The organism is Candidatus Limnocylindrales bacterium, assembly GCA_035626395.1.
Lineage (GTDB): Bacteria > Desulfobacterota > Binatia > UBA1149 > CAITLU01 > DASPNH01.
The window spans coordinates 113,472-171,142 of sequence record DASPNR010000030.1; the positions used below are offsets into that span (position 1 = coordinate 113,472).

Here is a 57,671-nt window from a genome sequence, read left to right on the forward strand (position 1 = left end):
CGAAGCGTTCGAGCGCGATCTGCGCGGGCGTCGCCAGCCCGTTCTGCCACGCCAGATACTCGCGCATGCCGTCGCCAGCCTCGCTCTCGGGAAACGCGCGCGTGCGGCAGGTGACGCCGAAGAGCGACGGGTCGTCGTCGAGCATCGCCGACTGCATCGCCAGCCGGCACGGATGCATCAGATCGTCGGCATCCATGCGGGCGATCCGCGTGCCGCGTGCAACCGCAAGGCCGAGGTTCAGCGCCTCGACGATGCCTCGCGCGGTGCTTCGGGTCTGCAGCGGCCTTACCCGCGCATCGCGCTGCGCGTGCTCGTGCAGCAGACGGGCGCTGTCGTCGCTGCTGCCATCGTCGACGGCGAGCAACTCGAAGGCCGGCTCGCTTTGCGCCAGAACGGACTCGAGGGCGTCGCCCAGCCACGGCTGTGCATCGCGCACGGGCATCAACACGCTGATGGCCGGAGCGTCGGACGCGGGCGGCGGCATGGGTTCTCATGCAATGCACGTAGGTGTAAAGGAAGCGGCCCGATTCGATTCCGTGCAAGCGGCAACGGTGCCCGTGGAGGCGACATGAGCCAACGACGACGCAAGTTCTGGGGCTGGGGATACGAAGGCGAGGGACCGACTGTCGATCATCAAGACGCCATCGGCGCGATGCTGACGGCGCGGCTCGGCGGCGAGCCGCTCCAGCGTCAGCCCGAGCCGAGGATCGAGGAGATCGAGCTGCCGCGGCCGCGCGTGAAGCCGCCGTCCTCGCTGGAGGCGCTCTGCACGACCGCGCCGCTCGAGCGCGCCGGCCACACCTACGGCAAGGCCTTTCGCGACGTCGTGCGCGCCTATCGCCGCGACTTCTCGCCGGCCCCGGATGTGGTCGCGTTTCCTGCAACGGAAGCCGATCTGGTCGCGGTTCTCGACTGGTGCTCCGGCTCCAACGTTGCCGCCATCCCCTACGGCGGTGGCTCCTCGGTGATGGGCGGCACGGAAGCGCGCGGCCTGAGCGACGGCTACGCCGGCGCCGTTACCATCGATCTGAGCCGGCTTGGCCGCGTTCTGGAAATCGATCGCAGCTCGCGCGCCGCGCGTATCCAGGCCGGTGCCTACGGGCCGGCGCTGGAGGAAGCGCTGCGGCCGCACGGCCTGACGCTTCGCCACTTTCCGCAATCGTTCGAGTTCTCCACGCTCGGCGGCTGGATCGCCACGCGCTCGGGCGGCCACTACGCCACGCTCTACACGCACATCGACGACTTCGTCGAGTCGCTGCGCGTCGTCACTCCCGCCGGAACCCTCGAGAGCCGGCGCCTGCCCGGATCGGGCGCCGGGCCGAGCCCCGATCGTCTCTTCATCGGCTCCGAGGGAACGCTCGGGATCATCACCGAGGCGTGGATGCGGCTGCAGGACCGGCCGAAGTATCGCTCCTCGGTCACCGTACTGTTCGACGATTACTACGCGGCGGCGCGTGCGGTGCGCGCCGTGGGCCAGGCCGGTCTGTACCCGACCAACCTTCGCCTGCTCGACGCGAACGAAGCGATGACGAGCGGGGCCGGCGACGGCGTCTCGCACGTGCTCATCCTCGGCTTCGAATCCGCCGACCATCCGCTCGATGCATGGATGGCGCGCGCGCTGGAACTGGTGGGCGATCACGGCGGGCGCTATCCGGAAGGTGCCGGCAAGACGCGCACGGATGAAGCCGCCACGCGCGAAGGAGCGGCCGGCGCGTGGCGCGACGCCTTCCTGCGCGCGCCGTATCTGCGCGATGCGCTGGTCGGCCTCGGCGCCATCAGCGATACGTTCGAGACCTCGATCACGTGGGACCGCTTCGAGCAGTTCCACGCCGGCGTCACCGAGGCCGTCCTGGACGTGGTGCGCAGGCGATGCGGCGGCGGCAGCGTCACCTGCCGCTTCACGCACGTCTACCCTGACGGCCCGGCGCCGTACTTCACGATCCTGGCGCCATCGAAGCCGCAGCGTCAGCTCGAGGACTGGGATGCGATCAAGGAGGTGGCCTGCGATGCCGTGCTGCGCCTCGGCGGCACCATCACGCATCACCACGCAGTCGGCCGCGATCATCGGCCCTGGTACGACAGGCAACGGCCGGAGCTGTTCGCGCGCGCGCTGACGGCCGCCAAGCGCGAGCTCGATCCGGCCGGGGTGATGAACCCGGGTGTGCTCATCGATCCGGTGCGCTGACGCGACGGCGGCTGCGACCTACGCGTCGCGCCAGCCCGCCACCGCTCCGCGCCATGCCCCGCGCAGCGCCGGCCAGCGCCGGTGCCGGATCATGATCGCGCTGTGGTGCAGCAGCCGGACGCACAGCGCGAGCGCCGGCAACGGAGCGCGCGCTCGCAGGAACAGCGCAAGCCCCTCGAACAGGCGGAACCATCGCGCCGAGCTCCACGGGCCGAGAGCCGTCGCCTCGTAGTGCACCACGCGGCAAGCGTCGGCGACGACCAGCTGCCAGCCGGCTTCGCGCGCACGAAACGACAGGTCGACGTCCTCCCAGTAGAAGAAGAAGCGTTCGTCCAGTCCGCCGACGTCTCCGAGCATCTGCATCGACACGAGCAGGCAGGCGCCGGAGAGATAGTCGATGCGGTCACAGGCGCCGCGCGCATGGCGGGAAACGCCCGTCCACAGGCTCGCGCTGCCGCCGCCCCAGGCCTGCACCTGGCCGTGCCGATCCAGCAGCACCGGTGCGACGAGCCCGGCGCGAGGATGCGTCGCGGCGGCGGCAAGCAGGCGCGCCAGAGTACCGGCCTGCACCTCGGTGTCGGAGTTGACCAGCCACACCCAGCGCGCCCCGAGCGCGGCTGCACGGAGAATGGCCATGTTGACGGCGGCTGCGAACCCGACGTTGCGCCGCGACTGTACGATCTCCACGCCGGGCAGCGCGGCCCGATAGGCAGGAGCCAGATCGTCGTCCGATCCGTTATCGACGACGACGACGTGATCGGGCCGTGGCGAGGAGCGGCCAAGTCGCACCAGGCAATCGCGCACCAACTCGACATCGTTCCAGCTCAGAACCACCGCCACCGTGCCGGTGCGGCTTGCTGCCTTTTCGGGTGAGCCGTGCGCCAGCTGTTCCGACATCGGCTGCTATGCGGTCCTGGTGCGGAGGTAGGACACGGCAAACAGGACGAAGAGCATCATGTCGACGGCTGCACCGACCACGGGAGCGCCGCTGACACGTCCCTGCATCATCAGGACCGGCACGGCAAGGCCGAAGGCGAGCTTCTCGAGCATCGCCACCGGCATCAGCGGCCGGTAGCGCAGCGGGTCGCGGCCGATGACGAGGAAGACCAGCTGCCAGGCCAGCGTCACGCCGACGAAGCCGTAGTAGAACTCGGGGTGCGTGATCGCAGGCGGGTTGCCGGCGGCGATGCGGCTTTCCAGAAAGTACATCGGAGCGATGCACAGCACGCCGTAGATTCCGGCGCCGGTGAAGACGCGTCTGGCGAATACGTCGTCGCGCTCGGGCATCACGCTTCGTTCCGTGGCGGATGCGTAGCCGTGGCCGGTGGTGGCCTCAAGCTGCGCGGGCCTTGCGGTTCTCGGCAGTCGGGCGCCACGCCGGCCTCGTCGCGCTGCCCTTCGTGTTGCACGCCGCATCCGATGGCATAAGCAGGACGGCGTTCCGGCGACGCGCTGGTAGAGACCCGAACGCAGGCGGCGCCGCCCGCGCGCATACCGACACGCGAACGAGGATTTGCCGATGGCCCTGGACTTCTCGCTCTCTCCCGAGCTGATCGCGCTGCGCGATCGCATCCGCAGCTTCATCCAGACCGAGATCGAGCCGGTGGAGGCCGAGTGCGAGAAGAGCGGGGAGTGGCGGCGCGGCATCATCGGCCTGCGAAAGAAGGCGTACGCCGCCGGGCTGTGGTGCCCGCACATGCCCAGGGAGTGGGGCGGCATGGGACTGTCGCCGGTGGAGATGGCGACCGTGTCGGCCGAATGCGGGCGCAACCGCATCGCCTCCTTCGTGCTCAACTGCCAGGCGCCCGACGAAGGCAACATGCACACGCTGCTGCACTTCGGCACCGACGAGCAGAAGGAGAAGTACCTGCGCCCGCTGGTCGAAGGTCGCGTGCGGTCCTGCTTTGCCATGACCGAGCCCGAGGTGGCCGGCTCCGATCCCACCGGCATCCGCACGCACGCCGTCAAGGAAGGCGATCACTGGGTCATCAACGGGCACAAGTGGTTCATCTCCGGCGCGCGCGGCGCGCAGTTCGCCATCGTCATCGCCAGGACCGATCCGGACGCCGATCCGCCGCAGGCCCGAAACTCCGCGTTCATCGTTCCGACCGACGCGCCCGGCTTCGAGATCGTGCGCGACGTCGAGACGATGGCGGGCCAGCACAACCACTGCGAGATCCGCTTCGACAACGTGGTCGTCCCGGCCGACGCGATGCTCGGCGGCCGCGGCGAAGGACACCGTCTGGGACAGGTCCGGCTCGGGCCGGGACGTCTGGCGCACTGCATGCGATGGCTCGGCCAGTGCGAGATGGTTCTGGAGATGATGGTCGCGCGCGCCACCACGCGCGAGCTGCACGGCGGCACGCTGGCCGACAAGCAAGGCGTCCAGTGGATGATCGCGCAGTCGGCCATGGAGCTCTACCAGGGAAAGCTGATGACGCTGCACGCAGCCTATCTGCTCGGCGAGAAGCTTCCCTTCCGTCAGGAAATCTCGATGGCGAAATATCACGTCGCCAACACGCTCTGGCGCATCCTGGACCGTGCGATCCAGGTCCACGGCGCGCTCGGCTTCTCCACCGACACGCCGCTCGAGAAGATGATGCGGCAGGCGCGCTCGGCGCGGCTCGTCGACGGCGCCGACGAGGTTCATCTGACACAGATGGCGCGCTTCGTGGTCGACGCCTACAGGAACGAGGGCTCCACGCGCAGCGCCACCGGCTACGGCCTGCTCTACTGACGGCAGCCCTTCGTTACGCCATTGCGGCGGCCGGACCGCCACGAAAACGAAAAAAAACTTCGTTGTCCCGGTTCTCCCCGCGGCCGCCGACGGCTGCAGCCGCGGCTGTAGACGATCGCCTCACCACTGCAGCGCCGGGTCCAGTCCACTGAGGACTCATTCCTCAATCTGGCCTGCCGGCCAGAGGCGATGGATCATCGGAGGGCGCCGCGCCCCCCTTGTCGATTGAAGCAGCATGGTTCAAAGACGTCGAAGCAGGCGGGATCAACCTCCCCGTCATCACGGTTGCAAGGAGCTCGAACATGAAATCATTGCGGATGTCTCAACGGCTGGCTTTCGCGCTTTTCCTGGGCTGCGCGAGCGCCGGCGGTGTGCTCGTCGACACGGCCGTTCCGCAAACAGCCCAGGCGCAGGTCATCGACGAAGCGTACTTCTACACCGAGCTCGCGCCGCATGGCCGCTGGGTCAACCACGTGCAGTTCGGCTGGGTGTGGTCTCCGACCGTGGTCGACGTGGGATGGCGGCCCTACACGCGCGGACGCTGGGTCTGGTCCGACGAATTCGGCTGGACCTGGGCTTCCTATGAGCCATGGGGCTGGGCCACCTACCACTACGGCCGCTGGTACTTCGATCCGATCTACGGCTGGACCTGGGTGCCGGGCCGCGTGTGGGCGCCGGCGTGGGTGAGCTGGAGAGTGGAGGCGGGGCACGTCGGCTGGGCTCCGCTGTGGCCGGCCTACTTCGAGATCCATCACGAATGGGACTGGTCGCGCCGCTGGCGCGACTACCCGGATTGGCATCACCGTCACCGCGGTCGCGACTGGGACCGCTGGATCTTCGTCCGCGACCGCGAGTTCATTTCCGAGCGCATCGATCGCGTCGTGATTCGCGATCGGCACGAGCGCGATCGGCTCTTCACGCGCTCGCGCGACATCACCGGACAGATCGATTACAGCCGCCCCGAGCGCATCGGCCGCGCGCTGGACCGCTCGATGATCGAGAAGGCCGTAGGGCGGCCGATCCGCCCCGCGCGCATCGAGCGGGTCGACCGGCCGACCCGCAACGACGAGCGCCGCGGCGATCGCATCGAGGTGTTCCGGCCGCGCGTGCGCGAGAGGCCCGATAAGACGCCCGACAAGCTCGGCGTCGCCAAGGAGCCGCGCAAGGAGGAGCGCGAGCAGGAGCGCAAGATCTGGGAGCGCGCGCCCAAGGAGGGTGTCGATCGCGACCGCCAGCGCGAGCGCGAGGTGGCCGATCGAGATCTGCGCGACAGCGAACGTGACGGGCGCGACCGCGAGGGCCGCGGGAACCGTGACGCGATGGATGCCGACCGCCGTGATCGCCGCGACGGCCGTGGCGGCGATGCGGCAGACACGGAACGCGGCCGCGATGGCCGCGGCGACGCCGTGGGCGGCGAGCGCGACCGCGACGGTCGAGACCGTGAGGGGAGCGACGGCGATCGCGATCGAACGGGACGCGACGGCATGGGCCGCGAGCGCGATGGTCGCGACCGCGGTGGCGCTGCCGACGGCGAGCAGGGCCGCGAGCGCGACGCGCGCGAGCCGCGCGATCCGAAGGACCCGCGCGAGCCGCGCGAGCGCGGTGCGGATGCGGATCGGGAGCGCCGTGAGCGCGACGGGCAGGGCAGGGACGACAAGGGTGCGCCGGGCAAGGACGCGGTGGATCGCGAGCGTTCCGATCGTGACAAGGCCGGCCCCGGCGGCGGCGCAGGCGCCGAGCGCGAGCGTCAGGAGCGCGACAGGGCGCAGCGCGAGGAGCGGGGCCAGCAGGAGCGCGACAAGGCGCAGCAGCAGGACCGCGAGCGCGAGCAGCGTGAGAAGGCGCAGCAGCAGGACCGCGAGCGCGAGCAGCGTGAGAAGGCGCAGCAGCAGGATCGCGAGCGCGAGCAGCGTGAGAAGGCGCAGCAGCAGGATCGCGGGCGCGAGCAGCGTGAGAAGGCGCAGCAGCAGGACCGTGAGCGCCAGCAGCGTGAGACGCAGGATCGCCAGCGCCAACAGGCGGACCGCGATCGCCAGCAGCAGCAGGAACGTGACCGCCAGCGGGAGCAGGAGCAGGGTCGCCAGCAGCAGCAGCGCGAGATGGAGCGGCAGCGCGGGCAGGAGCGCGAGCGGCAGATGCAGCAGCAGCGCGGCGAGCGCGAGCGCCAGGAGCGGCAGATGCAGCAGCAGCGCGAGCAGAAGCAACGCGACGACCGCCGCAGCCAGGAGCTGATGCAGCAGCGCCAGCGAGAGCAGCAGCGTGCCCAGGAGCGGCAGATGCAGCAGCAGCGCGAGCGGCAGGCGCAGGAGCGGCAGATGCAGCAGCAACGCGAGCAGCAGCGTGCGCAGGAGCGGCGCGTGCAGCAGCAACGCGAGCAGCAGCGTGCGCAGGAGCGTCAGATGCAGCAGCAGCGCGTGCAGCACGAACGCCAGCGGGCGCAGGAGCGGCAGATGCAGGAGCGCGCGCAGCAGCAGCGCCAGATGCAACAGCGATCGCAGCAGCAGCGTCCGATGCAGCAGCAGCGCGTGCGCGAGCAGCCGCGCCAGATCGAGCGCGGCGGCGGTGGTGGTGAGCGCGGCGAGCGCGGCGGCCACCCCCAGCGCGGCAGACACTGACGCACGATCATCGGAACCGGCGCCGTTCCCGGCCGCTTTCCGGGAGCGGCGCCCCGATTCGATGCCGCCAGCTGCGCCACCACGGCATCCTCGGCTGGGGCATCATTCCCGACCCATCGATTCTTGCCCTTTCGAAGCGCGCTGCGGCGCGTGTAGCATCGCGGTTCCGTGATGTTTCCGGCCATCCGCGCGGGCCGCGCAACGGCGGCGCTCGGCTTGTGCTGCGCGCTGCTGCTGACCGCCTGCGACTTCGCATCCGCTCTGGATCCCGCCGAGGCGTGCCTGTTCGCGAAGATGAAGGCCGCCGCGTCCTCCGGCGCCCGAATGCTTCGCTGCGCCGAGCGGTTTCCGGCGCCGGAGCAGCTCGAGTTTCTGCGCGACTGCCGGCAGCGAGTGCGCACGCTCTTTCGCACGCGCCTTGCCGCTGCCGACGATGCGGCGATGGCCAGCGGCTATTCGTGTCCCGCCACGCCCGAGTCGCTCGGTGTGCAGGGGCCGGCCAGCTGGCCGCAGCGGCTGGTCGACGAGATGTGGGCGGCCGGCAGCGCAGGTGCCGACTGCACCCGGCAGCGCATAGGCGCAGTTCGGCGCTATGCGAAGGCCGCCTCGCACTGCCGGATCCGTCAGCTCCTGCAGCCCGACGCCGACGAGATGACCGAATGCATCGAGGATCCGCGCCAGGATCTTCTGCAAGCCTGGAACGACATCGCCGCGCGCACCGGCGACTGCATCGGGGAGCAGCCGCTCCCGGACGTGCTGGTGACGCGCCTTCGCCAGGACGTCGAAGCCCAGGCGCAGCGTCTGACCGTCACCTGCGGCGACCGCCACGTCGCGGGTTATGAGGAATGCGATGACGGCGGCACCGTCAGCAACGACGGTTGCACCTTTGACTGCCGCATCGAGCAGTGCGCTCGCGTGCAAAGCGGCGTCGTCTGCGCGGTGTGCGCGGACGACGCCATCCTCGACCCGCAGACCGGAGCGTGCCGATGCCCCGACGGCTACCAGGGCACTCCCGGAAGCTGCGCCGACATCGACGAATGCGCCGCCGACGCCGGCGGCTGTCCTGCCGAGCGCCCGTGCGTCAATCTTGCGGGCACGCACGCGTGCGCGATTCCGTGCACCGAAGAGGCGCTGCACGAGGCGCTTGCCGCCTGCGGCGCTCCCACCGGCGCCATCGCCTTCAACTGCAAGGATCAGGTGATCCAGGTGGCGCGCGGGTTCATCGACGATCCGCGCCGGGTCATGTGCGATGACCTCGTCATCGACGGCGCCGGCAGCAACCTGACCTTCGAGATGGATCCGCTGTGCTGGAAGGTGCCGCTTCCGCAGGAGCGCTGCCGCACCATGCTGGAGCCCGACGGCACCTGCGCCTGTCCCGACGTCGATACCGGAACACCGTTTCTCATCCTCGAGGGCGACCGCAACGTGGTGCGCAACCTGACGGTGCGCGGCTTCTTCGACGGAATCCGCAGCCAGGGCAGCTCCAACGTCGTCGAGGACGTGCGCTTCGAGCGCATGTGCGACGACGCGTTCGGAAGCATGGGAAGCGGCACCGCCAACGTCTTCCGCAATCTCGAAGCGCTGCACGGGTGCGACAAGTGCTCGGAGAGCGACGGCGACCTCGCCACGACCGACACCGATCCGCGCGTGGCGGGGCACTACAGCGCGATCTTCGAGAACGTGCGCTTCGAAGGCTGCCTGACGCCGCTGCGGCTGAGCAGGGGCGGTCGCTACCGGATCCGCGGGGTGACGATGACGCCGTCGGACGACCCCGATTTCCCGTGCGACGGGCCACGCTTTTCCGGGATGACCGACGACGAGCTGGCGGTCGAGATGGATTCGAGCGTCATCCAGGGCTGCCGCCGCGGAATCCGCTTCGGCATCCTTTCGGACGGGCTGCTGTGGGACAACATCATCCACGACAACACGATTCGAGGCGTGCGTGTGGCGGGGGATGCACGCGTCGCGCTTTGGGACAACAGCATCCGCGACAATGGCGGGGACGGCTCGACCGAGACGGGCTACGGCGGCGTGACCGTGCTGGCCGATGCGCTTGCCGACCTCGGCGGCGGCCCCGGTATCACCATCGACGGCCGCGAGGTGGTCAGCCCCGGAGGAAACGCGCTCTGCGGCAATCTCGGCGGCGATGAGCTTCCCCGCGACGTCGAGAACGAGACGGCTACGGTGGTGCCGGCCGAGAACAACTGGTGGTGCACATACGAATCACCGGCCGATCTGGTGTTCGGCCATGTGGACTACCAGCCCTTCCTGAAGCGCGCGCCGTAGCCGCGCCGTGCCCGGTCCGCTGCGGGCGGCGCGCCAGGTCAGAGCAGGGACAGGACCTGGGCGATGTGCGTGGTCGGGTCGACCTTCGGCAGCGCGTGCGCGATGCGGCCGTGCTCATCGATCACGTAGGTGATGCGGCGCGCGTTCCTGGCGCTCGCGCTGTCGCAGGCGCCATAGGCGAGGCCGACGGTGCGGGTGGTGTCGCAGAGCAGGGGAAACGGGTAGCCGAACTTCTCGGCGAACGCCTTGTTGTCGGCGGCGTCATCGAAGCTGCAGCCGAGAATGCGCGCGCCGCGAGCGGTGAACTGGTCGTAGCGGTCGCGGAAGCTGTTGCCTTCGATGGTGCAGCCCGGCGTATCCGCCTTGGGAAAGAACCACAGCACGATTTTTTTTCCCCGCAGCGCCGACAGCGCCACGGTCGTGCCGTCGTGGGCTTTGACGCTGAATTCAGGCGCTGCCGTGCCGGGCTCCAGCATCTTCGGCGGTCCCTGTTCCCTGCCCAGCAGCTTGCGCAGAATGCTTCGCAACTCCGTATTCTCCCGTATGTTCCAGCGTCTCTGACGCTCAGTCTCGACGAGGGCGCGCGCGCAGGCAACGAAACCCGTGCACGCAGATGCCCCATAAGGACGCACCAGCCCTCCAGCCAGCTCCGCGCCTTCCGGCTATGGCACTTAGGACGTGATAAAATATAACTAGCTGATTTTACACAACTTTCCGGATCAACCCGCTTGTCGGCCGCGCTTATGCCCCCTATAGTCCGGCGCATGGACAGACCGGCGGTCGGGGGCCGGCGTCTGTTCCTCCTCCTGGCTTCCATCGTCCCATGGATTGCACTGGTGGTGGGCATTCAGCCGGCCTCAGCACAATCAAACGCAGAAGCGAGCTGCTACAGCGGCAAGCTCGCCGCATCGAAGTACGGCGCCAAGCAGCTGGGCAAGTGCCACGCAGGATTCGCCAAGGGCGGAACCGCGGCCTCGCTCGACTACTGCCTGGACAAGGTCACCACCGCCACGGCGGCCAGGGTCGCCGCAGCCGATGCCGCGGCCGATCGCTACGGCTTCCTGTGCCCGGGCGACATGGACAGCCTGGCGCTGGACGGTCACGACGGCTGGCAGACCAGCGCCGTCGAGAACCTCCTCTTCCAGGCCAACGTCATGCCCAACGCGTGCGTGCAGAAGCGCGCCGTGCTGCTCAGCAAGTACGCATCCAAATATGCCGACTGCAGCAGCCGCGGGTTCGCCTCCTCGCCCGAAGCCATCGACGCCTGCGCGGCGAGCACTCTGGCTGCCGCCAAGGTCGGGTGGGGAAAAGCGGGCACGTGCGCGACAGCCGATTTCGACACCGCGCGCGCCGCCGTGGACGCAGCCATCGACGCGCAGGCCGCGATGCTTCGCGTCCGCTGCGGCAATGGCGAGACCGAAGGCTTCGAGCAGTGCGACGATGCCGACGATCAGCCCGGCGACGGCTGCGAGCCCGACTGCACCCTGACGCTTCGCTGCGGCAACGGCATCACCCAACCCGACAACAACGAGCAGTGCGACGACGGCAACCAGGTCCTCGGCGACGGCTGCGACAACGCCTGCCTGATCGAGGAATGCGGCAATGCGGTCGTCCAGTTCGGCGAGGCCTGCGACACCGGTGGCGAAAGCGCTGCCTGCGACGACGACTGCACGCCCGTCTCCTGCGGCGACGGCAATGCCAACCAGGCCGGCAACGAGCAGTGCGACGATGCCGGCCAGTCGGCGGCGTGCGACGCCAACTGCACGGTCGCGGTCTGCGGCGACGGCACGGTCAATGCCGCTCGCGGCGAAGCCTGCGACGGCGCCGGGGAGACCGCCGCCTGCGACGCGGACTGCACGGCCGCCACCTGCGGCGACGGCACCCGCAACGCCACCCGCGGCGAGCAGTGCGACACCGCCGGCGAGAGCGCCTCGTGCGACAGCAACTGCACGCTGGCCACCTGCGGCGACGGCACCCACAACGCCACCCGCGGCGAGCAGTGCGACACCTCGGGTCAGAGCTCGTCCTGCGACACCGACTGCACGCTCGCCGTCTGCGGCGACGGCACGACCAACGCAGCCCGCGGCGAGCAGTGCGACGACGGCGGCGAGTCGGCCGGCTGCGACTCCAACTGCACCGTCGCGACCTGCGGCGACGGCACCCGCAACGCCACCCGCGGTGAGCAGTGCGACACGGCCGGCCAGAGCGCGACCTGCGACACCGACTGCACCAACGCCTTCTGCGGCGACGGCACCCTCAACGTCTCGGCCAGCGAGCAGTGCGACGCGGCCGGGGAATCGGCCGGCTGCGACGTCGACTGCACCGCCGCCACGTGCGGTGACTCCACACTCAACCTGACGGCGAACGAGCAGTGCGACGACGGCAATGTCGTCCCCGACGACGGCTGCGATGCCACCTGCCACGAGGAAGGCTGCGGCGACGACTGGCGCCAGTCGGACGAGGAATGCGACGACGGCAATGCGCAGTCCGGCGACGGCTGCTCCTCGAGCTGCGACCGCGAGGAGTGCGCTCTGGTGGACGGCGTCGTCAAGTGCCGCTACTGCCCCGCCGGCAGCAGCCCGAACGCCAGCTACACGGCGTGCGTGTGCGATGCCGGCTACAGTCTCGTCAACGGCTCGTGCGTGGACATCGACGAGTGCGCGCTGGGCACGCACACCTGCACGGGATCCAACCCCTGCGTCAACGTGCCGGGGACCTACTCGTGCGCCACGCAGTGCACCGCCGCGGCCTTCCACGCGGCACTGGCGGCGTGCGGCGGGCCGACCCGTTACATCACTTTCAACTGCACCGATACGACGATCCAGATCGCCGACGGCAGCACCGGCCGCAGCAACTCGTGCAACAACCTCGTGGTCGACGGCCTGGACCGCAACATCACGTTCGAAATGACGCCGAAGTGCTGGGGGCGCGTCATGTCGTCGAGCGCGTGCCGCGTCGCACTCAACCCGGACGGCACCTGCGACTGTCCCGACGTCAACAACGGCACCTACTTCATGAACCTGACCGGCCAGAACCAGACGGTGCGCAACCTGACGATCAAGTACTTCTTCGACGGCATCCACACCGCCGGCAACAACAACAACGTCGAGAACGTCACGATCGATCACAACTGCGACGACTCGATCGGCAGCAGCTCGGGCGTCGGGCACATCTTCAAGGAGATTCACGCCAAGACGGCTTGCGGCAAATGCATGCAGAACTACGGCAACACGGCCGCCACCTCGCCCGAGCCGCTGCTGCGTGAGCACTACAACGCCATTCTGCGCGACAGCCTCTTCACCGACTGCCAGCAGCCGGTGCGCATGACCGACAGCGGCCGCTACCTCATCGAGGGCACGCGGATGGAAGGGTTCTACGAGTCCGGCATCTACCGCTGCCTGGGCCCGCGCTTCGACGGCGGCGGCACCAACAACCAGATCGTGCACATGGTCGACTCGACCATCGACGGCTGCGACCGCGGCGTCCGCGTCGGCGGCACCGTGCAGATGCTGGCGTGGCGCAATACGTTCGTGAACAACGAGTTCCGCGGCCTGCTGGCGATGTCGAGCTCCAAGGTCGCGATGTGGGACAACATCGTCGTGGGCAACGGCGGTCTGGGCAGCAGCGAGCTCGGGCTCGGCGGCGTCGGCGTGGACGAGAGTGCCACGCTCGACCTCGGCGGCGGCTCCCAGATCATCGACGGCGAGGCCTTCTCGAGCCCCGGCGGCAACATCCTCTGCGACAACGTGGCGCCCAATGGAACGCCGCGCGAAGTGCACAACGTTACGGCCACCACGGTGAAAGCCGAGAACAACTGGTGGTGCTCGCTGAGTCCGCAAAGCCGCGTCACGGGCCCCGTCGACACGGATCCATTTCTCACCCAGGAGCCGTGAGGCTCCGTCCAAGAGCGCGCAAGCGCGACGCCGCCCGCTACGTGGTAGCGGGCGGCGGCCCTCCTTCACGCGTTGAGCGCCGTCGTGGCGATTCAATAGGCGGACGGCGCCGCTGACGGCCAGCCGCTGCGTTGCGCGTCGCGTGCTCGCTCCGGCGGGCCTCCAGCCCGCCTGCGCTGTGCGCGCGCCGCGCGCCTTGCGGCCGGCTCGCCATCGCCGCCGCTGCTCGTCGGCTGGTGGTGGATCGGTCGTTGCGGTGGGCGAGGGCGCTCGCTTCGCTCGCTGCTCGCCTTCGGGCGGCGGCTCTCGCTTCGCTCGCGCCTTCGGGCCGCGCTCGCTTCGCTCGCGCCTTCGGTTCGTTTGCCTGGTAGGGGTTGGGCATCTTAAGGTCGGGCTTCTTCCTGGCGATGACGAAGGACCTTTCCATTTGAGGTTGGGCGGGGTGCGGTGGTGGGGCGCTGCGTGGGCGTTGGCTGCGGCCTTGGTGCCGGGCGACGTTGGTGCCGGTGCCGGCGGAATCGATGCGGAGACGGGGCGGGCCCGCTTTCAGGTTTCGTATCGCTACCCGCCAACCTATTCGGAGATTGCGGAGACACAGGCGGCGTTGACGCGGATGTCGCAGATCGTCTGCGATGCGACGGACGGGCAGGTTCGGATCGGGGAGATCCGGATGACGTCGTCACCGGCCGACGAGGCGCTGGCGGGGTTCTGGCTGCATGGCGAGGACGCCGCCAGCGGCGGTGCGTACTTCTCCGATGGCAGCGGGCTGCGGCGTCTCGGGACTCACAGCGATGTCTTCCGCTCCGTGGCGACGCGTCCCGACCGCCTGGCTCATCTGTTCGCGCACCATGCATTCGGTCTCGGCGATCAGTACGACGATCAGCGACGTCGCGGCAGCGCATGCGGCGTCGGGCCGGGGTTCGAGCCGGGGACTCTCGATGAGCGCCGGCATTCGCTCATGCAGCTGGCCGGAGGAATGCGCTGTCTCGAAGGCGCGCTGGCCGGCGAGGCCTGCTCGGGAGATGCCGAATGCGCGGGCAGCCGGTGCGTAGCCGTGCTGGCCAGCGAGCTGAGCGTTCCGTCCGACCACGATCTGCTGCGTGGTGAAGGTGACACGTGCCCGCGTCCCCAAGCCGTGTCGCGCATCGTGCTGCGCGGGCTGCTGCCGCGCAGCGCCGAGCCGATGGTGCCGTTCGATCCGACCGATTTCCTGAGCGCGCGCGGCAGCTCCAGCTGGGACGAGCAGATCGAGGTCGTGGGGCCCGGCGGCGAAGTGCCCGGGCTGCGCCTGTTCCTGTACCTTACGCATCTGGCGCCGCTGGCCTGGCAGCTCAGCATCGCCATCGATGAAGGCGACATCGGCGGCGACGCGGGGCGTCTGCGCCTGGTCAAGGCGTGGAAGCTGCGCTTCAACGAGGACCTCTCCCTGAGCGCCGTCGATCCCGCCAGGCCGAGCTTTCGCCTGCCGTCGCGGCCCAACATGGAGCAGGTCGACGTGGCGGTGGACGTGGGAACGCCGAGCCCCAGCGCCGATTCCGGCATCGGCTTCGACGGCTTGCAGATGATCACGGCGGGGCGCCCGCGCGTCACGGTGACGGCGGACGGCGTGCCCGGCTGCACCGCGTCGTTCTGCGACAAGAGCTGGAACATCCGCACGGGGCGCTGGGAGACGAGCGAGCAGAGCCTCATGCACGCGTTCCGGTCGGACTGGGAGACACTGGCTGCCAACTACCGCTTCCTCCAGGTTCCTGCCGGGCTGCCCGAGCCGGAGCCGGCCGCCGTCTGCGAGAGCGCGCCCGTCTTCATCAACGACGTCATGGGTGTGGATCAGGTCGTGCTGGTGGTCGACACCTCGCTGAGCATGGGCGCCACCGCCAATCCCAGCATCCGCGAGGTGTGCGACAATGACCGCGATGACGACGGCGACGGCGAGACCGATGAGAGCGTGTGCGCCAGCTCGCGTCTCGATTTTGCGCGTATGGCGGTCGACGTCTTCCTGACGCTCGAGAAGGACCGGGAGACGCAGGCCGGCATCGTCAGCCTGCACACGGATGCCGAGATCGTGGCCGAGGTCGCCGATCTGACCGCCGCGCGCGCCACGGCGCTGTCGGCGTCGCTCGGCACGCTGTCGGCCGATGGCGAAACCGCGCTCGGCACCGCGCTCGAACGCGCGCAGCAGAGCTTCGCGCGGGTGGAGCGGCTCGGGCGCAGCCGCAGCGTCGTGCTTCTGACCGACGGCGTGCACAACGTCGGCGTCGAGCCCGGCCAGGAGCGCGAGCTGATCGCGCCGTCCCGCATTCGCGTTTTCACCGTCGGCCTCGGCGCGAGCGCCGACATGAGGACGCTGTCGTCGATTGCGGCGGCCAGCGGCGGCATCGCCTTTTCCGCCGCCGCCGCCATGGATCTGCCCGGCATGTATGCGGAGCTGGCCGCGCGCCGCCAGGGCCATGCCTCCGTGCTCGACCGCACCAGCTTCAGCATCGCCCGACCGGGCGGAGCGCGTCCTTCGGGCGTGCAGATCCCGGCCGCGCAGGAGCTCGTCATTCCGGTCGAGGAGCAGGCGGGCGAGCTCGTGGTCTACATCGGCGCGCGCAGCTCGCGCATCCGATCGTGGAGCGTGCTGTTCGAGCTGGTGGGCCCCGGCGGAGCACGCTACGACGAACGATCGGCCTCGACGGCGGCGGGGCGCGGCTTCTACATCGTTCGCGTGTCCGACCCGCGCCCGGGCAAGTGGCGCCTTCGCGTGCTGCCGGCGGCGGCCGGACAGCTCGACACCGAGGCGTCCGCGTTCGTGCGCAATGATCGCATCGACCTGTTCGCGGACGCCGATCCGCGCGTCGCGGCCTCGCCGCGACCTGTCACCATCAGCGCCGTTCCCGTCTACGTGACCGACATCGAGAGCGGCGTTGCGGTGGGAGGTTCGGTGCGGCGGCCCGACGGCAGCGAGGTCTCGCTCGACGTCTCGCGCGATCCCTTCACCGGCGCCTGGTGGTCGCGCTTCGACCAGTTCGCGGGGCGCGGGCTCTACGAGGTCGAGATCGCCGTACGTGTCGGCGACGGCGCGCGTCCGGCGATCGGCGAGAAGATCTTCGAGGGACCGCCGCGAGTCCCGCTGCGGGTGGTTCCGTTCGAGCGCAAGGTCCGGACCAGCTTCTACTACGATCACGGGCACATGCCGGCGTGTCCTACCAACGATTGCGACGGTGACGGCATCGGCAACGTGGTCGAGACTCGCTGCGGGGACGACAACGACAGCGACGGCGACCGCATTCCCAATCGCTTCGACGGCGACTCGGACAACGACGAGCTGCTGGATTGGATCGAGGGCACGCGTGACGCCGACGCCGACGGGCTGCCCGATTTCTGCGATCCGCGCGAAGCGCCGGCCTCGATCGACGAAGTCATCCGCGCGCAGGAGAAGGCGGTGGAGCTGGCGTGCACGGCCGAAGGCGCCACCAGCGTGGCCCAGCTGCAGGCGTCGCTGTCAGCGCTGCGGCGCATCCTGCAGATCGTGCGCACCAAGGACACCGGCGATGAGGAACGGCGACGGGCGCTGGCGACGCGGCTCGAGGGCGTGATCGCGCTCGAGAAGAAGGCGCTCGTGATCGGCGAGGTGCTGCCCGACTTCTGCCAGAAGTATCAGGCCAACCTGCGCGAGGCCCTGGCCGTCGAGCGCGAGATTCGCGACGAGGTGGATGCCATACTGGCCCCGTGACCAGAGCGACCGCCTCGGGCCCGTCCGACCCGCGTGAGGCTCCCGGCCCCGGCGGGCATGGACACGGCGATGCCCATGCGCACTCCGCCTTCGGACATGCGCACGCCCACCGCGCCGGCACACATGCAGGCTCGGGCCGCGGACATGCGCCGTCCACCCACGGCCATTCGCACGGACGTGCGGGCCACGGGCGCGGGCATCATCGCGCGGCAGCGTCCTCGCGACTCCTCATCGCGCTGCTGCTTGCCGCCGCGTACATGCTCGCCGAAGTCGTCGGCGGCTACCTCACCAATTCGCTGGCGCTACTCGCCGATGCCGGGCACATGCTCTCGGACGTGGCGGCGCTGGCGATCTCGCTGGCGGCGCTTCAGGCATCGCGGCGCGCGCCGTCGCCGTCACGCACGTACGGCTATCATCGCGCCGAGGTGCTGGGAGCGCTCGTCAACGCGATGGCGCTGGTGGCGGTGGCCGGCGGCATCCTGCTCGAGGCCGTGCGGCGTTTCGGTGCTCCGCCCGACGTCGACGCGCCCATCGCCCTGGCGGTGGCTGCGGGGGGCCTGACCATCAACGTCATCTCCCTCTTCGTGCTCGGCGGCCATGGCCATGCCGATGCCGGCGTAAGCGTGCGCGCGGCCTGGCTGCACATCGTCGCCGACGCGCTCGGCAGCGTCGGCGCGATTACGTCGGCGCTGCTGATCTGGACCCTGGGCTGGATGTGGGCCGATCCGGCAGCCTCTGTCGCGATCGCCCTTCTGGTCGTGTACTCGGCGCTGACCCTGCTCTTCGAGGTGCTCAACGTCCTGATGGAAGGCTCGCCTCGCCACATCGACGTCTCGCGCGTGCGCTCTTCCATCGCCGCGCTGCCCCATGTACGCGATGTGCACGACCTGCACGTGTGGACGATCACCAGCGGGATGGAATCGCTGAGCGGGCACGTGCGCATCGATCCGGAAGCGCGGCCGCAGCAGGTGCTGGCCGAAGTGCGTACCCTGCTGCACGATCGCTTCGGCATCGCGCACGTCACCATCCAGATCGAGGACGTGGAGATCGAGGAACATCACATCTGTCCGTGACGGAGGCGACGCTTGGCAGCCGGCAAGAGCAAGGGCTTCGTCCACGAGTTCAAGGAATTCGCGCTGCGCGGCAACGTTGCCGACATGGCCGTCGGCATCGTCATCGGTGCCGCCTTCGGCAAGATCGTCAGCAGCATGGTCGCCGACGTGATGATGCCGCCGATCGGCCTGCTGCTGGGCGGTGTCGACTTGTCCAACTTCTTCGCCGTACTGAAGGAGGGGGCGACGCCCGGGCCCTACCGCAGCCTGGCCGAGGCAAAGGCCGCGGGCGCAGTCACGATCAACTACGGCCTGTTTCTGAACCAGGTCGTCGATTTCACGATCGTCGCCTTCGCGCTGTTCCTCGTCATCAAGGGCATGAACCGTCTGCGGCGCACGGATCCCGTCTCGCCCGAGCCCACCACCAGGGAGTGCCCGTACTGCGTCAGCGCGATTCCCCTCAAGGCGCGGCGCTGTCCGCACTGTACATCGGAGGTGGCGGCGTGAGCGACCCTGTCTGGCAGAACGCGCAGCCATCGCACGCCGCGCAGATCCTCCCGCTGATGCGCGACTACTACGGCGAGGACGGCTATCCCTTCGTGCTGGAGGAGGCGGCACCGGCTCTCGACCGGTTCCTGCGCGGCAGCGAGCTCGGTCGTGCGTGGGTGCTGCTCGACGGCGGCAAGGTGTGCGGCTACCTGTTCCTGACCTTCGGCTACAGCCTGGAGTATCGCGGGCGCGACGCCTTCATCGACGAGATCTACGTGGTGCCCGCGCTGCGAGGCGGCGGGCATGGCGAGCGCGGCCTGGCCGTGGCCGAACAAGGCGCACGGGAGAGCGGTGTGCGCGTGCTGCATCTGGAAGTGGAGAAGGCCAAGCCTCGCACCGCCGCCTTCTATCGCCGCGTCGGCTTCGAGGACCACGATCGGTGGCTGATGAGCAAGAGCCTGACATGAGGCTGTACCTCCTCAAGCTCCTGGTGACCGCAGTCATCGTCGCCACGGCTTCCTCTCTGGCCGGACGCAGCTCGGCTCTGGCAGGCTTTCTGGTGGCCATGCCGCTGACCACGATGATCGTCCTTCCGATGGCGGAGCTGGAGCATCGGGGCACGGGCGTCGCGGTCGAGCTGGCACGGCACATCCTCCTCGCGCTTCCGTTCAGCCTCCTTTTCTTCGCACCTTTCGTGGTCGCCGAGCGCCTGGAGCTGTCCTTCTGGAAGGCGTATGTGCTTGGCTGCACGCTGCTTTTGGCCGGATATGCGGGCTTTCGCGTGCTCAGTCGAGGCCTGTAGCTGTCCGGCTCGCTTCTACGCATCATAAGACTGCATGACCGATGCGGTGGCGTCCGGCGACGGACGTTGCATGGTGTCGGCGATGCCAGGCTGTACGCTTTTGTACAGTAGGGCCGCATTCCGGCGGGTAGCGAGTTTTGCCTACTTGGAACGAGGGCCTGTATACTGCGCAGCGTGGAGTGGTTGTGGTAGTGGCGGATCGCAGGCTGCAGTTCTGGTAGCCGAGCAGCTCCCTCTCGACCGATTCTGCAACTAGACGGCAAAGGAGGTTCTCATGAAGAGGGGACTACTTTCATGCACCATGGCCGCTGCATTGTGCAGCATCGCATCCGTGGCATTCGCCGGCGCATACGGTGAAGAAGAGACGACGGAGACGCCGGCCGCTGCGCCCGCACCACCGCCGGCCGCGGCCGCCGAAGTGCAAGAGGAAGTGAAGGTCGACGTGCTGCGCCGCTGGGCGGCATTCTCGACCGACGGCGAAACCTCACGCGGCCTCTGGATCGAGGCCGGTCTGATTCACGCGCACGAAGAATTCCTGCAGGACAAGCCCGGCGAGGGCGAACACGATCAGATCAGCTCCTTCCTTCGCGTGGCCTACGGCCAGGAGCTGTGGGAAGCGGGCGCAGAAGTCTCGTACGACTGGTTCCGGCAGGAGTTCGACACCGCGCTGGGCGACGTCGAGTTCGACGACAACGGTTTCGGCGATCTCGAGGTGTGGGGCAAGGTGATTCCGCTGCGCACCGAGTACGTCAACGCCGGCGCCGGCATGATCGTGAGCATGCCGACCGGTGAGGCCGATTTCCGCGGCTTCCAGACCTATCGCGGCTCCTTCACCACCGATGAATGGGGCTTCGACCCCTTCGTTACGGCAGGCATCTCGGCCGGTCCGCTCGATATCCGCATGTCGGTCGGCTACCAGATCTATACGAGCTTCAACGACTACGACGGGCTCGACTACAACTTCGCGTTGCTGCTGCCGATCGGCGACATGATCGTGTTCCGCAACGAGTTCGACGGCTTCCATTTCTCCGATGATCTTCGCGGCACCATCTATGCAAACCACGACGACGTGCTGGATTGGGTGCCGGGCTTCGACATCCGGTTTCCCGTGGGAGGATCGGAGCTGCTCATCCGTCCCACCGGTACCGTTGGCCTGACTGCCGACAGCCGCGACTGGGGCCTCGGCATCAGCTTCGCATTCACGGGGCTCGGAGGCTGAGCCTCCAACGGTCGCTGACTCGCAGCAGCGAAGGAGCGGGGAGCGCGCGTGCGGTCCCCGCTCCACTTGTGCAAGCAGGTCGCAGCGAGTGGCTCCCTCGCATCGGCCATTCCACCAAAACCACCCAATGAACCAGAAGGAGGATTCTATGAAGAGGGGACTGCTTTCCATCACGATGGCCGGAGCGCTCTGCAGCGCTGCGTCCATCGCCTTCGCCGGCGCCTATGGCCCTGGCGACGAACCCGAGGAACGGCCGCTGCCGCCGCCGGCGCCGGCCGCACGCGAGGTCGTCGAAGAGGAAGAAGAGGTGCAGGTCGTGCGTCGCTGGGAAGGCTTCGCCACCGACGCCGAGACCTCGCGTGGCCTGTGGATCGAGGTCGGCACCCTGTACGGGCAGGAAGACGACATCGTCGGTTCCGGCGACGATGAGTTCTTCGACACCGAGCTTCGCATCGCCTACGGCCAGGAAATGTTCGAGGCGGGCGCGGAGATCAGCTACCAGTACTACCACTTCGACAATCTGCCCGGCGACAACGACGTCGACGACTTCAGTGACCTGGAGTTCTGGGCAAAGGTCATTCCGCTGCGCACCGACTTCATGTCGCTCGGCGGCGGCATCGCCGTCTCTGCTCCGATCGGCGGATCGCCGTTCGACGGGACGCATCGTCTGCCGGTCCATGGCTTCGGACAGTCGGACGACGAGTGGGGATTCGATCCGTTCGTCACCGCCGGCTTCGCCGCGGGACCGGTGCAGATCCGCACGTCGATCGGCTACATGATGTTCACGGACAACAACGACCTGGATGCCATCGACTACAACGCGGCCATCCTGGCGCCGATCGGCGAGATGATCGTCGTGCGCGCCGAGGTGCAGGGCTACCACCTGACCGACGACAATCACCCGAACAACCTCGACGATCCCGTCGCGGTCCTGCCCGGCGTCGATATCCGCGTGCCGCTTGGCGGCGGTGAGTTCCTCATCCGTCCGACCGGCCTGGTCGGCCTCGACAACGAGGCGTCGGACTGGGGCGTGGGCGTCAGCCTGGCCTTCACCGGCATCGGCGGCTGATCGCGATTCCGCACTGCCGGCCTGCGGCAGTGAAAAGCCTGGAGCGCCTCGCGGTGCTCCAGGCTTTCTTTTTTGCGGCGGCTGGGCGCCACCGCGCAGCCTCAGCTCTTCTTCTTGCGCGGCAGCGAGTGCTCCCAGTCCGCCAGCAGCGCCCGCGCCGCGGCGATGAACGCCAGAGGCTGATCCAGGATCAGGTGATGATGCGCCTGCGGGATCTCGATGATCGGCGCGTTGCGGTCGAGCAGCTCGTACATGTACTGGCCGGTCTCGGGCGGAACGAGGTTGCTGAGCTCGCCGCGCAGGATGGCGATGCGGCAGCGCGTGTCGGCGAGATAGTCGCTCATCGGCTTGAGCGAGACGCGCTCGAACACGACGGGATCGAATTTCCAGGTCCAGCCCGCCTCCACCTTCTTGAGCGAATTGCGGGCGACGTGCTCGACGATGTAGGCGTTGTCGCAGGGCTGCGCCGGGATGAGGTGAAAGTGCGTGACCGCCTCCTCCAGTGACGGATAGACCTTGGGATTGCGGAAGGCGCGGCCTTGCCGGCCCTCCTGGCTCTCCGGATCGGGCTTGGTCACCGGCGAATCGACGATCATCGCGCCGGCCATGCGGTCGCCGTACAGCGAGGCGGCCACCATCGTCACGAATCCGCCCAGGCTGTGCCCGATGATGATGGGCGGCCCGTGCCGGTCCAGGCCGGCGTGCTTGCACACCGCCATCGCCTCCACCGCCCATATTTCGCGCGGATAAAGCTCGCGGCGGCCGCTGTCGCCGTGGCCGCTGAGATCGAGCGCGACGACGTGGTAGTCGCGCGCGAGCAGCGGCGCCAGGAAGCTCCACCAGTGCGCGTGCGCGGCGCCGCCGTGGATGAGCAGCAGGCCCGGCTTCGCCTGGCCTCCCCACGACAAGTAGTGGATGCGGCAGCCCTCCACCTGCACGGTGCTTTCGGCAGGGGCGTCGGCCAGAGCCTCGGTAAACCATTGGGGCGCGATCGTCATCGGCTTCCTCGTGCAATCCGTGCCGGCTGCGGGTGGACGTTCCGGAAGCGCCCGGAGCGGATGCGCCGCTATTCGGGCAGGAAGTAGGCGTTCAGCACACGGATCATCGGCTCGACGTCGGCGGCGCCGGCCATCTCCCGGCACGAGTGCATCGAAAGCATGGGCGAGCCGACGTCGACGGTGCGGATGCCGATGCGCGCGGCGGTGATCGGACCGATGGTGGAGCCGCAGCCGAGATCGCTGCGCGCAACGAAGTGCTGGTACGGCACGTCGCAGCGGCGGCACAGCGACGCGAACAGTGCCGCCGTGTCGGCCTCGGTAGCGTACGACTGGCTCGCATTGATCTTGATGACCGGTCCGCCGCCGATCATCGGCCGGTGCCCGCTCTCGTGGCGGTCGGCGTAGTTGGGATGCACGGCGTGCGCCATGTCGGCCGAGATCATCCAGGACTTGGCCAGTGCGCGGCTTCGCGCTTCGGGGTCGCCCTCGCTCGTCAGAATGGTGATGCGATCGAGGACGTCGAGGAGAAAGGGGCCGGCGGCTCCGTGCGCGCTGCGGCTGCCTACTTCCTCGTGATCGTAGAGCACGAGCACGCGCGTGAACGGTGACTCGCCGCTCTCGGCTGCCGACAGAAGGGCGGAGAGGCCGGCGTGGCACGATTCGAGGTTGTCCAGCCGTGCGGAGTGGATGAAGTCGCCGCCGACGCCGGCAATCGCCGCCGGCTGGAGGTCGTAGAACATGAGATCGAAGCCGAGCACGTCCTCCGCATCGACCGCTTCCTCGCCCTGCGCCTCCAGCTCCTCCGCCAGCAGCGCTCCCAGCTCGGTGCAGGTCTCCAGGCCCAGCACCGGGGGAAGATGGGTCTGCGCATTGAGCTTGAGCCCGTCGCTGTGCAACTCGCGCGAAAGATGGATGGCAAGGCTCGGCACGCGCGCGATGGGCCGGCGCATGTCCACGAGCACCGAGCGCGGCTCGTCGCCCGCGGCCAGGCTTACGCGTCCGGCCAGGCCCAGATCGCGATCCAGCCACGTGTGCAGCAGCACCCCGCCATAGGGCTCCACGGCCAGCTGGCGGTAGCCGTGCGAGCGCACGTCCGGGCGCGGCTTCAGCCGCAGGTTGGGCGAGTCGGTGTGCGAGCCGATGATGCGAAAGCCCGCATCGCACAGCTCGGCATGGCCGATCTCGAAAGCGATGATGCTGCCGCCGCGCGTGACGTAGCAGCGATCGCCCGCTTCCACGTCCCAGGCGTCCTGCTCGCGTACGCGCCGGTACCCAGCGTTCTCGAGCCTGCGCAGCGTTTCGGCGACCGCGTGGTATGGCGTGGGCGAAGCGTCGAGGAAGGAGAGGAGGTCGCGGACGATCTCGGCCATCGCCGGAGCATAGCGGGGAGGCTGGCAGGTGGCGAGGGTCGCGCGGTCCCGCTATGCCTCGCAAGCGGCCGGCGCAAGGAAGGCGGCGCAATGGGTCGAGCCGGCATCAGGCCGTGGCGAAGGAAGCAAGGTGACGCGAGTCCACGTACGAGAGCTGCAGCCGCACGATCATCCTGCGGCTTCGACGGTCCTGGCTGCCGCGCATCGCCGCGCGCAGACCGGCGCGCCGGTGATGCTCGGCCCCACCTTCTGCGACGCTTCCTCGTGCCGTCCGTTCGTGGAAGCAGCCATGAGCTCGCACAGGGTCACCGGCGCGGTGGCCGAGATCGACGGCCGCGTCTGCGGCTTCCTCATCGGAGAGAAGCTGCTCTTCGCTCCCGAGGACTTTGCCGCCATCTACGCCGAGCCGCGCTCGATCTCAGTGCCGCTGCACTGCCACGGCGTCGCCGACGGCGTGGACCCCGCGCCCGTCTACGAAGCGCTATACGGATTCCTCGGGCAGCGCTGGATCGACGACGGCTTCTTCGTCCACAACGTCTCGATCAGCTGCATGGATCGCGGCGTCCTCGATTCATGGGTGCATCTCGGCTTCGGCCGGAAGTCGGTGTGCGCGGTGCGCCCGACGACGCCTCTGGAGCCGCGGCCCGCCCCGGTGCCCGGGCTGTTCATCGACGAAGTGCGCGGCCACGACGAGGACGTGCTCGAAACGTTCCACCGGCGCCTGATGACGTTCCAGACCGGCGCGCCGATGTTCTGGCCCTACAACGGCGAGCCGGACGCGAAGGTGCGTGCGATGCGTGTGGATGCGCTGACGAGCGGGCAGGGGATCGCCTTCATCGCTCGCCGCGACGGCGAGCCGGTCGGATCGATGCTGTTCGTGCCGGCCGTATTCCTGTCGCCGCTGCTGGTGTGCGATCGCATGGTCTATCTGTGGGAGGCGTTCATGGACGCCGACGCACGCTCGGGCGGCGTCGGCTCGGTGCTGCTCGATCACGCGCTGGCCACGCTGCGCTCGCGTGGGATCGAGTGGTGCAGCCTGCACTTCGTCTCGGGCAATCCGCGCGGCGGACCGTTCTGGCAGAGCCGGGGCTTTCATCCGGTCGAAGCCACCATGCGCCGCCAGGTCGACGAGCGCGTGGCGTGGGCGAAGGGACCGCATTGATCGACGCGAGCAGCCGGCCGTGGCTGGCCAGAGCGCTCTCGCCGGCGCGTCTCGGTCCGCGCACGCTTCGCAACCGAATCATCAAGACCGCCACCTACGAGGGGATGACGCCCGGCGGCCTGCCGTCGCCGGCGCTGATCGAGCATCATCGCGAGCTCGCGCGCGGCGGCGTCGGCATGACCACCGTCGCCTACTGCGCCGTCTCGCCGCACGGGCGCACCTTCCCCGAGCAGATGTACATGCGCGAGGAGGCGGTGCCGTTGCTGGCGCGGCTGGTCGAGGCCGTGCACGAGCATGGCGCAGCCGCCTCGCTGCAGCTCGGCCACTGCGGCTTCTTCTCGCGCAACACCGAGCTGCCCAGGCGCACGTCGCTCGGCCCCTCGCCGATGCTGAACCAGTACGGACTGCTCTCGGGCGTTCCGTTCTCGCGCGCGATGACCCGCGCGGACATCGACAGCACCGCGCGCGAATTCGCCGATGCGGCCGAGCGTGCCGTCCGAGCCGGATTCGATGCGGTGGAGCTGCATTTCGGGCACGGCTACCTGCTCAGCCAGTTCCTCAGCCCCGCCACCAACCATCGCCGCGACGAGTACGGCGGCAGCCTGGCGGGCCGGCTGCGCTTTCCGCTGCTCGTCCTCGAGCGCGTGCGAGAGCGCGTCGGCGATCGCTGCGCAGTGATCGCGAAGACGAATCTGCGCGACGGCTTTCGCGGCGGCCTCGAGATCGACGAGGCCGTCGAGATCTGCGCGGCGCTGGCGCAAGGCGGCATCGATGCGATCGAGCTGACGGGCGGCTTCACCAGCCGGACGCCGTTCTACCTGTTTCGCGGAAAAGCGCCGCTGGCCGAGATGATTCAGGCCGAGAAGAGCCGCATGCAGCGCCTGGCGCTGAGGCTGTTCGGCAGGAAGGTCGTGCGTGAGTATCCGTTCGAGGAGATGTACTTCCTGGACATGGCGCGCCGGGTGCGCGCGGCCGTGAACGTGCCGCTGGTCCTGCTCGGCGGCATCGTGTCGGCGGCCAATCTGGAGAAGGCGATGGCCGACGGCTTCGACTTCGTGGCCATGGGCCGCGCGCTGATCGCCGATCCCGATCTCATCGCCCGCATCGAGGCCGGCACCGCCGAGCGCTCACGCTGCGTAGCGTGCAACAAGTGCGTGGCCGAGAGCGACCGCGGCGGCGTGCGCTGCGTGCTGTGACGAACGCGGATCGACTCTGCTGCCGGCGGCATCCATCGAGGCCAGGGCCGATCCCGCCCGCTAGAGCGTCTTGAGGTACTCGAGCACCGCCTTGCGCTCCTTGGCGCTGAGGTGATCGCCGAAGGGGTGGCCCTTGTTGGACTGGCTCCAGTACGTCGTGTCGTAGACGAACTTGGCCTCGTTCTCCGGAAGCGCGGCCTGCGGAACATCCACGCGTTCCCAGAACACGCCGATGGCGTCCTCGTCGAAGTCGCGGCTGTCGTAGCTCGTGCGCTTCCAGAACGTCGGGCGCGCCCCGCTGTTCAGCACCAGCTCGATCGTCGGCACCGAGCCGTTGTGCAGGAACGGAGCGGTGGCCCAGATGCCGTCCAGCGGCGGCGGCATGTAGCCGGGGAACGGATCGTTCGGCTCCAGCGGCGTGATCTGTCCGTAGAAGGACGCGTTGTACCAGTCGACCAGCTCGGGCGTGTGCACGACGCCCGCCTCGGCGACGACCGGATCGGTCTTCACCACGTCCAGCGGGATGAGCAGGTTCGGATACGTTTCCTCTTCCTCGTCGGCGTCGTAGGTGCCATGGCAGCCTGCGCAGTCGCGGTTGAAGATGAGACGGCCATCGTCTGCCAGGGCGCCGTCGATCTCGCGGGGATAGGCGGGCGCGCGGATCGACTCGATGAACGCGTTGATGTCCTTGAACATCTGATCCACTTCGAGCGCACGCGGAACGGTGTCCACGCATACCGAGGTTGCCGCCGACATCGTCCCCCGATGATCGCCGCGCGCCATGCCGTTGTAGAACAGCGCGCTCTTCTTGTGCACGCGCCACCACGGCGGCGGATCCGAGGTCACCTTCGGATCGGCGATGGGATTTCCCTCGTGGTCGCGCACGACGATGTCGAACAGCGGCGTTTCGCTCCAGGCCAGCGTGTCGCGGTCGTGGTGCGCCATCAGGATCACGGCCAGCATCTCGGCCGGATTCATGCCGACCGTGCGGACGATGGTCTGCGGCCCGACGATGGAGCCGCGCGCGAACAGCCGCCGGACCTGCTCCTTCTCGCCCTCGTTCAGCCCGAACATATCGAGCGTTGCATCGTCGGTGGGGACGCTGGTGCCGCCGCCGCCGCCGGCGCCCTCGGTGAAGTCGCGCGTGGAATTGCCCAGGCCGATGACGAGCTCGCCGTCGAACTCGGCGCCGTGGCAGAGCAGGCAGTTGGCGTTGACGACCTCGACGCCTTCGGGAGTGGTGAAGGCGGTCAGGAAGTAGGGCAGATCCTCGTTGTTGCCGGTGCGTCCCGGCACCGGAGGGTCGTTGACGTCGCCCGCAAACCCGGCGGCGATGAACGGCTGCAGCAGGTCGATGTCCCAGAGCTTGAACGGCACGCCGCACGTCATGATGTCGCCGGCCAGCAGGTTCTGCCGGCCCACGTCCGGATCACCGGCCTCCTGGGGAGCGGTCGGCAGGGTCTGTCCCTGAGCGGTCGCGCAGAAGTTGATGCCGCTGACGCCGCCGCCCTCGGTGCAGCAGGGCATGCAGTCGGCGAAGCGGGCCGCCTTGCACGCATCCGCCTCGTTGCGGCGCGTCAGCGAGGCCGTGCGGACGCACCCGCTGTCCTCGCCGCACAGATCGCGGGCGACCAGATAGTCGTTCTTGGCGACCTTGATGCAGGCGCGCTGCTGTCGGGCGCAGGCCTTGGCGCAGTCGTCGGCCACCGCGTCGCCGGCCGAAGTGATGGATGCGAGAGCGAACAGCGCCGCTCCCCCCAGGAACGTCCCCACGTTTAGGCGCATGGCCGCGGGTTTAACCGGTTCCGCGGCTTTAAGGAAAGTGAAAATCGCCGCCGCGCACGACCGGGGCCTTGAGCAATTGCGGGGCACGGTTAAGAAATGATCGGTCGCAGCCCGTCTGCGACCATGGATCGCAGCGAGAAGGGAGGTCGCTCGTCGTGCCGAAGCCGTTTGCCGACTTCATCTACACGGGAACCGTTCGCTATTTCTACAAGGAAGAGGTCGCGCGTCAGTTCATGGCCGACTGCGAGGCCCGGGGCTACGAGACCCAGCTCGTGGAGCTGCCCGGGGAGGACCTGCACTGGCGTGTCACGGTGATCGGAAAGAAGGGCACGCGGATCGCGGTCTGAGGCGGTCCGGCGGGCGAGCCACGACCCGCTGGCCTCTGGCTGCCGCCGCAAGCCGTCGCAGACCCGCCCGCTGCGCAGGAAACGCCGCCTCATAGGCGATAGGATCGGCCCGCATGGCTGTGCAGGGCAGCGGGGCGTTCGTCGGCCGCGATCTCGAGCTCGCGCAGCTCCGCCGTGGCTGGGCCGATGCCTGCGCCGGCCGCGGCCGGGTCTTCCTGCTGGTGGGCGAGGCCGGCATCGGAAAGACGCGCCTGGCCGACGAGTTCGCCGCCGAAGCCGCTGCCGGCGGCAGCGTGCGGACGGTCTGGGGGCGCTGCTGGGAGAGCGGCGGCGCGCCGCCGTACTGGCCATGGATCCAGATCCTGCGAGGGCTCGCGCGGGCCGGGGCGCCGGCGACGCCTGCCCTGGACGGCCGCGAGCCGTCCGCGCTCGGAGCCGCCCTTCCCGAGCAGGCCCGGTTCCAGCTCTTCGACGAGACATGTTCGTACCTGAGGTCCGCGGCGAGCCATACGCCGGCGCTCCTCGTTCTGGACGACCTCCACGCCGCCGACCTTCCCTCGCTGCTCCTGCTGCGCTTCCTGGCGCGCGAGCTTCGCGGTGCGCGTCTGCTCCTGCTCGGGACCTACCGCGAGCACGAAGCTTCGCAGGATCCTGCGGTTTCGCAGCTGCTCGGCGAGGTGATGCGCGAGGGAGAACGTCTGCGCCTGGGCGGCCTGACCCCGGCAGACATCGAGCGCTATCTGCAGCAGTCCGCAGGCGCAGCCGACAGCTCGGTGGCCGATGCCCTGCACGCTTTCACCGACGGCAACCCGCTCTTCGTCAGCGAGGCGGCCCGCCTGCTGGCCTCGCGCGCTGCGGGCGCGCCCACCGCTTCGCCGGTGCTCTCGCTTCCGCCCGAGCTGCGCTCGGTGGTCCGCGCGCGCGTTCACGCGCTCGGCGCCGCCGCCGTGCAGGTCCTGTCGAGCGCCGCCGTCATCGGCAGGGACTTCGACGCCACTACGCTCGAATGCGTGACGGCGGAGCTCGAGCCCGGCGCCGCCGTTGCGGACGTGCTCGAAGAGGCGCGCGGCGCCGGCCTGCTGCGTGCGACTGATGCGAGCGCCCGATCGTTCTCGTTCTCGCACGTCGTCGTGCGCGATACGCTCTACGCCGATATCGACCCCGCGCGCCGATGCCGGCTTCATCGCCTCGTCGGCGAGACGGTCGAGCACCTTGCCGGCGACGCCGCCGAGCTGCCGCTATCCACGCTGGCTCATCACTTCCTGCAGGGCGCGGCGGCCGGCAGCGCGTTGCTGGCCGTGGACTACGCGCGCCGCGCCGGCGATCGCGCCCAAACGCAGACGGCATACGAGGAGGCGGCCGGGCACTACGAGCGGGCCATCGAGGTGCTGCCGCTCTGCGACGTCGATGCCGTCGAGCGTGCGCGCCTGCGCTGCGAGCTTCTGCTGGGCCTTGGGGATGCGCAGTGGGGCATGGGCAACCTGCCCGCCATGCGGCAGACGTTCGAGATCGCCGCGCTGACCGCGCGTTCGCTGCCGCCGACGCTGCGCGCGCCGCTGCTGGCGCGCGCAGCGCTCGGGCTCGGCGGCCGCCAGCAGCGCTCGCACCTCGTCTTGGATCACGGCGTCGTGGCGCTGCTGGAAGAGGCGATCGCCGGGCTTGGCGAGCAGGAGCCTGCGCTGCGCGCGCGCCTGCTGGCCCGCCTCGCATACGCGCTGTATCTGGAGCCGAGATCGGTCGAGCGCCGGCGCGCGCTGTGCAACGAAGCGGTCGCGGTCGCGCGCGCGCAGGCCGACGCCGCGACGCTGCGCTGGGTGCTGAGCGATCAGCGCTGGGCGCTGTGGCGCCCCGACAACATCGAGGAGCGGCTCGAGATCGGCCGCGAGATGACGCGTCTGGCGGCCGCGCTGCAGGATCGTGAGATGGCAGTCAACGAATGCGCCTGGCGCTTCGTCGACCTGTTCGAGCTCGGCGACATCGTGGGCGTCGAGGCGGAGCTGGCCGCCTACCAGAAGGCGGCGCGAGAGCTGCGCCTGCCGTGGTACGACTGGTACGCCGCACGATTCGGCGCCCTGCTCGCGATCGTCCGCGGCAGCTTCGAAGAAGCCGAGCACCTGGCCGAGCAGGGCCTGCAGGCGGCGCAGCGGGTACAGCATCAGGACGCTGCCGTCGTCTATGGCACGCAGATCCTGTGCCTGCGATCGGAGCAGGGTCGCAGCAGCGAGCTCGAGCAGGTCATCACCGCCTTCGTCGGGCAGTATCCGGGCGTGCCGATCTGGCGTTACACGCTCGCTTCCATCTACGCGCTGCAGGGGCGCATCGCGCAGGCGCGCGACGAGCTGGAACGGGCCGCCGGCGGCCGCTTCGCCGACGTTCCCGACAGCTACCTTCGATTGCCGGCGCTTTCGTATCTGAGCGAGGCGTGCGCATTCCTCGGAGACGCCGAGCGCGCCGCCATTCTCTATCGCATGATGGTTCCATACGCCGGGCGCTGCATCATCGTCGGCTTCGGCGCGGCCTGGCGCGGCCTGGTCGACCGTCATCTGGCGCTGCTCGCGCTGACGACGGGCGACGTGCGGCTTGCACGGGAGCACGCCGGTGCGGCGCTGGCGATGGCGCAGCGGCTGCGCGCGCTCCCCGAAGAGGAGCGATGCCGCGCAGTGCTGGCCCGGCTCGAGGAGGCGCCCGGCGCCGTCACGCAGTCTTCACCTGCGGCAGCGGCGACGGCGGCTGCGCCGGCTGCCGCGCGCAGGGCCACGTTCCGTCACGGCGGCGACTTCTGGAGCATCGAGTTCAGCGGCAGGCCGGTGCAGCTCAAGGCGATCCGCGGCCTCGGCTACATCGCGTTTCTCCTGCGCCACCCGAATCGCGACTTCCTGGTTACCGACCTCGTGCATCTGACCGAAGGCGAGGACGCCGAGCTGGCGTTGCCCGACGAGGCGGATCGGCCCTTCCTGGGCGATGCGGGCGAGGTACTCGACGGCACGGCGACGGCGCAGTATCGGCGGCGCCTGTTCGAGCTGCGCGACGAGCTCGAAGACGCCGAGGAGGCGCACGACGCCGCGCGCGCCGGAAAGGTGCGCGAGGAGATGGCAGCTCTGGCCGGCGTTCTTGCGGGCGGGCTGGGCCTAGGCGGCCGCTCGCGCCACGCATCCTCGGCCGTCGAGCGCGCCAGGGTCAGTGTGACCAAACGCATCAGCGCGGCGCGGCGGCGCGTGGCCGAGAGCGACGAGGCGCTCGGTCGCTACCTTGCACGCACGATTCGCACGGGAACGTTCTGCTCCTACACGCCCGACCCGGACCAGCCGGTGCAATGGACGTTCTGAGCCGGGTCGCTGCCGCCCGGCCTTTCAGAAAAAAACGCTTTTCCCGGCGCGGCCGGTGATCCGTCCGCCCCTCCGTCACGTATTCCCTTCATCGGCAGCGGTGGTGCGAGCGCCGGCTTGGCCGACCCGTGCCCGCAAGGAAGCTCGGAAGGCCGCGCCCCCACTGCCGATACGGAGGGCGAGATTCACGCCGCGATTGCTGTTAGCACTCCGCTGGTGCGGAGTCGTCAGGCACCCGAAGACCCCGCCGCCAGGCTGCTGAGGGCGGTGGCCGAGCGCCGGGATGTGTCGGCGTTCAGCGATCTCTTCGACCGGTACGCGCCGCGCCTTCATCGTTATCTTCTCGCGTTCGCCAAAGAGCAGGGGCAGGCCGAGGAGCTCGTTCAGGAGATCATGCTGAGCATCTGGCTGCACGCGTCCTCCTATGACCCTTCGCGCGCATCGGTGGATGCGTGGGTCTTCCGCATCGCTCGCAACAGGCGCATCGACACGCTGCGCAGGGAGCGCCGGCCACGGCCCGAGCCGGTGCGGGCGCATGCATCGCAGCCGTCGGCCGAAAGCGAAGCGGCCGACGCCGAACGCAGCCTCGGCGTTCGCCGCGCCATCGCCGGTCTTCCCGAGCCGCAGGCCGAGATTCTGCGGCGGATGTATTTTCGCGATGAGTCCATTGCCGACATCGCGTCGGCGACCGGGTTGCCGGTCGGGACGATCAAGTCGCGCGTGCGTCTGGCGATGAACAGGCTGCGGGCCATGCTCGGCGGAGAGTCCCGATGACGGCGCCGCACTTTCACCCCGGCGACGATCTGCTGATGAGCTACGCCGCCGGCGCGCTGCCCGAGGCTCCGTCGGTCGTCATCGCTGCGCACGCCAGCCTGTGCGTGACGTGCTCGCAGGATCTGCAGCGTCTCGACGAAGTCGGTGGCGCGATGATGGCGCAGGCCGAGCCCGCCGCTCTGCCGGCTTCGGTCAAGCAGGGAGTGCTCGAGCGGCTGGCGAGGACGGCCGAACGCCAGCCGCGGGAGAGCCCTTATTCGCACGGCGTGCTGCCGCAGCCGGTCCGGGATTACGCCAGTGCCGACGCCGAAGCGCTTGCCTGGAGGAAGATGGCGCGCGGCGCGCAGGCGTTCGATCTGGCACCTCGATGGGATGGAAAGCCGCTTCGTCTGGTGCGGCTGCAGCACGGCTTCGTCATTCCACGCCACCGGCACACCGGGCGTGAGCTGACTCTCGTCGTCGCCGGCGAGCTGGTGGACGAAAGCGGAACCTACGGGCGCGGCGACGTCCGCGACTGCGACACCGAAGTCGAGCATCGTCCGCGCGTCACCAGCGCGCAGCCGTGCATCTGCCTGATCGCCAACAGCGGCCGCATCGTGCCGCGAAAGTGGCTTGCACGGCTGCTCGTGCGTCTGTCGGGCGCCTGAGGCGGCGACCGGCGCGGCCAAGGGAGGGAATACATGAGAGCGAATCATCGCATCGTCCGCGCCGGTTCCGTGGCGTTCGCTGCGCTCGTCGCGCTGTCACCGCAGGTCGCCGGTGCCGACCACACGAGATGCGGGCAGCCCGTCACCAGCGGAAGCGATCCCACCGCCTCCGACGCGCTCGCGGTTCTGCGTCGCGCCGTGGGAACGCTCGCGTGCGACCTCTGCGTCTGCGACGTCAATCAGTCCGGCAGCGTCACCGCCACGGACGCGCTCGCGACGCTCAAGAATGCGGTCGGTCAGGACGTCGATCTTTCGTGCGTCGTCTGCTCGGTGACCGAAACGATCGGCCCCAGCGGCGGCTCGATCACCTCGCACGATGGCCGCCTGACGATCGACTTCCCGCAGGGCGCGCTGATGACGCCGACCGAGATCACCATAGCCGGCCTTCCGCCCGCGGCCGTCAAGGGCGACTTCGAGCAGGCCGGCGTGCTCGGCTCCTACGACGTGCAGCCCGCCGGCCTCGTGCTCGATGAGCCGGCGCGCGCGACCTACCTCGTTCCCGAGCACGGATACACGTTGACGGATGATGGCATCACCTTCCACGCCATCGCCATTTTCGGCGTGGGGCTGGAAAGCGGCGAGGGCTCCGGCGCAGGCGTCGATCCCGAGGACGAGGTCGCTCCGATCGGCGATCTCGCGCTGGACTTCGACGCGCTGGCGGACCTCGTCACGATCAGCGGCGACATCGACTCGCTCGGTCCGCTCGGCATCCTGTTCAACGGCGGCGACGGCCTCACTGTCGAGCTCGAGGACTTTCCCGAGGACGACGACGTCGGCGGCGAGACGTTCGAGAGCCGCATCGTGGTGGAAGAGGCGATGGGCGCGTCCATCGCGAAGCCGATCGAGCTGCTGCTGCCCGACGACCCCGACGTGACGAGCAATCTGATGCTATCGGGCAACGTCGATTCCTTCATGCTCGAGAACACTGCCTGGATCGCGCCGCTGACGGGCAACTGCCTGGACGAAGACGATGTCGGCCTCCGGATCGGCGTGACCATCGCGGAGGAGGGCGTCAGGATCGGCGCTTTCGTCAGCGATCCGGTAACGGTGACGGTTTTCGTGCACACCTTCATCGAGTGCTTCGCGGACCAGATGGTGACGGTTCCCATCAACGCGCTCGGCATGGAGGGCATCCATCGTTTCCATGGACCGTTCGGGCCGAGCCCCGACGACGACAGGAAAGTGGTCATTGCCACGCTCAACGGCTTCGTCGTCGTCGACCTGGCCACCCACGAGATCGACTACCAGATCGACGACATGTTCCCGTCACCGTTCAATTTCGGCACGGTGCCGCTCGATGACGGGCAGGGACATCAGACGATGGCCAGCGCGGCGCCTCAGCGAGCGACGTCCACCGACTACTTCGCGATGAGCGGGTTCGGCCTCGACAGCGTCTTTCCCGGGATCTACACCGACATCGTACCCGGGCCGGACGGAGTCGACGGCGTCTCGCCATTCGCGCACGTGGTCGGCAATGGCCAGATCCTGCGCATGCAGTACGACGCGCTTTTCCAGACGTTCGCCATCGCGCAGATTCCGGTCGTGTCGTCCGAAGCGCTGCCGGCGGAGCCGTTCTCGCTGTTCACCTTCCCTGACGGCACGATCGCCATCGTCACCAACGGCGGCGGCGAGGCAGCGGGTGCGCTGTTGCTTCATGCGGGCACCGATCCGGACCAGGCCGCAACCAGCCTCGGCAACCTCGGCATCGATCCCCGCCGCATCCGCTGCGCGGCCTGCACCGATTCTTGGTACTGCGCGATGTCCAGCTTCGGATCGAGCGAGCTGCACGTGGCCGAGGTCGATACGACGAAGCTGACCGGCGAGATTCATGGGCCGGTAGCGACAGGAGATGGTCCGGTCGGCACGGCCATCGTCAGCAACGCCAAGGGCGACAGGTGCGCAGCGGTGACCGCCAACTTCAGCGGCAACAGCTACACGTGGTGCGAGATCACACTGAAAGGCCTGACCGGATGCAGCACCGTCGCGCTGCCGCAGGAGTGCGAGTCGCCAGGACACGTGATCCAGCTCGAAGACACCTCGATGCTGTTCTCGTGCAACCAATCGAAGTTCATCGTGAAGGTGAATCTGCCGCCGAGCTTCTGACGGCACGCGTGAGCTTTCGGTCAGCGGAATGAACAAAAAAACCCCGCGCTTCGGGTCGCCTGCACGCTGCGAGCCGAAGCGCGGGGTTTCATTCGTATCGACTATCGATCCAATGCCACCCGTGACCGACCGTCGAACCTCTTCCCCGTCTCTCCCCCGATGACCGTCCCCACGGTCCCACCAGGTCCCCACTCATCCTCCGCGCCTGCCCGCCCCCGTGCCTGCGCTTCCCCGCCGTCCGCCTCCCCGTGCCGCTACCATTCGGCGTCGCGCGAACGATGGCGGACAAGGAGCAAGGCCCGCGCCAAACCGACCTCGCGCCGAAGCTCGCGAAGTGCAGCGATTTTGCTCGCAGGGGTGATGGCGGGGCGTTCTCGAAACGGGACGAAGCGTCTCGATGACACGCCGCGCCTGTCCCGACATGAATCCGCAGCCACCCCGCCAGACGGGCTTCTGGAGCAGGCGTGCGTTGCGGCGGGCTCAGGGCCGCGGATCGTAGGGCCACTGTGCCGGGAGCTGCGGATCCCTCGAGCTATGTGACAATCGAGACGTGCGAGCGCCCACCCGCTACGGTGCCGGAACGCACTGCTGCGCTTCACATACAAATCCCTCCGGGCAGTCGTCCGGACCGTAATCGCACTCGCAGCAGTGGAAGCCGCAGCACTGGTCGAGCTGCTCATCCCCGTAGCAGTCGTGGTCGTCGAAGCACTCGTCTCCCGTGCTCGGCACCACGATCGTTGTCGTGCTGGTGGTCGTCGTTGTCGGGCACGCGATGGATGCGTCGCTGCCGACGGCCTGGCGAAGCACGGCCAGCGCATCGCTTGCGGTGATATGGCCGGAGGAATCGACGTCGCACCACATCGCCTCGCAGAACTGAAGCCCGACGGCTCGGCGCAGGACCAGCAGCGCGTCCGACGTCGTCACCGATCCGTCTCCGGTGGGATCGCCGCAAGTCGCGTTCTCGGGGGACTCACCGTTAAGACGCACGAGAGTCAGGCTGCCGAAGCCGCCGGCCACGATCTCGGGAACGAGATTTCCATCGACATCCGGAACCGTCGCGAGGCTTGCAGCAGGAAGAGGCGACGCCAGATCGTTGCGCGGATACGGCCCATACAGGCGCGTGCCGGCCACGCTGCCCTCTTCGTTCATGAGGAACAGACCGAGGGCGCCGCTGCTGCACGACATCAGCTCGCCGGTGCCGTTGAAATCGAAGTCGCCGAACGCGCCGATGCAGCCCAGCAGCGGCGCGCCGTCATCGTCAGGATTGAGTTCGCGTACGGCTTCGATGCGGCCCTCCGAGTCCAGGTCGAACGCGCGCAGCAGGACCGGAGGCGCGAAGTTCGTCCCGTCGCTGCCGGTCAGCACCAGCAACTCGCTGCCGCGAAGCAGCAGTCCGGAGCCGAAGGCGCTGCGCTTCTGCGGTACGAAACCGCTGTCGTCGTCGCCGAGCCGCCGTGCTCGCGAAACGGTCAGATCGTCGTCGAGGAAGACGATCCAGACATTGCCGGCATTGATCTTTGGCCAATCGTTGCCCGGTGCGCTGACGGCCACCTCGGTCCTCCCATCGCCGTCGAGATCGCCGGCCGGAGCCACTGCCCGACCCAATCCGTCGCCTGCCGCGATCGTCCCGGCAAGGCCCAGTGCCGCAACATCAAGCTTACGGGATCGGTCCGCCTTTCCCTGCTCGGTCAGTGTAATGATCCACGCCGCGCCGCCCCCGCCCACGCTGGTGTCGTCGCCGGGTGCGCCGACGATGAGGTCGCCGACGCCGTCCTCGTCGACATCGCCGAGCGATGCGACGGACGTGCCGAAGCCGTCGCCGTCCGAAAGACCCTCGATGCTCGCAGCGCTGATCTTGGCCGCACCGGCGATGCTGCCTGAGTCATCGAGGAAGAGAATGTACACCGCGCCGCGGTCGCTCCCGCCGTCATCGTCACCGGGCGCCCCGACGGCCAGATCCGCCCTGCCGTTGCCGTCGATGTCGCCGATGTTCGCTACCGCGTGCCCGAAGCCGTCGCCTGCCTCGATCTGGCCGCTGACGACCTCGTTGATCATCGATGTGACACCGACCACTCGCGGCGGCTTTGCGTGAACCGGCGCCGTGAAGAACCCGGCGAGCATCGTCGCAGCCACTGTCGCAGTGGTAAGAGAACTGCTTCGGTGGCGAAGGCAGGAGATCGTGATCATGGCTCCCTCCGTGCTGTCGGCGTATTGTGCCTGCCTTCATACAGCGGCCTGTCTTCGCCATGCAATGGACGAGAAGCCCGTGCCGCTCCAGCCTGAACACGCACCTGGGCACGCTGATCGAAATAAGGTCCGTTGCCAGGCCGGGCTACAGCATGGTACGGTCCGGCGTCCCGACGCGATACGGCTGGAAGCCGCCGGCAACTCGGGTCGTCGATCCGTGCGGCGCTGCCGTTCGCAATTGCGCGTATGACAGCCTGGGGAAAGACGGAGGGATCGATATGAACCGCCGCAACATGTGGACGGACATCGTCATCTCCAGCCTCCGACGCCTCGTCGACGCGTCACTGCTGCTAACGTGTGCGGCTCTACCATTGCCACTGTCTACAGCGGAATCCGCGGTCGTTCCGACCAGCGACGAAATCGTGCTCGGCATGGGCCGCCATTCCCCAGCGGTGGTCCGAGCGGGCGACCGTTTCGCCGTCGTTCATGAGCAGGGCGCGGAGCTGCCCAGCCGTATTCTCCTGCGGTACCTCGAGCCTCGGGAGGCTTCGGCCTCGGACCCCATCGAGATCGCCGCCGCCGGCATGTTTCCGCAAGTGGCTGCGTTTCCCGACGGATCGCTGGTGGTCGTCTGGGCCCATGAGAATCTCTGGTATGCGCGGCTCGTCGATGCGGCCGGAGAGCCGTCTACGGAGGCGCTTCCTTTGGAGGGGCTTGCCGGCATCGTTCAAATCGACGCCGGCAGCCAGGGGAACTGGGTGCTGGTCTCCAACGGTACGGGTCTGCGCTTCAATGGTGCGACGCAGATCTCCAAAGAGCCCTTCGTCATAGGGAACCCGGCGCTCGACATGAGGCTGGCGGTGCTGCCGAACGACTCCTTCTTCGTCACATGGACAGAACAGTACAGCGATCCCGAGTGCGAGGAGGACCCACCGCACTGCAACTTCGATCTGTCGCAGACGTATCTGTATGGCCGCGCTTTCGACTCCGATGCCGTTGCCGCCGGCGAAGCAACCTACGTCGCTTTGGATTTCCACGATGACGAGCAGGGCAAGAACGGGCACGCGGTGGCAGAGAACCAGACTGAAGGCTTCCTCGCCGCCTGGCTTGATTACATCGAGTCGGACTACGAGCCGCCCGGATATCTGGCGTTGAGGAGGCTCGATGAGGAGGGAGCGCCGATCGCTGCCACGCGAGTGCTCGCGGAGGTCGAGCGGGATGCTACCGGTCTTCACGTCGCAATGGCATCGGATCAGGTGGTGATCGCGACTTCGCAAGATGTCCCGCCGAACAACGCCGACATCGAAATCTACACGACGCCCCTCGAGTCAGGCCCCGTCGAAAAGCTCTCGCTACCCTCGCCCGCGAAGCACGACTTTGTCAGCGGCCTCGCCTCCGGTCCCGATGGCTCGCTTCTTGTCGTATGGAAGCGTACGTCCGACCAGTCGCCGGTCCACGAAATCGTTGCCCGTCCGTTCTTCGCTTCATCCGCGATCGTCTGCGGCGACGCTGACCACAACTCGACGCTCAAGGCCGCAGACGCATTGCGGGCGTTGCACGCGGCGGTCGGCATCGGCTACTGCGCCGCGCCGGTATGTGATGTCAACGGCGATGGCGACGTCCTGGCATCCGACGCAGCTCTCATCCTGGCCACGGCAGTGGGCATCGCCACGATGCTGGACTGTCCCGCAACCGGCTCGGACATTCCGCCGCCATTCGATCCTCCCCACTGGTGACAGGTCGAAGCTGATGCGGACGGCTCTACAGACTTTAGGGTCGGTACGTTCGGATCGCAGTGTGATACTTGGATCACGGCACCGCCACGACGGCGCCGCCAGGAGGTTTTGGAAATGTCGACCAGGCTTCTGCTGATCATCTCCGTCTGCTCCTTCTTCCTCACTGCAACGCCATCGGCTCGCGCAGCCGACGCGAGCTCGCTATGCCAGGCCGCAAAGCTGCGGGCGGCAGCCAAGCACTCGGCCTGCCTTCTCAGGGCCGAGGCTCGCGCGGTGCTGACCGGTCACGTGGTCAACACGGCCCGATGCGCCGCCAAGTTCACGGAAGCATGCGCACTGGCCGAGACGACGTACGCACAGGCCTGTCCCACCCTCGGCGATTGCGCGGAGTACCAAAGCGCAGCGTCGTGCGCCGCCGACAGCCTGCCGCCCACGACCGCCTCGACGACTACGACGACCACGCTCGTGCCGCCGGACGGCGAGTGCCCAACGGACGGCTCGCATGGCTCGTGTCTGACCTATGATCAACATCCCGCGTGTCAGGGTTGCTGCAATCAGGTTGCGGGCGATGCCTGCGAGACGCCTTGCAAGGAGGCGCTGGAGAGCGGGGCGTGCGGGAACACCACCATGAATGCGCAGTGTGCGGCGGCGATCAATGCCGGGGGGTGTGCGGTGGCGTGTGATTGCTACTGACGAAGGGCGCACGGTGCGGTGCGGGTCAGGGTAATGGGTCGTAGCGGATATCGACGACCTCGAGCTGCTCCGGGCCTTTGGGCGTCTGCAGCGTGACGACGTCGCCGACGCTCGCCTTCATCAGCGCCTTGGCAATGGGCGACATCCAGGAGACGCGGCCGCGCGCGGGATCGAGCTCGTCGACGCCGACGATGCTGACCGTGCGCTCGTTGCCGTCCTCGTCGGCGACCGTGACGGTGGCGCCGAAAAAGACCTGGTCGTGGGCGCGCCCGGTGTTGTCGACGACCTCGGCGCGGTCGAGGCGCTTGGACAGGAAACGGATGCGCCGGTCGATCTCGCGCAGCTTGCGCTTGCCGTAGATGTAGTCGCCGTTCTCGGAGCGGTCACCGTTGCTGGCGGCCCAGGCGATGGTCTCGACGAGCTTCGGCCGGTCCACTTCCCATAAACGGGCGAGCTCGGCGTTCAGGCGCTGGTAGCCGGCCGGCGTGATGTAGTTCTTGATGCCGCCCGGCTCGTGCGCTTCTTCGGCCGCGTCGAGGTCGTCGTCGCCGTCGCTTTCTTTCGTGAACGCCTTGCTCATGCGCTGCTGCCGCCAGGGCGGGTACCGCTATCGCGCCCGTCGTCGCGAGGCGTCTGCCGCAGGCCCACAGTCACGGCTCCGATCGCAAGAGTAGCGGGGAAGGAGAGGGCAGGATAGCTTCGGCCATCCTCATCGGGGGTCCTTCCATGACGCTGTCGTTCGATCTGTTCTGGTCCTTTCGCAGCCCGTATTCCTACCTGGCCACCAGCCGCCTGGTAGCCATCGAGCGTGAGTACGATGTCGACATCCGTGTACGGCCGGTTCTGCCGCTGGCCGTGCGGGTGGAGGGGTTCTTCGACAAGGTCAATCCGCTCTGGCCGCTCTACCTGATGCGCGACACCATGCGCATCGCCGAATACCTGGGCCTTCCCTTCGGCTGGCCGCGGCCCGACCCCATCGTGCAGGACTTCGCGTCGGGCAAGGTCGCCGCCGAGCAGCCCTACATCTACCGGCTGACGCGGCTCGGCGTCGAGGCGACCACGCGCGGGCGAGGGCTGGCGTTCCTGGATCAGGTCTCGCGGCTGATCTGGGGAGGTGAAGTCATCGGCTGGCACGAAGGCGATCACCTTGCGCAGGCGGCGGCGCGCGCCGACCTCGACCTTGCCGACATGGACGCAGCGATCGCTGCCGGTCCGGGTGCGCGCGACGCGATCATCGAGGCCAATCAGCAGGCGCTGACCGAGGCCGGCCATTGGGGCGTGCCCACCATGGTCTTCAACGGCGAGCCATTCTTCGGCCAGGACCGCCTCGACCTGCTGCTATGGCGCCTGCAGCAGCACGGGCTGCGCAAGCGGAGCTAGTCCGGTTGCCTCCCGTGCGGCGTAGGAAGCGCCGAGAACGGAAAGGCAGGAGCAGCTCGCGGCGCTACTCGCGCACGGTGCGATAGATCCGCCCCGCCAGCTGCCGCGCCCGCAACATCGGACGCAGCCGCCGCATGAGCGTGCGCAGCATCACCGAGCGGCGCCGGTAGGCGTACGGCCAGCGGCTGGTCTCCTGCCAACCCGCGGCGTGCAGCAGCTCGTTGTAGCGACGGAACAGGATCGCGGCGTCGCCGAGCGCCTCCATGCTCAGGCGCGCGAAGTAGCGCGTCGGACGCTCGGGGCGGCGCGGGTCGAAGCCGCTGAAGCGGACGAAGCGGCATGGCCGCCCGTCCACGGTGATGGCGTCGCCGTCGGTGCGGACCGTGCGATCGGGCAGGTTCCAGTGCGCGACGTTGAAGCCCGGATCGCGCACCATCGCCACGCCCTCGAAGAACGACGGCACCAGATCGAGCCAGCGCTGCTCGAAGTGGATGCCCGAAGGCACGTCGTGGCGGCAGTGCTCGCAAAGGCGATCCTGCCACCACAGCAGGAAGCGGCGCGCTTCGGCCGACTCCGATATGCCGAGGAAGCCCACGTTGAAGACGCCCGACTGCAGGATCACCGCCTCGCGCTCGAGCTGGTCGTCGCTCGCCAGAGGCTCGAGCAGGTGCGGCGTCAGGACGATGCAGTGCTCGCGCAGCAGCTCCAGCTCCGGCGTTAGGTCGCCGGTGACCAGGCTCTCCTGCTTGAAGAAGGCGACACGGGAGAAGCCGCGATCGAGCAGATGCGCAAGCAGATACGGCGTGCAGGCGTAGGTCAGCTCCTGCTGCGAGTAGCGCCGCACGAAGCCGGCAAGCGCGGGGAGCTGCAGCTCCCGCAGCCGGATGAGCGCGAACGGTTCGGCTGCCGGATCGAAGTAGCCGTCGACCTCGTCAGCCAGCGCCACGAAAAACGGAACGTCGGGGTGCTGGCGGCGAAACGAGTCCGCCAGCACGCGCGCCAGCGACAGCGAGCTCTTGCTGACGATGGTGGCGGCGGCCGCGTCGGATCGCGTCGGGCCATGGTCCTTTGCCGCGCTCGTCATGACGCTCACGGCCGCCCGCCGCGGCGTCGCATCAGCGAGGCGGCCGCGCGTACCCCCGCTTCGACGATGCGCCGCGGTCTGCTGTCGTACGCGTACGGCCACGACATCGCTTCGTCGTAACCGGCAGCCACGAGCATCTGGCCGTAGCGGCGGAACAGCTCGGCCGCCGGGCCGAGCTGCGACATGTCGAGGCGGGGCGAGTAGCGCGTGACGCGGCCGGAGCGCCCAGGCTCGAAGCCGCTGAAGTGGAAGAACAGGCAAGGCCTGCCGTCCACCAGAACCTCGCCGCCCTCGACGCGCAGCGAACGCTCGGGAAGGTTCCAGTGCGCCACGTTGCAGGCAGGGTCGCGCAAGATCGAGACGCCATTGAAGAACACCGGCGCCAGATCGAGCCAGCGCTGATCGTAGTAGATGCCTTCGGCCACGTCGTGACGGCAATGGCGCTCCACGCGCCGTTGCCACCAGTGCAGGAAAGCGCGCGCCGACGGTGTCTCGGTGACGCCGACGAAACCGGCGTTGAGCGTGCCCGCCTGGAGGATGACCAGCTCGCGCGCGAAGCGGTCGGCGCCAGCCAGCGGTTCGAGCAGGTGCGGCGTCAGCGTGACGGCATGACGAGCGACATGATCGAACAGGCGCGCGAGACTGCTCAGCACGAGCACGTCCGGATCCAGGAAGATCGCAGCGGGCGCGCCGCGGCTGCCGGCCAGATCGAGCGCGTGCTCGAGAAGGAACGGCTTGGCGGCGGCGGCGATCTGCTTGCGCGAATAGCGGCGGCGAAAGGCGGCGAGGTCCGGTATTGCCAGCTGCTCGAGCGCGATGATCGAGAACGGCTCGGTTGCAGGGTCGAAGCGGCCCTCGATTTCGTCGGTGAGCAGCGCCTGCAGCCGCAGCTCGGGATGATGGCGCGCCAGCGATCCCGCGAGCACGCGCGCTCGCGGGACGTAGTTCTTCGCGATCGCCGTGACGAGGACGGGTGCGGGCACGGGCTCAGGCGCCCGGCCGCTGCACGGGCTCGACGCTGGCTGCCGGCACCCACGCATCGCGGCCGTCGGCCAACGTGACGCGCACCCAGTCGCTGCGGCGTTCGTCCACGCGCACCTCGGTGCCGGCCGGCAGCGGCTCGGCGAAACGTGCCGGCGCGTTGCGCGAGTCGGAGGCGCGAGCGAGGACGTCGTCGGCCACGATCACGGCTGCATCGTCGCCTTCCTGGCGCGTGACGGTGGACGCGAAAAGGACCACCCACAGCAGCAGCGCAGGCACGGAGAACGCACGCAGCATCGCGCTCTGCATGGCCGTGCCGGCGCCGAGAAGGGCCGCGCCGAGAAGGAAGGCGATGGCGGCCGCGCCGGCGCGCTCGCCCGGCGACAGGGTGCGGTTCCAGGCGAAGAAGCTGTCGAAGATGCCGCCGGCTTCCGGGCGCGGCACCCACGACGGAAGCAGCGTGCGTGCGTGCTGGAGATTCTGCGACGCGCGGCGATGGTCCGGATCGAGCGCGAGCGCGCGCCGGTAGGCGAGGATCGCGGTGCCGAGGCTCTCGGCCTGCAGCGCAGCAGTGCCGATGTTGGCGTGGAGATCGGCGCTGACGGCGCCGCCCTGTGCCGCCGCACTGAACAGCCGCTCGGCGCGAGTGAACGCCGCGCGCCGCTGATCGCGATCGGCGATGTCCTGCGCGGCATCGTAGGCGGCGATGGCCTGAGCCAGGACGTCCGTGGATGCGGCTGTCGCACCGGTTTCGGGCTGTGCCGACCGCGAGGCAGCAGGCAGAGCCATGCACGCCGCCAGCGTCAGGCCGAGCGCGGCCGTGAGCATGACCCCTCGCCGCAGTCGCACCGTCCGCAAGCCGTCGCCCGCCGTCGCAGCGGCGCGCACGACGTCCGGCGCTGCTGCACCGCCGCCCCCATGCCGCGTGTCGTTCGGTACGAGGCTCCTCATGGCTTCACCATCTGGTCGGCAGCTGCAACGGCGCGCGAGCGCAGGTCGCCCGGAACGGGTGCCGAGCCGCCGCCAGGCGCGAACACGATCTCGTCGCAGCTTCGCAGGACGGCGTCGAGATCGGCGGGGCGCGCGGCGGGATTGGCGGCGGCCATGCGGCGCAGGGCATCCCCCACCTCGCGCGCCGTGGCAGCATCGGCCACGTGCGAGCGCTCCGTGCGCAGCAGCCTGGCGAGCCGCGCCTGCTCGGGATCGATCTGACGGCGGCGATGCACGAGCAGGCCAATGAGCAGCGCGAGCAGCCCCAGCGCATAGGCGATCCACCTGACCGCGGGCGCGGCAAGCGCCGACGTCGATGCGGCCGTAAGCCGCGAACGATCGGTTTCGATGGACAAGTCGGCACCGGTCAGCGTGAACGTGCGCCGCTCCTTCGTCTCCTCCTCGGCCTTCTCGTCGGCCGCCGGCTGATCCTCCTCCTGCGGCTCGGCCTGCGGCGCCGCGCTGACGACATCTCCGGCGCCGACGACCTCGGCCGCGCGAACGGACAGGGCGATCGGCTGCGATCGAGTCGTCTGATAGCTCGCTGTCTTCGGATCGAACCACGAATACTCGATGGCCGGGATCTCGCGCACGCTGGGGTCCACAACGCGCACGGTGGCTTCGAACTTCTTGGCGCCCTCTTCGAGCACGCCGCTGAGCGTGCTGTCGGGCACGCGGAACTGCTTGGGCGACAGGCCCGCCGACGAAAGCGGCGGCAGCGCCGCCGATTCGAGCGAGCCCGCGCCGCGAAGCGTCAGCGTCAGCTTCACCGGATCGCCCGCCTGCAAGACGGTGCGATCGGCGCTGACGTCGAGCGTGAAGCCCTCGCCGATGGCGCCGGCAAAGCTCGGCGGTCTTCCGGCAGCGGGGACCTGCTCGATGACGAGGGTGCGGGCGTCGGCGGTGACGCGCAGCTTGCGCGTCTGCGTGGGAACGCGCGAGCCGAAGAAATCGCGGCGCCAGCCGGTGGCCTCGTCCACCAGCAGCGTGGCCGCAGGCAGCGCGAAGGTGCCGGCGACGACCGGGATCATCGTGCGCGTGACGCTGCGGATCACCCACTGCTTGCCGCCTTCGTTGACCTGACGGACGTCCGCGGGAAAGTCGACGGCGCCGCCCGCGGTATTGACGTTGAGCACGATGCGCGAAGGCGGCCGCTCGGTGTCGATGAACTGGAACTCATTGGTCCGCTCGAACAGCGGCACGTGCATCGTCTGGTTGAAGAGGCGCTCGGCCAGGCCGCTCTCGGTCCACCACTCCACCGTCACCGGAACGCGCTCGCCGACGAAGATACGCTCCTGCGGAATGACCAGCCGGAAGCGCTGCCCCTGCGCCTCCGGCACCTCGCCGACGGTGACTGCCAGAGTCTTGGTCTCGGCCGACTTCGTGCCCTGCGTCAGGCGTACGGGCCCGATCGTGTAGCGACCCGGAGCATCGGCGGTGAAGCGGAAGACGAAGGCGTAGCGCACGTCCTTGCGCTGCGTCACCTGGCCATTGATGATCTGCATGAAGCTCGAGATCTGCGGCCGCGCCTGCACGAACTCGAGCTTCCCGGCCGCCGGCGGATCCACCTGCACCTCCGGCTGCGGCTCCTCATCGAACCCGTCGGCCACAACCTGCAGATCGATCGGCGCCTGAACGTAGTAAGGCCCCTGCGTAACCTGGATCACCGCCGTCTGCGCCAGCGCCTCGGCAGCAAGCGAAACAAGCGCGAACGCAACAATGGCGGCGCGCAAAGTGCCCCCGATGCAAGGCGCATGGCGAGCAGCGACCCGAAGCGGGCTGGACTGCAGGGAGCGCGCAGCCATGCAACGCGGCAGACGGGATGCTCTGCGCGTCGCCATCACCAGTCCTTTTCGACGGGGTCGTATCTCTGCTCCGCCGCCCGATCCTTGTCCGCCCGCCGCTTGGCGTCGCGATCGCGAATGCCCTGCAGGAGCTGCGCAGGGTCGGCAGCTTCCTGCCCGCCCTGCTGCTGTTGCTGCTGCTGTCCGCCCTGCTGTTGCTGCTGCTGTTCCTGCTCCTGTTGCTCCTGCTGCTGTTGCTCCTGCTGCTGTTGCTGCTCGTCCTGCTGCTGCTGTTCCTGCTGCTCCTGCGGCGGCTGCAGCAGGCGCAGCGCCTCGGCGAGCGACTGCACCGCCGCGTTCTGCTGCTCGCGCACCTGCCGAAACGCCGGCGGGTTCACCGACAGGCCCTGCGCCGCACCGTCCATCTGCGTCTTGGCGGTGGTCACGTGATCGGCAGCTTGCGCGAGACGCTGCGGGAAGTCCTCCGGCACCTGGCCCTGCGCCTCGGGCGGGATCGGCTGCTGCGACTGCTCGCGCAGCGCATCGGCTATGGGTCTGGCCGTCTGCGACAGCGTCTCCTGCCGCGCGCCCAGCGGGCCGGCGCGGTCGGCGTAGTCCTTGTCGGGCGCGGCGGCGGCGAGCGCCGACACTTCCTCGGTGGAGTCGCCGAGCTCGACCTGCCGGCGCGCCAGCTCCTGCAGATGCTCGATGACGGAGAAGAACAGCCGGCGCAGATCCTCGATGCGTTCGACCGCCGTCCGCACCGCCACGCGCGCCGGCTGCCAGTCCACCGCGCCGCTGGATGCGGCAGCCGCGGCCTGCGACAGCTGCGCGGCGGCGTCATCCATCGCGGTGCGTGCCGCCGACAGCAGCGGCTTGGCCAGCTCCAGACGCTGCTTCTCCATCGCCGCCTGCTGATCCACAGGTGGCGCCGGCGCTTGCGGATCGCTTCCCTGCTGCTGCGCAGCTTCGGCCGCCGCTGCTGCCGACTGCGCAGCGGACAGCTGCTCTTCGAGCGTCTGCTCGGCGCGCCGGCCGCGATCGATGTTCGATTGCTGCACCTCGAGCGCCAGCGGCGCGTACTCGGCAAGCGCCTGCTCCGATACCGGCTCCTTGGGCGAGAGCACTGCCTCGATCCGCTGCTCGTCCTGCGCAAGCAACTCGACCAGGCGCTCGAAGTCGAGGAAACGCTCGCGCGCCGACGCCAGCGACTGCACCGCGCGGTACTGGTGCTCGAGCGATTCCTGCACGCGGCCGCTCTCCAGCGGCGGCTTGGCCTCGACCAGACTGGCGACGGCCTTGCCCAGATGCGGCTCGGCCTCGCGCACGCGCTCGACGAACCGCTCCTGCTCGGGCGCAAGAGGCTGCCCGGAATTCTTCTGCGCGTCGGCCTGCGACAGGCCCGCGACGAACTGGTAGTGGAGCTGCTCGACGCGCTCGCGCATGTCGCCGGCGCTGTCGGCAAGGAAATCGTTGGTGAGCCATTTCTGCGGCTCGATCTCGGACGTGCCGGCATCGATGGCGGCCTTGGCGCCCGACAGCCGCGCCGTCTCGAGCGTGTCCTGGATGAGCACGTCCAGGACCTGCACGGGATCGAGAAGCTGATCGCGCGCGCGCTTGAGCTCGGTCAGCACCGCCGAGGCCGACCGGTACGCGCCTTCGCCTTCGAGGCGGCGAAGGCGGCCGCGGGCCTGGCCGATGCGCTCGCGCGCACGATGCATGTACTCGAGCACGCCCGTCAGCTGCGAGGCGCGCATGGCATCCTCGGGCGTCTGCTGATCGGCGGGCTTGGCCGAAAGAGTGTCGCGTTCGCGGCCGGCGCGGTCGCTCAGGTCTTCGGCCGAGGCGCCCAGCTCGAGCTGGCGCGCGGCGAGCGCGCGATACGCACGGCGCAGCTTCTCGTCCGCCTGCGCATCGGCAGCATCGGGCTGCTGCATCGTCTCGCGAAGGCCGGCCAGAAACGTTCGCTGCTCTTCCATGAGCGCCATCAGCTCATCGAGCAGCGACTTCTCCTTCTTCTTGGCGAGCGAGTCGCCGAGCACCAGCGCGCGGCGCAGGACCAGCTCGAGGTTGTAGCGCGCGTCCTGGTCCTTCTCGTTCAGCGCCACCGCGTCGCGGAACCAGGCGGCGGCGCGCTCGAGCGACGCCAACGCTTCCTCGGGCTGCGCTTCCAGCTTGGAGTCGGCAAGGCGCGTCTCGACGATGCCGAGGTTGTAGGTGGCCGTTGCGCGCAGTTCGTTGTCGAGACGGGCCTTGCTGCGTGCGCTTTCGAGCAGCTCTGCCGCGCCAGCCAGATCGCCCGCATCGAGCCTGGCAAGACCTTCGTTGTAGATCTCGCGCGGCGGCCGCAGGTCCTCGGGCGGCCCCGGCGGCTCTCCGGCGCCGTCGGCCGCGCCCGTTCCTGCGGGGTCTGCGGCCTCGCCTTCGGCCGCCGTGGCCGCGCCGTCCTCGACGGTCAGGCCCGGCTCGGGCGCGGCCGGCTGCGGCTGCGCGTGCACCGGCATGGCCAGTGCAACGAGGACGGCTGCCGCGGCAGCTGCCGCAGTGGTTGCGGCGGCGGCGCGCGCGCGTCGAGCGCGTCCGCTCGAGGACGCGGTGACCGAGGCGACGAGAAACATCAGGGCCAGCAGCACGCACCACTGGTAGGCCTCGTTGCGGATGGTGCGGTTCTGGCCGTCGAGCTCGCCGCGCGTCAGGCTGGCGATGTGGCGGTCGTAGATCGATTGGAGGTCGAGAACACCGGTGCCGGCCGGAATGTAGGCGCCGCCGGTGGCCAGCGCGATCTCGCGCAGCAGCTCGCCGTCCAGCCGACTGATCACCGGCTTGCCCGAGGCATCGCGCAGCGGCTTCCGCGCGCCGGTCTTGGGATCGGTGATGCGGATCTCGCTGCCGTTCTCGTCGCCGAAGCCGATGGCAAGGATCTTGACGCCGCGCTCGGCCGCTTCCTTGGCGGCCTCGAGCGGAAAGGAGTCGTGATCCTCGCCGTCGGTAATGAGGATGATCGAGCGCGAGACGGCGCCGGCGCCCGCGAATCCGGCGACCGCCTTGCGAATGGGCTCCTCCAGGCGCGTGCCGCCGCGCGAGACGCTGCGCGGCCCGGCCGAGTCCAGCACCAGTCGCAGGAAGGAGAAGTCCGGCGTCAGCGGGGCCAGCACGGTTGCGCGGCCGGCAAAGGCGATCAGGCCGACGCTGTCGCCCTGCAAGTACGTCAGCAGGTCGCGCAGCTCCGCCTTGGCGCGCTCGAGGCGATTGGGCGCGACGTCCTCGGCCAGCATCGAGTTGCTGACATCGAGCGCGACCATGATCTCGGCGCCCACGCGCGGCGTGGCCACGAACTGCACGCCCCACTGCGGCCGCATCAGCGCCAGCACCATGCACGTGAAGGACAGGCCGAGAAGAACGATGCTGGTGCGGCGGCGCGTCGTGCTCGGCGCGCGAACCAGACGCGCCTGCATGGCCGGCGACAGGAAGCGGGTGAGTGCGCCGCCGGCGCGCGCGTCCAGCCACAGCAGCAGCGCAGTGAATGCGAGCACCACCCACAGCAGCATGCCCCAGCCCGGCTCGGCGAATCGGAAGTCCATGGCTATCGCTCCGCTCGCTGGCGCTCGGACATCGGATGCTCCGCTCGCTGGCGCTCGCTCATGGCAGCCTCCGCAGCACGGTGCCCGAGGCCAGCGCGGCCGTCGCCGCCAACAGCAGGGCCAGAACGACCAGCGGCGGGTAGTGCTCGCGGTACTGGAGGTAGCGCACTTCGGAGACCTCGGTGCGCTCGAGGCGATCGATCTCCCTGTAGACTTCCTTCAGCCCCTCGACGTCGCGAGCGTGGAAGTAGCGGCCGCCGGTGATCTTGGCGATCTGCTCGAGCGTCTCCTTGTCCATCTCCACGTAGACGCGCCGCAGATACTCGCGGCCGTCGTGTCCGAGGATCGGGATGGGCGCGAAGCCGTTGGTGCCGGCGGCGATGGTGTAGACCTTGATGTTGTTGTCGGCGGCCAGCTTGGCGGCCTGCAGCGGATCGATGACGCCGGCGTTGTTGACGCCGTCGGTCAGCAGGATGATGACCTTGGACTTGGCCGGGTGCTCGCGCAGCCGCTCGATGGCAAGGCCGAGGCCTTCACCAACGGCGGTTGCGGCCTCGGTGGCTTCGGTGGCGATCTTCACCTCGTCCAGGATGTTGAGCAGGTTGGCGTGGTCGAGCGTCAGCGGACACAGGCCGTCGGCGAAGGTGCCGAAGACGACCAGCCCCATCAGATCCCCTTCGCGGCCGGCGCCGGCCTCTCCGCCTTCGACGAACTCGTGAATGACGTTGCGGACGGCGTCGAGACGGCTGACCGAGGCGTCGCCGGCGACGAAGTCGCGCGCGTTCATGGAGCCGGAGCGGTCCACCGACAGCACCAGCGCGATGCCCTCCTTCATGACGTGCGTGGTCGCATCGCCGGTGCGCGGGCCGGCAAGCGCCACCGACAGCACCAGCGTGGCCAGCGCCAGCAGCAGCGCCGGCAGCCTTGCCAGGCGCGCGCGCAGCGAGCGCGGCGCCGACTCTACGTGCACGAGGTCGGAATAGACGAGCACCGAAGGCAGGCGCGCCGCCAGCAGGTAGACCAGCGGCGCCAGCAGCCCCACCAGCAGGAACAGCGGATCGCGCAGCTCGATCTCAGGCATGGGCGGCTCCCTGTGCCGGCACGCCGGACGGCGCGTGCGCCGCGTGCGTCGCTGCGCGCGTCTGATCCAGGAAGCGGGACGCTGCCGACGCCGCGCTCTCGATGTCCGCGCTGGAAGGGATGAAGCGCGCGAACTTGACCATGTCGGCGCGGCGCAGGAAGTCGCGCAGGAAGCGCTGGTGGTCCTCGTTCAGGTCGGGCGAGCCGCTGGCGACGTTGAGGAACTCCTCGGTGGTCAGCTCGGGCGCGCGCAGCTCGAAGTGATCTTCGAGGTAGCGGCGGATGATCGCGGTCAGCTCGACGAAGAACGCATCGATGGCTTGCGGCTCGGCCGGAATGCCGCGAGCGAGCAGGGCATCCAGGCGGCTGCGCGCGACTTCATACGCCGTGCGGCGCCGCTCGCGCACCCGCGCGGCGGCGATGTAGCGATACGCCAACGGCGCGGCCACGAGCGCAGCGACGAGCAGCGCAACGATCCACGGCCAGGCCGCGCCCGGCTCGCGAAGCGGCTCGAGGCGACCACGCGCCGGCTTGAGCTCATCGCCGGCGCCTTGCGGGACCACCGAGGCGACTTCGAACGGGATGCGCTCGGTGACCACCTCGTAGGCATCCTCGCCTTCGGGAGCGGGGCGCTGGCCGGGCCGGCGATCGACGAACTCGATCATCAGCGGCGGAATGCTTTGCGGGCCCGAAAGCGGCGGCTCCAGAACGTAGCGCTGCGTGGAGACGGTGCGGCCCCGGTCGTCGACGCTCTCCTTGGGGACGAACTCGCGAATGGTGAAGCGGTCCAGCGACTGTCCGAACTCGGGCATCAGCAGATCGATGCCGTCTTCGGCCGTGACTTCGACGGTGAGCGTGACGGCATCACCGATGACGGGCTTGTCCGGCTGCAGCCGGACCACCGCCTTGACCGGCCCGAGCTCCGAAGCCTTCTCGAGGATGCCCGCGCTGGCCACCGGCTGGTCCGTCTGTGGATCGACGGCTTCCGCCGCCAGCGCGGCGCCTGCCATTACCGTTGCAGCCAGCACCAGGGCCGCGAGCCGGACGCGCACGCAGGCGCTGACGCGGATCAGCCGAAGGCTTTGCGTAGCCAGCACCAGGGCCTGCGTGCCAGACTGGCCGACGCCGGTCAGGAAGCGCCTCACCGCCGCATCCTCCGCTCGCGCATCTTGAAGAAGCGCACGATGGGATCGACGACCGAGCCGGAAGCATCGATGTGGATGAAGTCGATGCCGGCGCGGCGAAGGCGTTTTTCGAGATCGACAATCCGCCGTGCCGCCAGCTCCTGCGTCGTGCGGCGGAAGGCCGAGGAGCCCGTATCGTAGAGGCGCGTGCGGCCCGACTCGGCATCTTCGAGCGCCACCAGGCCCACCGGTGGAACCTCGATCTCGCGGGGATCGGTCACCAGCACGGCGATGACGTCGTGCTTCTGGTTGGCGGTGGTCAGCGCGCGCTCGAAGCCATCGTCGAGGAAATCGCTGACGACGAAGCAGACGGCGCGGCGCTTGGTCACGCTCATTGCAAAACGCATCGCGCGGGCGATGTCGGTGGCCTGGCGGGCGCGACGCAGGCGTCGTGTGCTCGCGGGCAGGAAGCGGCGGGCCGCCTCGCGCACGCGCGCGAGCAGGTCGCCCGCGTCGCCGTTGCGCTCCTGCTCGGGGCCATGGTCCAGCTCGCCGTGCGCGAGCACTTCGCGCACGACGCGCAACGCGTGCTTCTGGCCCTTGCGCGGCGGGATGTACTGCTCGACGTCGCCGTGGAAGAGCACCAGGCCGACCTTGTCGTCGTTGCGAATGGCCGAGAACGCCAGCAGCGCGCACAGCTCGGCGGCCGCCTCGCGCTTGGAGCGCGCGGCCGACCCGAAGTCCTGCGAGGCCGAGATGTCGGCCATCAAGAGCAGGGTCAGCTGGCGCTCTTCGACGAAACGCTTGACGAAGGGCTCGCCGGTGCGCGCGGTGACGTTCCAGTCGATCGTGCGGATGTCGTCGCCGGGGACGTAGGGGCGCACTTCCTCGAACTCGATGCCGCCGCCCTTGAAGACGGAGACGTACTCGCCGGCCAGCACGTCGGCGACCTGACGGCCGGTGCGGACCTGAATCTCGCGAACGCGCCGGATGATTTCGGCTGCGGTCATCGGTTCGGCCGAAGCTCGTCCTACGGGACCAGAACGGTGTCGAGGATGCGCGCGATGACCTGATCGGTGCTGCGGCCTTCGGCCTCGGCCTCGTAGCTGAGGCTGACGCGGTGGCGCAGGACGTCGGGCGCGAGAGTCTTGACATCGTGAGGCGTGATGTAGGTGCGGCCCTGCAGGAACGCGTGCGCCTTGGCGCCCTTGAGCAGCCACAGCGAGGCGCGCGGGCTTGCGCCGTACTCGATGACGCCCTCGAGGTCGGCGGCGCCCGAAGCCTTCGGATCGCGCGTGGCCCGAACGACGTCGACGATGTAGTCGCGCACCTTCTCGTCGACGAATACCTGCTCGACCGCGTGCCGCGCACCGAGGATGTCGGCAGGGCTGGCGACCTTGGATACATGCGGCTCGGCCACGCCGCCGCCCATGCGGTCGAGCACCTTGCGCTCTTCGTCGCGCGAGGGATAGCCGACCTTGATCTTCATCATGAAGCGGTCGACCTGCGCTTCCGGAAGCGGATAGGTGCCTTCCTGCTCGATGGGGTTCTGCGTGGCCAGCACGAGGAACGGCTCGTCCATCTTGTAGGTCTTGCCGCCGATGGTTCCCTGGCGCTCCTGCATCGCCTCCAGCAGCGCGGCCTGGACCTTGGCGGGCGCGCGGTTGATCTCGTCGGCGAGCACCAGGTTCGAGAAGATCGGGCCCTTCTTGATGCTGTAGGTGCCTTCCTTCGGGTTGAAGATCTCGGTGCCGATGACGTCGGCCGGCAGCATGTCGGGCGTGAACTGGATACGCGAGAAGCCGGTGTCGATGGCGTCGGCCAGGCAGCGCACCGCCAGCGTCTTGGCCAGGCCCGGCAGGCCCTCGAGAAGGACGTGGCCGCCGGCCAGCAGCCCGGTCAGCAGGCGGGTGACCATGAGCTCCTGGCCGACCAGGACCTTGCCGATCTCGTTGACGAGGTCGGGGCCGAGCTTGGCGTAACGGGAAACGTCCTGCGCGGGTGCTCCGGTAGTCATGTCCTGGGCCTTCTCCTGGTCGCGTGGGAGCGCCGTTGTGCCGATCGGCCGAGGTGGCCGGCGGCGCGGCGGCGTCGCCGAATATGACGCGAGCGGAGCGTCACTTCCAGGTGCGTAGGGCGCCGCCGCGGGCCGCGTCGGCGCGGTCGCCAGCCTGGAAAGTCGGGCGACGGGACGATGGTCGGTCAGCCGTGCAGGAGCCTTGGGAGTTGCGACGGCGCGCATCGGCCGGCGGCATCGCGCCGTCCATCGCGCACACCCGCTGCATCGTGCGTTGCTTCCAGGGCGACTACACTGGCGGCATGCCTCAGCCATTGGACCCTCCGAGCCTTCGCGACGAACGTACTGCGATCGTTCCGCACGTCGAGACATGCCCGGCATGCGGCGGGCCGCTGCAGGGACGAAGCTGCAAGGTCTACTGCATCAACGACCGGTGTGAGCTCCACGGCAGGGTGATCGAGAACTGCGCGGGGGACTGACGGCCGCTCGCCGCGACGCGCAGGCGCGGCGGGCGGTCAGCTGCTTTCGCCGTCGACGGCAGCCAGCAGGCCGGCCGTCGAAACGAATTCCGCGCATGTGCCGAGGCCGCCTGCAGCCAGCCATTCCAGGTTCGTGACGATGCGGTCGAATGCGGCGGCATCGATCGCCTGATCCGCACGCAGCACGAGGTGCATCATCGAGATCCCGTCGGCCATCGCGCTGCGCGCGCCTTGACGAAAGACGTAGCGGCGCTGCGAGCAGCCGAGGCGGGCGTAGCGCTGCAACCTCTCGTCGCCGCCGGGCGGGGTGCCGCGCGCGCGCCGGAGCAGATGCTCGATCTGGCGGCCCGGCTCGAGCCACCAGGGGAAGCGATACGTCGTCACCGGCAACAGTCGCAATCGGCGGCCGTGAGCGTCGTGCTGCAAGTAGTTGTCATGCGAGGGCCGCCACACGCTGCGCGGCGCATGCGTGAAATCGGGCATGCGGCCAAGCAGCGTTTCCCCAGGCCGCATCGTGTCGATCGCGAAGAACCCCGGCTCGACCGACATGTCGGCCGCCAGGCCCAGCTCCTCGAGCACCGCCACGGCCTCCTCCGACAGATAGCGGTCGCCGAATGAGTGGAATCGAGGCGCGCGGCCGCGGCTGGCGCGGAATGCATGCACGGCTTCTTCGACGCAAAGCCGCATCCAATCGAGGCACTCGTAGTCGGTAACCCATGCCGATGCGCGTTCGTCCCAACGGAACAGGTGGGTGTGGAGGCCGACGTCGTCGCCGTGGCGCTCGAGGTCGTCGAGCTCGGCGGCGAATCGTTCCGCGATCCAGCCGCAGTGGCCGTAGACTCGGCGTATCTGCTGATCCATGCGCACCAGCCAGGTGAAGGCGGGCACGGTCGCCTGCGTGCGAGAAAGTCGTTCGCGAAGCAGCCGCACGAGACGGATGCTGGCGCGCAAGCCGTTCCAGTCGCTGTCCTTGCCCGAGGTCGGCAGTCGCGGTACGGGCTCGACGTCGATCGCCAGAGCGACCCGCACCGTGCGCGCCGCGTCGTGCCGATCGCGCATCAGTCGGGCCAGACCCTGGGAAAGAGCGGGCCGTGGAGCCGATCCCCGTCCTCGAGCTCGATCCGTCCGAGACTGGCGAGCTCCGGCGCGTGCAGGAAGCTGCCCGGATGATCGTGCCACTCGGCTTCTTCGCCGACGTAGCGGACGGCAATGGCCCGCCTGCGCAGGATGCTGCTGGCGTTGCCGCCAGCGCCGTGAAGCACCAGCGGATGATGCAGGATGACGTCACCCGGCTCGACGTCCCAGGACAGGATGCGGTAGCGATCGCGGTGCGACTCGATGTCCGGCACCGGCTCCAGGCCGGTCTGCTTCATGCGCTCGCGGTACGCGCGTGCGTCGGCATCGGAGATCTTGCCGAACGAAGCCGGCGCAAAGCTCCTTCCCCACAGATGCGAGCCCGCAAGATATTCGACGGCTCCGTTTTCGCGTCCGATGCGATCGAACGGGACCCAGATCGACAGGATCTGCGCGCCGCGCAGCGGCCAGTAGGGAAGGTCGTGATGCCACGGCGTCGCAGCGCTGGTCCCGGGCTCCTTGACGAAGAGCTGATCGTAGAAGAGCGTGACCGTCTCGCTGGCCATCACCCGTGCCGCAAGCGACGGCAGAGGCGAGTCGCGGACCAGCGCGTCGAAGTCCCGATCGCATCGCCACAGGAAGAAGCCGTCGAAGAAGCGGCCCGCGGCGGCGGTGGACACGTGCTCCATCGACGTCGGGGCGGGGCTGGCCAGGACACGATCGATGGCCCCGCGCATCCGCTCGATCCACTCCGGCGACAACACTCCCCGCAGCACGGCGGCGCCGTCACGATAGAACGAAGCGACGTCGGCGTCGCCAACCTCGGACCCGTGCGCGGGCGCGGTCATCGTGCGGCGCTGTAGCACTTGCACCCCGCGGTGAGTAGCCGGCCCCCGCTCACCGGACTGCCGCCGTGAACGACCGAGATCGTTGGGCGGCCGGAGGGCGCCGGTCCCAATCCATCCGCCGTCGATCTGGTCCCAGGCCAGTGTCGCCGCTCAGGCCGCTTCGCCGGGGCCCAGACGTGGGGCGTCTGTTCAGGCGACTGATCGATTCCTACGGCGCGTCCGATATCGCCTTGAGCGAATCGTCGTCCTGCAGCGCGAACGGCGGCGAGTACGTCGCGCCCCAGCACACGCTTCCGCTCGTGTTCTGAAGCTGGATATCGAGCACGCCTTCGAGGTCGTCGATGGCCGGCAGGTCCAGGATCTGGCCCTTTCCCTTGACCTGGATCTTGGCCTTGCCGGTGACGCCCGATCCGAGCTTGGCCTTGGAGATGCCGCCCGGCGTAAGCTCCTTGTCCTTGTAGCTCCAGGCCGTCGTCGTCTGCGTCCAGCACGGCTTGAGCGGACAGTTCTGGCCGGCGGGCATGCGCAGGCCCTGGATCAGCACGTCGTCCTGGTAGATGCACAGCTCGTAGCTGTCGGCCGACAGCGGATCGCCGAAATCTCCGAGGCTGGTCGCCTCGCCGCTGCCCCAGGACCACGAGAACGCCTGAGCGTCGCCGCCGCCGTTGCTCATCGAGAGTTTCGCGCCACCGAGCCGGATGGTCTCGCGGCACGACGGCGATGGCGTGCTGCTGCAGAGCGAGGGCGGGCTGTTTTCCATGATCCAGACGTAGTCGGCGATCTCGTCGAACAGCGAGATGTCC

General features: G+C 68.8%; 44 protein-coding genes (2 of these 44 cut by a window edge). 22 read left to right on the plus strand and 22 right to left on the minus strand.

Features of this window, described 5'->3' with window-relative positions:
• Positions 1 to 484, minus strand: partial view of a glycosyltransferase gene (locus VEC57_09980; protein HYB99443.1) — the 5' portion only. Its footprint begins 572 nt before the window's first position; 484 of the gene's 1,056 nt are visible here — the first part of the coding sequence; its start codon is at positions 482 to 484; its stop codon lies off the left edge, out of view.
• A gap of 84 nt (positions 485 to 568) precedes the next feature.
• Between VEC57_09980 and VEC57_09985 the strand changes: the two genes are divergently transcribed.
• On the plus strand, positions 569 to 2,185 hold the full coding sequence (locus VEC57_09985) for an FAD-binding oxidoreductase (protein HYB99444.1): 1,617 nt from the start codon (positions 569 to 571) through the stop codon (positions 2,183 to 2,185).
• 18 nt (positions 2,186 to 2,203) lie between these two features.
• Here VEC57_09985 and VEC57_09990 read toward each other — a convergent pair whose 3' ends face one another.
• Positions 2,204 to 3,082: a glycosyltransferase family 2 protein gene (locus VEC57_09990; GenBank protein HYB99445.1), complete on the minus strand. Its 879-nt coding sequence runs from the start codon at positions 3,080 to 3,082 to the stop codon at positions 2,204 to 2,206.
• 6 nt (positions 3,083 to 3,088) lie between these two features.
• Positions 3,089 to 3,472: a hypothetical protein gene (locus VEC57_09995; GenBank protein ID HYB99446.1), complete on the minus strand. Its 384-nt coding sequence runs from the start codon at positions 3,470 to 3,472 to the stop codon at positions 3,089 to 3,091.
• Between the two features lie 232 nt (positions 3,473 to 3,704).
• Between VEC57_09995 and VEC57_10000 the strand changes: the two genes are divergently transcribed.
• Positions 3,705 to 4,922: an acyl-CoA dehydrogenase family protein gene (locus VEC57_10000; GenBank protein HYB99447.1), complete on the plus strand. Its 1,218-nt coding sequence runs from the start codon at positions 3,705 to 3,707 to the stop codon at positions 4,920 to 4,922.
• A 308-nt stretch (positions 4,923 to 5,230) separates the two neighbouring features.
• Here the strand turns inward: VEC57_10000 and VEC57_10005 are convergent, their stop codons facing one another.
• Entirely contained in the window at positions 5,231 to 7,534 is a 2,304-nt protein-coding gene (locus VEC57_10005; protein ID HYB99448.1) for a hypothetical protein, read from the minus strand.
• A 174-nt stretch (positions 7,535 to 7,708) separates the two neighbouring features.
• On the opposite strand from VEC57_10005, the gene VEC57_10010 reads away from it, so the two are divergent.
• Positions 7,709 to 9,823: a hypothetical protein gene (locus tag VEC57_10010; protein HYB99449.1), complete on the plus strand. Its 2,115-nt coding sequence runs from the start codon at positions 7,709 to 7,711 to the stop codon at positions 9,821 to 9,823.
• Positions 9,824 to 9,861: 38 nt separating this feature from the next.
• Here VEC57_10010 and VEC57_10015 read toward each other — a convergent pair whose 3' ends face one another.
• Complete coding sequence (locus VEC57_10015) at positions 9,862 to 10,350, minus strand: peroxiredoxin (protein ID HYB99450.1); 489 nt, start codon at positions 10,348 to 10,350, stop codon at positions 9,862 to 9,864.
• Positions 10,351 to 10,587: 237 nt separating this feature from the next.
• Here VEC57_10015 and VEC57_10020 point away from each other — a divergent pair, with 237 nt between their 5' ends.
• The 8 genes from VEC57_10020 to VEC57_10055 all read left to right on the plus strand — a co-directional run bounded on the left by VEC57_10020 (position 10,588) and on the right by VEC57_10055 (position 22,062).
• On the plus strand, positions 10,588 to 13,716 hold the full coding sequence (locus VEC57_10020) for a DUF4215 domain-containing protein (protein HYB99451.1): 3,129 nt from the start codon (positions 10,588 to 10,590) through the stop codon (positions 13,714 to 13,716).
• Positions 13,717 to 14,200: 484 nt separating this feature from the next.
• Positions 14,201 to 17,431, plus strand: coding sequence for a vWA domain-containing protein (locus VEC57_10025; GenBank protein HYB99452.1), 3,231 nt, complete (start codon positions 14,201 to 14,203; stop codon positions 17,429 to 17,431).
• On the plus strand, positions 17,428 to 18,504 hold the full coding sequence (locus VEC57_10030) for a cation diffusion facilitator family transporter (GenBank protein HYB99453.1): 1,077 nt from the start codon (positions 17,428 to 17,430) through the stop codon (positions 18,502 to 18,504). Before VEC57_10025 ends, VEC57_10030 begins: the two co-directional genes overlap by 4 nt.
• A 12-nt stretch (positions 18,505 to 18,516) precedes the next feature.
• On the plus strand, positions 18,517 to 18,990 hold the full coding sequence (gene mscL / locus VEC57_10035) for a large-conductance mechanosensitive channel protein MscL (GenBank protein HYB99454.1): 474 nt from the start codon (positions 18,517 to 18,519) through the stop codon (positions 18,988 to 18,990).
• Positions 18,987 to 19,439, plus strand: a complete 453-nt coding sequence (locus VEC57_10040; protein HYB99455.1) for a GNAT family N-acetyltransferase — start codon at positions 18,987 to 18,989, stop codon at positions 19,437 to 19,439. The genes mscL and VEC57_10040 overlap by 4 nt, the downstream gene beginning before the upstream one ends.
• Complete coding sequence (locus VEC57_10045) at positions 19,436 to 19,774, plus strand: hypothetical protein (GenBank protein HYB99456.1); 339 nt, start codon at positions 19,436 to 19,438, stop codon at positions 19,772 to 19,774. The genes VEC57_10040 and VEC57_10045 overlap by 4 nt, the downstream gene beginning before the upstream one ends.
• Positions 19,775 to 20,048: 274 nt before the next feature.
• Positions 20,049 to 20,993 (plus strand): hypothetical protein, encoded by a 945-nt coding sequence (locus VEC57_10050; GenBank protein HYB99457.1) that lies wholly within the window; start codon positions 20,049 to 20,051, stop codon positions 20,991 to 20,993.
• Positions 20,994 to 21,141: 148 nt separating this feature from the next.
• Entirely contained in the window at positions 21,142 to 22,062 is a 921-nt protein-coding gene (locus VEC57_10055) for a hypothetical protein (protein ID HYB99458.1), read from the plus strand.
• Positions 22,063 to 22,163: 101 nt separating this feature from the next.
• On the opposite strand, the gene VEC57_10060 is transcribed toward VEC57_10055, so the two are convergent.
• The gene (locus VEC57_10060) at positions 22,164 to 23,060 is read right to left on the minus strand and encodes an alpha/beta hydrolase (GenBank protein HYB99459.1); all 897 of its coding nucleotides are present in this window, start codon (positions 23,058 to 23,060) and stop codon (positions 22,164 to 22,166) included.
• Positions 23,061 to 23,128: 68 nt separating this feature from the next.
• Positions 23,129 to 24,430: a M18 family aminopeptidase gene (locus VEC57_10065; GenBank protein HYB99460.1), complete on the minus strand. Its 1,302-nt coding sequence runs from the start codon at positions 24,428 to 24,430 to the stop codon at positions 23,129 to 23,131.
• Positions 24,431 to 24,560: 130 nt separating this feature from the next.
• Between VEC57_10065 and VEC57_10070 the strand changes: the two genes are divergently transcribed.
• Both VEC57_10070 and VEC57_10075 read left to right on the plus strand, forming a co-directional pair.
• The gene (locus VEC57_10070) at positions 24,561 to 25,592 is read left to right on the plus strand and encodes a GNAT family N-acetyltransferase (GenBank protein ID HYB99461.1); all 1,032 of its coding nucleotides are present in this window, start codon (positions 24,561 to 24,563) and stop codon (positions 25,590 to 25,592) included.
• A complete protein-coding gene (locus tag VEC57_10075; protein HYB99462.1) occupies positions 25,571 to 26,788 on the plus strand; it encodes an NADH:flavin oxidoreductase in 1,218 nt (405 codons plus the stop codon). Before VEC57_10070 ends, VEC57_10075 begins: the two co-directional genes overlap by 22 nt.
• Positions 26,789 to 26,848: 60 nt before the next feature.
• Here VEC57_10075 and VEC57_10080 read toward each other — a convergent pair whose 3' ends face one another.
• Positions 26,849 to 28,561, minus strand: a complete 1,713-nt coding sequence (locus tag VEC57_10080; protein ID HYB99463.1) for a hypothetical protein — start codon at positions 28,559 to 28,561, stop codon at positions 26,849 to 26,851.
• Positions 28,562 to 28,728: 167 nt separating this feature from the next.
• Here VEC57_10080 and VEC57_10085 point away from each other — a divergent pair, with 167 nt between their 5' ends.
• From VEC57_10085 to VEC57_10105, 5 genes are all read left to right on the plus strand, one after another.
• Complete coding sequence (locus tag VEC57_10085; protein ID HYB99464.1) at positions 28,729 to 28,920, plus strand: hypothetical protein; 192 nt, start codon at positions 28,729 to 28,731, stop codon at positions 28,918 to 28,920.
• 113 nt (positions 28,921 to 29,033) lie between these two features.
• A complete protein-coding gene (locus VEC57_10090) occupies positions 29,034 to 32,246 on the plus strand; it encodes an AAA family ATPase (protein HYB99465.1) in 3,213 nt (1,070 codons plus the stop codon).
• A gap of 216 nt (positions 32,247 to 32,462) precedes the next feature.
• On the plus strand, positions 32,463 to 33,020 hold the full coding sequence (locus tag VEC57_10095) for a sigma-70 family RNA polymerase sigma factor (GenBank protein ID HYB99466.1): 558 nt from the start codon (positions 32,463 to 32,465) through the stop codon (positions 33,018 to 33,020).
• On the plus strand, positions 33,017 to 33,667 hold the full coding sequence (locus VEC57_10100; protein HYB99467.1) for a ChrR family anti-sigma-E factor: 651 nt from the start codon (positions 33,017 to 33,019) through the stop codon (positions 33,665 to 33,667). Before VEC57_10095 ends, VEC57_10100 begins: the two co-directional genes overlap by 4 nt.
• 33 nt (positions 33,668 to 33,700) lie before the next feature.
• A complete protein-coding gene (locus tag VEC57_10105) occupies positions 33,701 to 35,830 on the plus strand; it encodes a hypothetical protein (GenBank protein HYB99468.1) in 2,130 nt (709 codons plus the stop codon).
• Between the two features lie 567 nt (positions 35,831 to 36,397).
• Here VEC57_10105 and VEC57_10110 read toward each other — a convergent pair.
• Positions 36,398 to 38,017 carry a hypothetical protein gene (locus VEC57_10110; protein ID HYB99469.1) on the minus strand — a complete coding sequence of 540 codons (1,620 nt, stop codon included), beginning with the start codon at positions 38,015 to 38,017 and terminating at the stop codon, positions 36,398 to 36,400.
• Between the two features lie 278 nt (positions 38,018 to 38,295).
• Here VEC57_10110 and VEC57_10115 point away from each other — a divergent pair, with 278 nt between their 5' ends.
• Entirely contained in the window at positions 38,296 to 39,753 is a 1,458-nt protein-coding gene (locus tag VEC57_10115; GenBank protein HYB99470.1) for a hypothetical protein, read from the plus strand.
• 114 nt (positions 39,754 to 39,867) lie between these two features.
• The gene (locus VEC57_10120) at positions 39,868 to 40,446 is read left to right on the plus strand and encodes a hypothetical protein (GenBank protein HYB99471.1); all 579 of its coding nucleotides are present in this window, start codon (positions 39,868 to 39,870) and stop codon (positions 40,444 to 40,446) included.
• 25 nt (positions 40,447 to 40,471) lie between these two features.
• On the opposite strand, the gene greB is transcribed toward VEC57_10120, so the two are convergent.
• On the minus strand, positions 40,472 to 41,026 hold the full coding sequence (gene greB / locus VEC57_10125; protein ID HYB99472.1) for a transcription elongation factor GreB: 555 nt from the start codon (positions 41,024 to 41,026) through the stop codon (positions 40,472 to 40,474).
• A 146-nt stretch (positions 41,027 to 41,172) separates the two neighbouring features.
• On the opposite strand from greB, the gene VEC57_10130 reads away from it, so the two are divergent.
• Entirely contained in the window at positions 41,173 to 41,826 is a 654-nt protein-coding gene (locus tag VEC57_10130; GenBank protein ID HYB99473.1) for a DsbA family protein, read from the plus strand.
• 64 nt (positions 41,827 to 41,890) lie between these two features.
• Here VEC57_10130 and VEC57_10135 read toward each other — a convergent pair whose 3' ends face one another.
• From VEC57_10135 to VEC57_10175, 9 genes are all read right to left on the minus strand, one after another.
• Entirely contained in the window at positions 41,891 to 42,919 is a 1,029-nt protein-coding gene (locus tag VEC57_10135) for a hypothetical protein (protein HYB99474.1), read from the minus strand.
• The gene (locus tag VEC57_10140) at positions 42,916 to 43,893 is read right to left on the minus strand and encodes a hypothetical protein (protein HYB99475.1); all 978 of its coding nucleotides are present in this window, start codon (positions 43,891 to 43,893) and stop codon (positions 42,916 to 42,918) included. The genes VEC57_10135 and VEC57_10140 overlap by 4 nt, the downstream gene beginning before the upstream one ends.
• A gap of 4 nt (positions 43,894 to 43,897) precedes the next feature.
• Positions 43,898 to 44,842, minus strand: coding sequence for a hypothetical protein (locus VEC57_10145; protein ID HYB99476.1), 945 nt, complete (start codon positions 44,840 to 44,842; stop codon positions 43,898 to 43,900).
• A complete protein-coding gene (locus VEC57_10150; protein ID HYB99477.1) occupies positions 44,839 to 46,614 on the minus strand; it encodes a BatD family protein in 1,776 nt (591 codons plus the stop codon). Before VEC57_10150 ends, VEC57_10145 begins: the two co-directional genes overlap by 4 nt.
• 107 nt (positions 46,615 to 46,721) lie before the next feature.
• Positions 46,722 to 50,246 carry a VWA domain-containing protein gene (locus VEC57_10155; GenBank protein ID HYB99478.1) on the minus strand — a complete coding sequence of 1,175 codons (3,525 nt, stop codon included), beginning with the start codon at positions 50,244 to 50,246 and terminating at the stop codon, positions 46,722 to 46,724.
• Between the two features lie 58 nt (positions 50,247 to 50,304).
• Complete coding sequence (locus tag VEC57_10160; protein ID HYB99479.1) at positions 50,305 to 51,327, minus strand: VWA domain-containing protein; 1,023 nt, start codon at positions 51,325 to 51,327, stop codon at positions 50,305 to 50,307.
• Positions 51,320 to 52,471, minus strand: a complete 1,152-nt coding sequence (locus VEC57_10165) for a hypothetical protein (protein ID HYB99480.1) — start codon at positions 52,469 to 52,471, stop codon at positions 51,320 to 51,322. Before VEC57_10165 ends, VEC57_10160 begins: the two co-directional genes overlap by 8 nt.
• Positions 52,468 to 53,460, minus strand: a complete 993-nt coding sequence (locus VEC57_10170; protein ID HYB99481.1) for a DUF58 domain-containing protein — start codon at positions 53,458 to 53,460, stop codon at positions 52,468 to 52,470. The genes VEC57_10165 and VEC57_10170 overlap by 4 nt, the downstream gene beginning before the upstream one ends.
• 20 nt (positions 53,461 to 53,480) lie before the next feature.
• Positions 53,481 to 54,467, minus strand: a complete 987-nt coding sequence (locus tag VEC57_10175; GenBank protein ID HYB99482.1) for a MoxR family ATPase — start codon at positions 54,465 to 54,467, stop codon at positions 53,481 to 53,483.
• Positions 54,468 to 54,769: 302 nt separating this feature from the next.
• On the opposite strand from VEC57_10175, the gene VEC57_10180 reads away from it, so the two are divergent.
• On the plus strand, positions 54,770 to 54,946 hold the full coding sequence (locus VEC57_10180; protein ID HYB99483.1) for a hypothetical protein: 177 nt from the start codon (positions 54,770 to 54,772) through the stop codon (positions 54,944 to 54,946).
• A gap of 36 nt (positions 54,947 to 54,982) precedes the next feature.
• On the opposite strand, the gene VEC57_10185 is transcribed toward VEC57_10180, so the two are convergent.
• The 3 genes from VEC57_10185 to VEC57_10195 all read right to left on the minus strand — a co-directional run.
• Positions 54,983 to 56,005: a hypothetical protein gene (locus tag VEC57_10185; GenBank protein HYB99484.1), complete on the minus strand. Its 1,023-nt coding sequence runs from the start codon at positions 56,003 to 56,005 to the stop codon at positions 54,983 to 54,985.
• On the minus strand, positions 56,005 to 56,868 hold the full coding sequence (locus VEC57_10190) for a phytanoyl-CoA dioxygenase family protein (GenBank protein ID HYB99485.1): 864 nt from the start codon (positions 56,866 to 56,868) through the stop codon (positions 56,005 to 56,007). The genes VEC57_10185 and VEC57_10190 overlap by 1 nt, the downstream gene beginning before the upstream one ends.
• A 208-nt stretch (positions 56,869 to 57,076) precedes the next feature.
• Positions 57,077 to 57,671 carry the 3' end of an FG-GAP-like repeat-containing protein gene (locus VEC57_10195; GenBank protein ID HYB99486.1) on the minus strand. It continues 1,409 nt past the right edge of the window, so the window shows 595 of its 2,004 coding nt (coding positions 1,410-2,004); the start codon falls outside the window, past its right edge; the stop codon is at positions 57,077 to 57,079.

Bases quoted from the DNA above. Each gene is read 5' to 3' on its own strand.
- greB (HYB99472.1), bottom strand. From the start codon at position 41,026: ATGAGCAAGGCGTTCACGAAAGAAAGCGACGGCGACGACGACCTCGAC.
- VEC57_10170 (HYB99481.1), bottom strand. From the start codon at position 53,460: ATGACCGCAGCCGAAATCATCCGGCGCGTTCGCGAGATTCAGGTCCGC.
- VEC57_10100 (HYB99467.1), top strand. From the start codon at position 33,017: ATGACGGCGCCGCACTTTCACCCCGGCGACGATCTGCTGATGAGCTAC.
- VEC57_10060 (HYB99459.1), bottom strand. From the start codon at position 23,060: ATGACGATCGCGCCCCAATGGTTTACCGAGGCTCTGGCCGACGCCCCT.
- VEC57_10180 (HYB99483.1), top strand. From the start codon at position 54,770: ATGCCTCAGCCATTGGACCCTCCGAGCCTTCGCGACGAACGTACTGCG.
- VEC57_09990 (HYB99445.1), bottom strand. From the start codon at position 3,082: ATGTCGGAACAGCTGGCGCACGGCTCACCCGAAAAGGCAGCAAGCCGC.
- VEC57_10115 (HYB99470.1), top strand. From the start codon at position 38,296: ATGAACCGCCGCAACATGTGGACGGACATCGTCATCTCCAGCCTCCGA.
- VEC57_10110 (HYB99469.1), bottom strand. From the start codon at position 38,017: ATGATCACGATCTCCTGCCTTCGCCACCGAAGCAGTTCTCTTACCACT.
- VEC57_10020 (HYB99451.1), top strand. From the start codon at position 10,588: ATGGACAGACCGGCGGTCGGGGGCCGGCGTCTGTTCCTCCTCCTGGCT.
- VEC57_10145 (HYB99476.1), bottom strand. From the start codon at position 44,842: ATGAGGAGCCTCGTACCGAACGACACGCGGCATGGGGGCGGCGGTGCA.
- VEC57_10090 (HYB99465.1), top strand. From the start codon at position 29,034: ATGGCTGTGCAGGGCAGCGGGGCGTTCGTCGGCCGCGATCTCGAGCTC.
- VEC57_10065 (HYB99460.1), bottom strand. From the start codon at position 24,430: ATGGCCGAGATCGTCCGCGACCTCCTCTCCTTCCTCGACGCTTCGCCC.
- VEC57_10175 (HYB99482.1), bottom strand. From the start codon at position 54,467: ATGACTACCGGAGCACCCGCGCAGGACGTTTCCCGTTACGCCAAGCTC.
- VEC57_10160 (HYB99479.1), bottom strand. From the start codon at position 51,327: ATGCCTGAGATCGAGCTGCGCGATCCGCTGTTCCTGCTGGTGGGGCTG.
- VEC57_10050 (HYB99457.1), top strand. From the start codon at position 20,049: ATGAAGAGGGGACTACTTTCATGCACCATGGCCGCTGCATTGTGCAGC.
- VEC57_09985 (HYB99444.1), top strand. From the start codon at position 569: ATGAGCCAACGACGACGCAAGTTCTGGGGCTGGGGATACGAAGGCGAG.
- VEC57_10105 (HYB99468.1), top strand. From the start codon at position 33,701: ATGAGAGCGAATCATCGCATCGTCCGCGCCGGTTCCGTGGCGTTCGCT.
- VEC57_10000 (HYB99447.1), top strand. From the start codon at position 3,705: ATGGCCCTGGACTTCTCGCTCTCTCCCGAGCTGATCGCGCTGCGCGAT.
- VEC57_10155 (HYB99478.1), bottom strand. From the start codon at position 50,246: ATGGACTTCCGATTCGCCGAGCCGGGCTGGGGCATGCTGCTGTGGGTG.
- VEC57_10055 (HYB99458.1), top strand. From the start codon at position 21,142: ATGAAGAGGGGACTGCTTTCCATCACGATGGCCGGAGCGCTCTGCAGC.
- VEC57_09995 (HYB99446.1), bottom strand. From the start codon at position 3,472: ATGCCCGAGCGCGACGACGTATTCGCCAGACGCGTCTTCACCGGCGCC.
- VEC57_10185 (HYB99484.1), bottom strand. From the start codon at position 56,005: ATGCGCGATCGGCACGACGCGGCGCGCACGGTGCGGGTCGCTCTGGCG.
- VEC57_10045 (HYB99456.1), top strand. From the start codon at position 19,436: ATGAGGCTGTACCTCCTCAAGCTCCTGGTGACCGCAGTCATCGTCGCC.
- VEC57_10190 (HYB99485.1), bottom strand. From the start codon at position 56,868: ATGACCGCGCCCGCGCACGGGTCCGAGGTTGGCGACGCCGACGTCGCT.
- VEC57_10120 (HYB99471.1), top strand. From the start codon at position 39,868: ATGTCGACCAGGCTTCTGCTGATCATCTCCGTCTGCTCCTTCTTCCTC.
- VEC57_10010 (HYB99449.1), top strand. From the start codon at position 7,709: ATGTTTCCGGCCATCCGCGCGGGCCGCGCAACGGCGGCGCTCGGCTTG.
- VEC57_10130 (HYB99473.1), top strand. From the start codon at position 41,173: ATGACGCTGTCGTTCGATCTGTTCTGGTCCTTTCGCAGCCCGTATTCC.